Annotated in this window: 50 protein-coding genes (1 of these 50 running past the window's edge); 29 read left to right on the top strand and 21 right to left on the bottom strand. The window is 53.8% G+C overall.

Features of this window, described 5'->3' with window-relative positions; all coding sequences use genetic code 11:
* The 3 genes in view from aroC to QJQ48_RS03775 are tightly spaced (at most 25 nt apart) and all read left to right on the top strand, a layout consistent with a single transcriptional unit that may run on beyond the window.
* A protein-coding gene (gene aroC / locus QJQ48_RS03785) for a chorismate synthase (protein WP_346289865.1) crosses the window boundary here: on the top strand, positions 1-837 show its 3' portion. Its footprint begins 258 nt before the window's first position; only the last 837 of its 1095 coding nucleotides appear in the window; the start codon falls outside the window, past its left edge; the stop codon is at positions 835-837.
* On the top strand, positions 834-1169 hold the full coding sequence (locus tag QJQ48_RS03780) for a cupin domain-containing protein (protein ID WP_346289864.1): 336 nt from the start codon (positions 834-836) through the stop codon (positions 1167-1169). Before aroC ends, QJQ48_RS03780 begins: the two co-directional genes overlap by 4 nt.
* A gap of 25 nt (positions 1170-1194) precedes the next feature.
* Positions 1195-1401, top strand: coding sequence for a hypothetical protein (locus tag QJQ48_RS03775; RefSeq protein ID WP_346289863.1), 207 nt, complete (start codon positions 1195-1197; stop codon positions 1399-1401).
* Here QJQ48_RS03775 and QJQ48_RS03770 read toward each other — a convergent pair.
* Positions 1385-3346 (bottom strand): sensor domain-containing diguanylate cyclase, encoded by a 1962-nt coding sequence (locus tag QJQ48_RS03770; protein ID WP_346289862.1) that lies wholly within the window; start codon positions 3344-3346, stop codon positions 1385-1387. The genes QJQ48_RS03775 and QJQ48_RS03770 overlap by 17 nt on opposite strands.
* A 331-nt stretch (positions 3347-3677) precedes the next feature.
* Here QJQ48_RS03770 and QJQ48_RS03765 point away from each other — a divergent pair, with 331 nt between their 5' ends.
* From QJQ48_RS03765 to QJQ48_RS03745, 5 genes are all read left to right on the top strand, one after another.
* Positions 3678-5372: an alpha/beta hydrolase gene (locus QJQ48_RS03765; protein WP_346289861.1), complete on the top strand. Its 1695-nt coding sequence runs from the start codon at positions 3678-3680 to the stop codon at positions 5370-5372.
* Between the two features lie 739 nt (positions 5373-6111).
* The gene (locus QJQ48_RS03760) at positions 6112-8157 is read left to right on the top strand and encodes an AMP-dependent synthetase/ligase (protein ID WP_346289860.1); all 2046 of its coding nucleotides are present in this window, start codon (positions 6112-6114) and stop codon (positions 8155-8157) included.
* Positions 8158-8369: 212 nt separating this feature from the next.
* Positions 8370-10718, top strand: coding sequence for a 3-hydroxyacyl-CoA dehydrogenase/enoyl-CoA hydratase family protein (locus tag QJQ48_RS03755; protein WP_346289859.1), 2349 nt, complete (start codon positions 8370-8372; stop codon positions 10716-10718).
* A gap of 39 nt (positions 10719-10757) precedes the next feature.
* Complete coding sequence (locus QJQ48_RS03750; protein ID WP_428843019.1) at positions 10758-11936, top strand: acetyl-CoA C-acyltransferase; 1179 nt, start codon at positions 10758-10760, stop codon at positions 11934-11936.
* A gap of 126 nt (positions 11937-12062) precedes the next feature.
* Complete coding sequence (locus tag QJQ48_RS03745; protein ID WP_346289857.1) at positions 12063-14378, top strand: acyl-CoA dehydrogenase; 2316 nt, start codon at positions 12063-12065, stop codon at positions 14376-14378.
* 189 nt (positions 14379-14567) lie between these two features.
* Here the strand turns inward: QJQ48_RS03745 and QJQ48_RS03740 are convergent, their stop codons facing one another.
* The 8 genes from QJQ48_RS03740 to QJQ48_RS03705 form a co-directional block, all read right to left on the bottom strand.
* A complete protein-coding gene (locus tag QJQ48_RS03740; RefSeq protein WP_346289856.1) occupies positions 14568-15230 on the bottom strand; it encodes a Na(+)/H(+) antiporter subunit B in 663 nt (220 codons plus the stop codon).
* Complete coding sequence (locus tag QJQ48_RS03735; protein ID WP_346289855.1) at positions 15227-15790, bottom strand: DUF4040 domain-containing protein; 564 nt, start codon at positions 15788-15790, stop codon at positions 15227-15229. Before QJQ48_RS03735 ends, QJQ48_RS03740 begins: the two co-directional genes overlap by 4 nt.
* Positions 15780-16058, bottom strand: coding sequence for a monovalent cation/H(+) antiporter subunit G (locus QJQ48_RS03730; RefSeq protein WP_346289854.1), 279 nt, complete (start codon positions 16056-16058; stop codon positions 15780-15782). Before QJQ48_RS03730 ends, QJQ48_RS03735 begins: the two co-directional genes overlap by 11 nt.
* A complete protein-coding gene (locus QJQ48_RS03725) occupies positions 16055-16306 on the bottom strand; it encodes a hypothetical protein (RefSeq protein ID WP_346289853.1) in 252 nt (83 codons plus the stop codon). Before QJQ48_RS03725 ends, QJQ48_RS03730 begins: the two co-directional genes overlap by 4 nt.
* Complete coding sequence (locus QJQ48_RS03720) at positions 16303-16701, bottom strand: Na+/H+ antiporter subunit E (RefSeq protein ID WP_346289852.1); 399 nt, start codon at positions 16699-16701, stop codon at positions 16303-16305. Before QJQ48_RS03720 ends, QJQ48_RS03725 begins: the two co-directional genes overlap by 4 nt.
* Entirely contained in the window at positions 16698-18131 is a 1434-nt protein-coding gene (locus QJQ48_RS03715) for a cation:proton antiporter (protein WP_346289851.1), read from the bottom strand. The genes QJQ48_RS03720 and QJQ48_RS03715 overlap by 4 nt, the downstream gene beginning before the upstream one ends.
* A complete protein-coding gene (locus QJQ48_RS03710; protein ID WP_346289850.1) occupies positions 18128-18463 on the bottom strand; it encodes a cation:proton antiporter subunit C in 336 nt (111 codons plus the stop codon). Before QJQ48_RS03710 ends, QJQ48_RS03715 begins: the two co-directional genes overlap by 4 nt.
* A 193-nt stretch (positions 18464-18656) precedes the next feature.
* Positions 18657-19409: a Mut7-C RNAse domain-containing protein gene (locus QJQ48_RS03705; RefSeq protein WP_346289849.1), complete on the bottom strand. Its 753-nt coding sequence runs from the start codon at positions 19407-19409 to the stop codon at positions 18657-18659.
* Between the two features lie 89 nt (positions 19410-19498).
* Between QJQ48_RS03705 and QJQ48_RS03700 the strand changes: the two genes are divergently transcribed.
* The 8 genes from QJQ48_RS03700 (at position 19499) to QJQ48_RS03665 (ending at position 24531) form a co-directional block, all read left to right on the top strand.
* Positions 19499-19978, top strand: a complete 480-nt coding sequence (locus QJQ48_RS03700; RefSeq protein ID WP_346289848.1) for a MarR family winged helix-turn-helix transcriptional regulator — start codon at positions 19499-19501, stop codon at positions 19976-19978.
* 96 nt (positions 19979-20074) lie between these two features.
* The gene (locus tag QJQ48_RS03695; protein ID WP_346289847.1) at positions 20075-20269 is read left to right on the top strand and encodes a CDGSH iron-sulfur domain-containing protein; all 195 of its coding nucleotides are present in this window, start codon (positions 20075-20077) and stop codon (positions 20267-20269) included.
* 50 nt (positions 20270-20319) lie between these two features.
* Positions 20320-20748: a DoxX family protein gene (locus tag QJQ48_RS03690; RefSeq protein ID WP_346289846.1), complete on the top strand. Its 429-nt coding sequence runs from the start codon at positions 20320-20322 to the stop codon at positions 20746-20748.
* 7 nt (positions 20749-20755) lie between these two features.
* The gene (locus QJQ48_RS03685) at positions 20756-21538 is read left to right on the top strand and encodes a DODA-type extradiol aromatic ring-opening family dioxygenase (RefSeq protein WP_346289845.1); all 783 of its coding nucleotides are present in this window, start codon (positions 20756-20758) and stop codon (positions 21536-21538) included.
* An 81-nt stretch (positions 21539-21619) separates the two neighbouring features.
* A complete protein-coding gene (locus QJQ48_RS03680) occupies positions 21620-22474 on the top strand; it encodes a DUF3592 domain-containing protein (protein ID WP_346289844.1) in 855 nt (284 codons plus the stop codon).
* A 79-nt stretch (positions 22475-22553) separates the two neighbouring features.
* Positions 22554-22889, top strand: a complete 336-nt coding sequence (gene psb28 / locus QJQ48_RS03675; RefSeq protein WP_346289843.1) for a photosystem II reaction center protein Psb28 — start codon at positions 22554-22556, stop codon at positions 22887-22889.
* Positions 22886-23389 carry a MogA/MoaB family molybdenum cofactor biosynthesis protein gene (locus QJQ48_RS03670; protein WP_346290110.1) on the top strand — a complete coding sequence of 168 codons (504 nt, stop codon included), beginning with the start codon at positions 22886-22888 and terminating at the stop codon, positions 23387-23389. Before psb28 ends, QJQ48_RS03670 begins: the two co-directional genes overlap by 4 nt.
* 17 nt (positions 23390-23406) lie before the next feature.
* Complete coding sequence (locus tag QJQ48_RS03665) at positions 23407-24531, top strand: THUMP domain-containing class I SAM-dependent RNA methyltransferase (protein ID WP_346289842.1); 1125 nt, start codon at positions 23407-23409, stop codon at positions 24529-24531.
* A 35-nt stretch (positions 24532-24566) separates the two neighbouring features.
* Here the strand turns inward: QJQ48_RS03665 and QJQ48_RS03660 are convergent, their stop codons facing one another.
* Positions 24567-25130, bottom strand: coding sequence for a Uma2 family endonuclease (locus QJQ48_RS03660; RefSeq protein ID WP_346289841.1), 564 nt, complete (start codon positions 25128-25130; stop codon positions 24567-24569).
* Positions 25131-25278: 148 nt separating this feature from the next.
* On the opposite strand from QJQ48_RS03660, the gene QJQ48_RS03655 reads away from it, so the two are divergent.
* Together QJQ48_RS03655 and QJQ48_RS03650 are read left to right on the top strand one after the other, a co-directional pair.
* Positions 25279-27492, top strand: coding sequence for an amino acid permease (locus QJQ48_RS03655; protein ID WP_346289840.1), 2214 nt, complete (start codon positions 25279-25281; stop codon positions 27490-27492).
* Between the two features lie 41 nt (positions 27493-27533).
* Positions 27534-28595 (top strand): hypothetical protein, encoded by a 1062-nt coding sequence (locus QJQ48_RS03650; protein WP_346289839.1) that lies wholly within the window; start codon positions 27534-27536, stop codon positions 28593-28595.
* A gap of 1 nt (position 28596) precedes the next feature.
* Here the strand turns inward: QJQ48_RS03650 and QJQ48_RS03645 are convergent, their stop codons facing one another.
* Positions 28597-30009 carry a glycoside hydrolase 100 family protein gene (locus QJQ48_RS03645; protein ID WP_346289838.1) on the bottom strand — a complete coding sequence of 471 codons (1413 nt, stop codon included), beginning with the start codon at positions 30007-30009 and terminating at the stop codon, positions 28597-28599.
* Positions 30010-30131: 122 nt separating this feature from the next.
* Between QJQ48_RS03645 and QJQ48_RS03640 the strand changes: the two genes are divergently transcribed.
* On the top strand, positions 30132-30488 hold the full coding sequence (locus QJQ48_RS03640) for a hypothetical protein (protein WP_346289837.1): 357 nt from the start codon (positions 30132-30134) through the stop codon (positions 30486-30488).
* A gap of 48 nt (positions 30489-30536) precedes the next feature.
* The gene (queG, locus tag QJQ48_RS03635; protein ID WP_346289836.1) at positions 30537-31511 is read left to right on the top strand and encodes a tRNA epoxyqueuosine(34) reductase QueG; all 975 of its coding nucleotides are present in this window, start codon (positions 30537-30539) and stop codon (positions 31509-31511) included.
* Between the two features lie 44 nt (positions 31512-31555).
* Here queG and QJQ48_RS03630 read toward each other — a convergent pair whose 3' ends face one another.
* The 3 genes from QJQ48_RS03630 to QJQ48_RS03620 form a co-directional block, all read right to left on the bottom strand.
* Entirely contained in the window at positions 31556-34225 is a 2670-nt protein-coding gene (locus QJQ48_RS03630; RefSeq protein ID WP_346289835.1) for a CHAT domain-containing protein, read from the bottom strand.
* Positions 34226-34358: 133 nt separating this feature from the next.
* Complete coding sequence (locus tag QJQ48_RS03625; protein WP_346289834.1) at positions 34359-36668, bottom strand: caspase family protein; 2310 nt, start codon at positions 36666-36668, stop codon at positions 34359-34361.
* A gap of 164 nt (positions 36669-36832) precedes the next feature.
* Positions 36833-37831: an SGNH/GDSL hydrolase family protein gene (locus tag QJQ48_RS03620; RefSeq protein WP_346289833.1), complete on the bottom strand. Its 999-nt coding sequence runs from the start codon at positions 37829-37831 to the stop codon at positions 36833-36835.
* 121 nt (positions 37832-37952) lie between these two features.
* Between QJQ48_RS03620 and QJQ48_RS03615 the strand changes: the two genes are divergently transcribed.
* The 5 genes from QJQ48_RS03615 to QJQ48_RS03595 all read left to right on the top strand — a co-directional run bounded on the left by QJQ48_RS03615 (position 37953) and on the right by QJQ48_RS03595 (position 43581).
* Positions 37953-39020: a glycosyltransferase family 2 protein gene (locus tag QJQ48_RS03615; RefSeq protein ID WP_346289832.1), complete on the top strand. Its 1068-nt coding sequence runs from the start codon at positions 37953-37955 to the stop codon at positions 39018-39020.
* 23 nt (positions 39021-39043) lie between these two features.
* Complete coding sequence (locus QJQ48_RS03610; protein ID WP_346289831.1) at positions 39044-40138, top strand: glycosyltransferase family 4 protein; 1095 nt, start codon at positions 39044-39046, stop codon at positions 40136-40138.
* Positions 40139-40263: 125 nt separating this feature from the next.
* Complete coding sequence (locus QJQ48_RS03605) at positions 40264-41478, top strand: hypothetical protein (protein ID WP_346289830.1); 1215 nt, start codon at positions 40264-40266, stop codon at positions 41476-41478.
* Positions 41479-41481: 3 nt separating this feature from the next.
* Positions 41482-42339 carry a glycosyltransferase gene (locus tag QJQ48_RS03600; protein WP_346289829.1) on the top strand — a complete coding sequence of 286 codons (858 nt, stop codon included), beginning with the start codon at positions 41482-41484 and terminating at the stop codon, positions 42337-42339.
* Between the two features lie 6 nt (positions 42340-42345).
* Positions 42346-43581, top strand: a complete 1236-nt coding sequence (locus QJQ48_RS03595; protein WP_346289828.1) for a glycosyltransferase — start codon at positions 42346-42348, stop codon at positions 43579-43581.
* A 27-nt stretch (positions 43582-43608) separates the two neighbouring features.
* Here QJQ48_RS03595 and QJQ48_RS03590 read toward each other — a convergent pair whose 3' ends face one another.
* The 3 genes from QJQ48_RS03590 to QJQ48_RS03580 all read right to left on the bottom strand — a co-directional run bounded on the left by QJQ48_RS03590 (position 43609) and on the right by QJQ48_RS03580 (position 47412).
* Positions 43609-44958 (bottom strand): glycosyltransferase family 4 protein, encoded by a 1350-nt coding sequence (locus QJQ48_RS03590; protein WP_346289827.1) that lies wholly within the window; start codon positions 44956-44958, stop codon positions 43609-43611.
* Between the two features lie 63 nt (positions 44959-45021).
* Positions 45022-45633 (bottom strand): hypothetical protein, encoded by a 612-nt coding sequence (locus QJQ48_RS03585; RefSeq protein ID WP_346289826.1) that lies wholly within the window; start codon positions 45631-45633, stop codon positions 45022-45024.
* A 27-nt stretch (positions 45634-45660) separates the two neighbouring features.
* A complete protein-coding gene (locus QJQ48_RS03580) occupies positions 45661-47412 on the bottom strand; it encodes an S-layer homology domain-containing protein (RefSeq protein ID WP_346289825.1) in 1752 nt (583 codons plus the stop codon).
* Between the two features lie 812 nt (positions 47413-48224).
* Between QJQ48_RS03580 and QJQ48_RS03575 the strand changes: the two genes are divergently transcribed.
* Positions 48225-49661 (top strand): SLBB domain-containing protein, encoded by a 1437-nt coding sequence (locus QJQ48_RS03575; RefSeq protein ID WP_346289824.1) that lies wholly within the window; start codon positions 48225-48227, stop codon positions 49659-49661.
* Positions 49662-49722: 61 nt separating this feature from the next.
* Positions 49723-51951, top strand: coding sequence for a GumC family protein (locus QJQ48_RS03570; RefSeq protein ID WP_346289823.1), 2229 nt, complete (start codon positions 49723-49725; stop codon positions 51949-51951).
* Between the two features lie 3 nt (positions 51952-51954).
* Here the strand turns inward: QJQ48_RS03570 and QJQ48_RS03565 are convergent, their stop codons facing one another.
* Together QJQ48_RS03565 and QJQ48_RS03560 are read right to left on the bottom strand one after the other, a co-directional pair.
* Positions 51955-52455: a protein-tyrosine phosphatase family protein gene (locus QJQ48_RS03565; RefSeq protein WP_346289822.1), complete on the bottom strand. Its 501-nt coding sequence runs from the start codon at positions 52453-52455 to the stop codon at positions 51955-51957.
* An 84-nt stretch (positions 52456-52539) separates the two neighbouring features.
* Complete coding sequence (locus tag QJQ48_RS03560) at positions 52540-52692, bottom strand: hypothetical protein (RefSeq protein ID WP_346289821.1); 153 nt, start codon at positions 52690-52692, stop codon at positions 52540-52542.
* Between the two features lie 40 nt (positions 52693-52732).
* On the opposite strand from QJQ48_RS03560, the gene QJQ48_RS03555 reads away from it, so the two are divergent.
* The gene (locus QJQ48_RS03555) at positions 52733-54442 is read left to right on the top strand and encodes an ABC-ATPase domain-containing protein (protein ID WP_346289820.1); all 1710 of its coding nucleotides are present in this window, start codon (positions 52733-52735) and stop codon (positions 54440-54442) included.
* 33 nt (positions 54443-54475) lie between these two features.
* Here the strand turns inward: QJQ48_RS03555 and QJQ48_RS03550 are convergent, their stop codons facing one another.
* Positions 54476-55537: a mannose-1-phosphate guanylyltransferase gene (locus tag QJQ48_RS03550; protein WP_346289819.1), complete on the bottom strand. Its 1062-nt coding sequence runs from the start codon at positions 55535-55537 to the stop codon at positions 54476-54478.
* A 225-nt stretch (positions 55538-55762) separates the two neighbouring features.
* Between QJQ48_RS03550 and QJQ48_RS03545 the strand changes: the two genes are divergently transcribed.
* Positions 55763-57226, top strand: coding sequence for an LCP family protein (locus QJQ48_RS03545; RefSeq protein ID WP_346289818.1), 1464 nt, complete (start codon positions 55763-55765; stop codon positions 57224-57226).
* Positions 57227-57341: 115 nt separating this feature from the next.
* Here QJQ48_RS03545 and QJQ48_RS03540 read toward each other — a convergent pair.
* A partial coding sequence (locus QJQ48_RS03540) for a transposase (RefSeq protein ID WP_346290109.1) occupies positions 57342-57503 on the bottom strand: 162 nt, incomplete at its 5' end.

Genomic DNA, 57503 nt, shown 5'->3' with positions numbered 1-57503 from the left:
AAAGATACCCGCCCCCAGGACTATGACGAAATGGCCCGCAAGTATCGGCCTTCCCATGCCGATGCCACCTATGACGCCAAGTATGGCATTCGCAACTGGCAGGGGGGCGGACGCTCCTCAGCCCGAGAAACCATTGGCCGGGTGGCCGCCGGGGCGATCGCTAAAAAGGTGCTGCACCTCGCCGCTGGCGTCGAGATTATTGGCTACGTCAAGCGGATTCAAGACTTAGAAGCCACCGTTGACCCCGGCAGCGTTACCCTGGCTCAGGTGGAAAGTAATATTGTCCGCTGCCCGAATCCCGAAGCTGCCGACCGCATGATCGAGCGAATTGAGGCCATTCGCGATGTTGGCGATTCTATTGGCGGCGTAGTGGAGTGTGTGGCCCGGCAGGTGCCTAAAGGCTTAGGCTCGCCCGTCTTTGACAAACTGGAAGCAGACCTGGCTAAGGCGGTGATGTCTTTGCCCGCTAGCAAAGGCTTTGAGATTGGCTCTGGCTTTGCCGGGACGCTGCTAACCGGCAGCCAGCACAATGACGAGTTTTACCGAGATCAGGCCGGTGAAGTGCGTACCCGCACCAACCGCTCTGGCGGGACCCAGGGCGGCATCGCCAACGGTGAACCGATCATTATTCGAGTCGCCTTTAAACCCACCGCGACCATCCGCAAGGAGCAGCGTACCGTGGACAGCACCGGCACAGAAACGGTGCTAGCTGGCAAGGGCCGTCACGATCCCTGCGTATTACCGAGAGCTGTACCGATGGTGGAGGCGATGATGGCGCTGGTGCTGTGCGATCACCTGCTGCGTCATCAGGCCCAGTGTCGGCTTTTAGAACCATGAAACAGGTTTCTTTAGCAGCGTTGCCAATCGAAACGGTTTCTCACAATCCGGCGATTAAAAAGCAGGTCCTGCTACGATCAGGAGACTTACCCCATTTAACCAATTTCGCTCAGGCTCGCTTCAGCCCCGGTCAGGTTGCCGCCGCTCATGCCCACGCCGATATGGGCGAGGTCTTTTTTGTCGAGGCTGGAAGCGGTATTATCCAAATTGACGGCAGCGAGTATGGGCTGCGGCCAGGCACCTGCATTGTGGTGGAGCCGGGTGAAGTTCATGAAGTGATAAATACAGGTACCTGTGAGCTAGTGTTGACCTACTTCGGCATAGCGGTTTAGGTTGCTGTTGTTAGAAGGCCCCCAGATGAAGTTTCAACGTTCCCAGATTGAAGCGGCTGATGTCACTCAGCTTGTTGATCGCTTTATTGCCAACCGAACTATTTCTTACGAACAGTACCGGCAGCTTTCGCGGGCAGTCTTAGCAGACGGCACCGTGGATGAACTGGAGCGCCGTCAAATCAATCGCCTATTTGATGCGATTCAAATCGGTTCCGTCAAGATTGTTGATTAGCCAGGACAGTCTGATTGCGGCCCTGAGCCTTGGCCTGGTAGAGAGCCTGATCGGCCAAGGCAATCAAATCTTTGGGCGATCGCAAGCGCCCGTCAGCCTGCGTAGCTACCCCCAAACTCAGCGTCACCTGTAGGCAGCAGGTTTGGGAGCCAGCATGGGGAATAGCTAGCTGCCAAACAGCCTGACGCAGGGTTTCCGCAATTTCCCAAGCCGCTGCTGCGGTCGTATTTGGCAGAATAACGACAAATTCCTCACCCCCAAAGCGGGCTACTAGTCCCTGAGGCAGCGTCAGGATTTGGCTGAGAATCTGAGCAATTTGATACAGGCACTTATCGCCTTTGGGATGGCCGTAGGTATCGTTGTACTGTTTGAAGCAGTCAATATCGCACAGAATTAAAGAGAGGGGCTGATGCGATCGCGCCCATTGCTCTTGCAAACACTGGTTAAAGTAGCGGCGGTTAGCTACCTGGGTCAAGCCATCGAGATTGACGAGCTGCTGTAGTTCCTGGTTAAGAATTTCCAGCGTGGCTTCGGCCCGGCGCCGTTCTTCTACCTCACGCTGTAGCTGCTGGTTCTTTTGATGCAGTTCGCGGGTGCGGGCCATTACGGTTTTTTCTAGCTCTGCAAAAAAGAGGGCATTTTGCAGGGCAACGCCAGCATGGATGTTAAACACCTCTAGGAAAGCTGCATCCTCTTCAGAAAAACTGGCGCGAAACTGCATTGGCGTTTGGCAGCTTGAGGTCAAGTCGTCTACGAGATGAGACTGATGACGCTGCTTGTTGACCAGTTGGGCCACGCCAATTAGCTCCCCTGCCGCATTAAACACCGGTACACACAGCACGCTGTAGGTACGATAGCCGCTAATTTGATCTACCTGCCGCGCGACCTGAGAACCCGCTCGCTGATAAATATCGTAGGGAACATTACAGGTTTTTTTTTCAGCAGCCGTCTGCCCCACATAGCCCTGACCTACGGCGATCTCAACCGTCTGCGACCAGCCGTTGACCGTGGGAATTTCTGCCCAGAGGATCTGCCGCGAGCGATCAAGTAGCCAAAGGGTGCTGCGATCAGCGTTCATCAACTGCTTAGCCTCGTGCATGACGCGCTGCAGGGTTTCCTCCAGCCTGAGGCCGCTCTGGTTGAGGGACTGGGTCGCTTTTACTAAGGCCGCAGCGGCCTGCTGCTGTCGAGCAGCGGCGCGAAACTGCTGCGAGCTTTCCAGAATTAGGCGAATGATGTTGCCAAATTCGCTCAAGAGCCGCTCATCTGAGGGGGTAAATCCCTGCGGATCAAGCCGCTCAACTAGACTGTCGCAGTGGCTATCGGGGAGCAGCTTATTCAGCAGCTGGACAACCGCTAAAAACTTACCCCGCTTGTCAAACAGCGGTACCGCCAGAATGGAATGGGTGCGATAGCCAGTTTGCTGCTCTAGCTGTTTGGCTTCCTGCGATCGCGGATCGTTGTAAAAATCGAAGGGGATATTGATTGGCTGCTGCTGCTGAGCCACAAGTCCGGCAATGCCCTGCCCTAGCGGCAGACGAATTTCTATCGGCCTGCCTGTATCCGGCTCAGCGACAATCGACCACAGCTCCTGATTGGCTTCGTCTAATAAAAAAATAGAGGTGCGATCGGCATTCAGCAGTTCGGCAATCTTAAAAGCGATCGCCTCCATCATGATGTGCAAAATATGCTCAAAGCCCTGATCGTTGAGCATTTGCAACGACTGGCTGACGATAGACAGCTCGCGCTCTAGCTGGCTGCTGACCTGCTTAAAAGACTGCTGAGTCAGCGGCATCAACAAGTCCCGGAAATTACTGAGAAAATCTGAGGACTGGTTGTTAATAGTCGGAGAGGGTGCAGAAATGTTAGCCAAGTCTCGATTTAGCGTGACGAAATGAAACCAGTTGGAGGAGAGGGCAGAACTAAGCTGTAGAGCAAGCGACATCGAAAGATTCCCCTTAGAAAAGTAGCTGAGCCACTACTCATGTAGATGCCTATTTCGTAAATTCTAAGCGAAGCCAATTCAAATGAAATCTTGGAAAATACGCAACTTCGGCAAATGTTATCCGTCAAATGAAAGTTGACATCTCTAGAAATCAGAAAGACTAGAGCGTTCTCACTTTTTTAACTGGGGAATATCAGTATTTTTGCGGCGATTGTCTGGCTGAGTGTGAAATTTCTGTTTGTGACTAAGTAGGGAAAAAAGCAGTTTTCTAAGCCAAGATAGACAGTAGGAGAGGAACAGGTAGCGCTTCATTATGCCTGTGTAATCCTCTATGGCTGATATCAATTTTTCCTTTTCCAGTGATAAAACAGCGGCGAGCCAGAAAAGTCTCAAGCGCTTAAAAACTTCGCTGCTGCGAATTTGGCGACGGGCCAAAGGATTTTTGAGTACACAGCAGCTACCCCACGTGGCGAGCAAAGCCTGTTCAGCCTATCTTACTGATGCCGACCAGCAGCAGCAGGCCCACTGCCGCCGCCTTTTGCAGACCCGGCTAGAGCTAAATCCCACCCAGCTACAGCGATTTTTCCAAACCCCTATGGGCGATCGCCTGCTGGCCTGGTTGGGTCGCCTCTTTCACCTCACCAGCGATCGCCCCCCACCGAACAATCTGCAAGATCTGCTGCTGCAAATGGCCTCTGATCCAGAGGGGCTTTCTATCCTCAGTTTTTGGCGGCGCTTTCCCAATCAGCTACAGCCCAACCTAGATCAGCTATTGCTGACCGCTAAACAAGTGGAAATGCTGATTCAAGAGACTCAGGCAACCGTTGCAGCTATTCAAGAGCTCGCCCAGGTCGAAGTCGAGCGGCAGCCGGTTACTGACTTTGCAGAACTGCCTGATTTGCGCCAGCCCGGTAGCTTTGCCGTGCAGCAGCAGCAGCTAACTTTCGAGGCTGCTGGCGATCGCTTGCCGGGACACCGCTATCAGCGTCATCTTGCCGTTGAAATTTACCGGCCCCAGCCTTGGCCTGAGGGGCCAGTCACGGTTGTGGTGCAGTCTCACGGATTGGCCTCTAACTCAGCGGATATAGCCCAATGCGCTATCTACCTGGCCTCTCACGGCTATTTTGTCGCAACGCCGCAGCATCCAGGTAGCGATATGGAGCAGGTCCGCCAGATGCTAGCGGGACAGCATCCGGAGGTGTTTCAGCTCACCGAGTTTATCAACCGTCCCCTGGACATCAGCTACCTGCTCGATCAGCTGACACGGCGCAATGCTAGCGACTTTGAGGGTAGGCTGAATTTGCAGTCGGTGGGCATGATTGGCTATTCCTTTGGGGCTTACACCGCGCTGGCCCTGGCAGGAGCTGAGATTCACTTTGAAAGACTAGAAATGGCCTGTGGCTCTGATCAGCTCAATCCCAACCTGTCCTTACTGCTTCAGTGCCGGGCACTGGAATTGCCCCGTCACGTCTATAGCCTGTGCGATCCCCGGATCCAGGCTGTGCTTTCAGTGGACTCCGTAGGCAGCGAAATCTTTGGAGCCGACGGCATCGGCAAAATTCGAGTTCCCCTGATGCTGCTAGCCGGTAGCTACGATACAGCTGCGCCGTTAGTGTTCGAGCAAGTGCGTCTGTTTCACTGGCTTAAAACCGCCCAGCCTTACCTAGCTTTAATTCAGGGTAAATCTCATATTCGTGATTGGCAGCGGCTGGTGCGTAGCCTGAACTTAGAAGTCAGGCTCATCCCCGATCCCACACCAGAGCAGCAGACACCTCTGTTTGAGCAATACATTCAAATCCTAAGCCATACTTTTTTTCAGGCACATCTGGCAGCTCGGCCCAATCCGGCTTATCTAAATGCAGCCTATGCCCGCTTTCTCAGTCAGCCGCCCTTTGACCTGTGGCTCATCAGTCAGGCGTCGCAACAGTCTCTCTCAGAACGCTTACAGGCTCTCGATTTTGGCTTAGTCCGTACCCTGCTACCCAATTCAGTCGCTCAAGATCTGTCCCAGGAACAGGCCCTTTAACCATCACCGATATGCCGATCCCGACATGAGGCGAATAGCTGACGCCGTTGTGACCAATAGGGCTAGCTAAGCCCATAAATACGGCAAAACTAATTATTGATTGGCTACGATTTTTACGGATCGTAACAACTGAAAGCGATAATATTTCGATTTGTTTATTTCATTTTTTTGCAAAAAATATGGTTTCATAGCCAGTCTAAAAAACAAACAGTTATACTAAATTCAAATCAATTAATTATTAATGATTGATTTTAAGAGTCGCTGCATTGCTTAAGTTGTCAGAAATACTTTTTCAGGTTCAGCTCAGCTAAAATTAAATCTTAAACAGCAGGCTTTAGCGCCTTCAAACAAATCTTAAACTTTGCCAAATCTACTGCCTGTAAGCTGCTCAAACTTGAAAGTATTGATTGAACAGCCTTAGCTACAGATGACTCGAATTTGTTCAGGTAGCTACGTACGGCCCAGTTCTTCAGTCAATACCGCTTTTATCCCAACATATTTATGCGGTGTTTAAGTTTGTCAGCAGACTGTCCTCAAGCTTAGCTATTTGATATTTTTTGGCCGTAATAGAGCCAGCTAAGTCAATATTAGCGCTGCTTTACTTTATCCTCTCCTCTCCTCTCTTTATCAAGTTCGGGCAAGCTGCTGATTTTCCCTTGATTGACAGCAGGCTTCGGCCTGAAGGGTGTAACGTCTCATTCATCGAAGTCGTCAAGAGCTAAACTCTCTTGCTAAAGCAATGACCGCCTGTACTATCTATCGGGCACCTCCTAACGCCGGCAGCTTAGTTCTAGAGCAAACCTTACCCGTGCTTTTAGATCAAGCTTGCGATCGCTATCCCAATGAACTTGCCTTCAACCATTGGCAAAATCGCCGCTGGCAACCACTATCCAACCGGACCTTTCGGAGGACTGCGGAAGAATTAGGTCTGGGCCTGCTGGGTTTGGGCCTGCGACAGGGCGATCGCGTGGCGCTGATTATGCACAGCGATGTGGACTTTTGCCTAGCAGATATGGGCTGTCTGCTGGCCGGATTGGTCAATGTGCCGATTGACCTCACCCAAACCATCGAAAACATCATTTACAGTCTGCGTCACGCTGCCGTGCAGGCGCTGATCGTTTCTAATCCAGATCTCTTAGAACAGATCGCCGCTTACCTGAAACAGGTGCCCACCTTGCAGCAAGTCATCGTCTCCGCTGGACTGCCAACCCTTTCAGCCACTGTCGCAGTTGAGGGCCTGGCCCCTGGGCAGCCCTCGCCCCCCCCGGAAGAATGTCTGCAGTACCCTCAATTCCTACATGAACCGCCCGTACACCCAGGGCTAGCAGCCCTGCCAGCGACAGTGCAGTTATTGGCGCTCGAACAGGTGCGATCGCAAGGACAAGCCAACTGGTCCCCAGAGCGCATTGCCCAACTCAAAGCTGCGATCGCCCCTACCGACCTGGCTACGATTCTCTATATCGCCAGCGATAGCCACCGCCCCAAAGGGGTCATGCTGACCCACGAAAGTATCGCCGCCGACGTCATTGCCGCCTTCAGCAGCTATCCCAACTTAGGCCACGGTCCTGAAGAAGTCGCCCTAATTTTTCTGCCGCTGACTCACATCTTCGCGCGGGTCTTTCTCTATGGGCATCTAGCCTACGGGCACAGCATCTATTTTTCTAACCCCAACCACGTAGTCAAGCACCTGCGCACTCTCCAGCCCACCTTCATGATTACGGTGCCGCGCCTGATTGAAAAGGTATACGAGCGCATTTGCGATCGCGCTCAGCGCCTTGGCAATTTCGATCGGGCCGTCTTTACCTGGGCGCTGAAGCTAGCCCAGCGCTACGAGATTGGCAAAGCCCCTTCTAGGCTCTACGCCCTGCAGCTGAAGCTAGCCGATCGCCTCGTGTTTGCCAAATGGCGAGCTGCTTTTGGCGGTCGCCTCAAGGCTTTAGTCAGCGGCGGCGCTGCCCTCAAAGCTGAGCTTGCCAACGTTTTTTCTGCCGCAGGCATCCCTGTCTTGCAGGGCTACGGCCTGACAGAAACCAGCGCTGTCCTCTGCTATAACCGGGGTCAATATAACCGGGCTGGCACCGTGGGCGTACCGATTGCCGGGGTTGAGATTGGTATTGCTGAAGACAGTGAAATTCTAGTGCGATCGCCTTTTGTGATGCAGGGCTACTACCGCGATCCGGTTGCGACCCGGCAGGCTCTTAAGCACGGCTGGTTCCACACGGGCGACCTAGGCGAAATCACGCCGGATGGCTTTCTGAAAATCATTGGCGTCAAAAAGCCGCTGTTCAAGCTGTCAACCGGAAAATATGTCTCGTCCTTACCGCTGGAGCAGGAGCTAAGGCGATCGCCTTTAGTAGACTATGCGATCGCTGTCGGCGCGAACCGCAAGTTTTGCAGCATGTTGATTTTCCCCAATCTAACGGCGCTGCACCAGGAAGCAGAGGCGATGGCGCTGCCCTTACAAAGCGACTCTCTTCTACAGCACCCCTGCATTACGGCTCGCTATCAAACCCTGATTGATGCGGCTAACTGCCACCTACCCTACTGGTCTACAGTGCGTAAGTTTGCTTTGGTCAATGCGGTGCTGACGGTGGAGAACGGGTTGCTGCAGGCGGACGGCAGTGTGGATCGGGTGGCGGTGCTGCGGGCCTTTGTGGGGGTGGTTGAGGAGATGTATGGGGAGGCAGAAACGCGGGGAGGCGGAGATGGAGAGGTTTTGCAGGGGTGCGCCATCGTGCCGGCGGCGACGTGTCCAGCATATGCTCAGTCGTTAACACATTACTGATGGCGCTAGGACCTGGGGCCGTTAGGGCAGGTATCAGCCATTGGGGCAGGTTTTGTAGATAATTTCTTGTTTCTTGTGCGGAGTGCTTGGCTACCAACCTCTACGGATTCGCAATTTTGATTGTCGCTTGTTCCCCTCTCCCCTACCTTCTCCATCTCCCCCACCTCCTCTCTCCCCACATTCCCCCCTACTCTCTACCAAAGGAACTCACCATGTTCAAACCATTCCGAACAGCCGCTGTCCTCGGTGCTGGCGTTATGGGTACGCAGATTGCGGCTCATCTGGCGAATGCTGGACTGACGGTGCATCTGCTGGATCTGCCCGCCAAGACGGGCGATCGCAACGGCCTAGTGGAAGGCGCGTTTAAGAAGGCACTGAAGCAGTCGCCGCCGATTTTCTACACCTCTAAAACGGCAGAGCGGGTCATCCTGGGCAACTATGAAGACCATTTTGATCGCCTGGCCGATGTGGACTGGGTAATTGAGGCGGTAATTGAAAACCTGGCTGTTAAGCACGAGCTGATGGCGCGGGTGGAAAAAACGGTGGGTTCAGACGCGGTGATTTCTAGTAACACCAGCGGTCTGTCGATTCAGGCGATCGCCCAGGGACGCTCCAAATCTTTCCGTCAACGCTTTTTAGGCACCCATTTCTTCAATCCGCCCCGCTACCTAAAGCTGCTGGAACTCATTCCCACTGCCGAGACTGAGCCGCAGGTACTGGCCCGGATGCAGCAGTTTGGCCGGATGCAGTTGGGCAAGGGGATTGTGATTGCCAAGGATACGCCCAACTTTATTGCCAATCGCATCGGCATTTTTGTGACGCTGCTGGGGCTGAAGGCATTCACCGAACAGGGCTACACAATTGAGGAAATTGATACCCTCTCTGGCACCCTAGTGGGACGGCCCAAGTCAGGCATTTTCCGCACGGCGGACCTGGTGGGCTTAGACACGCTGCTGTATGTGGCAGACAATCTCTATCCGGCCATTCCCCATGACGAACAGCAAGCTCTGTTCCAAGCGCCGCCGCTCATGCGCAAGCTGGTGGAAACCGGGACGCTGGGAGCGAAGTCGGGCCAAGGGTTTTACAAAAAGGTAGACGGCGAAATTCGCTCGCTCAATCCCCAAACTTTTACCTATGAGCCTGCTAAACCGCTGGATCTCGGCAACTTGGACAGGCTGAAAAAGCTGACCTTGGCCGAGCGACTGCAGAAGCTCTATGGCGATCGCGGGCGAGCGGGCGACTTTTTCCGGCAGATGACGCTGGCAACCCTGGCCTACAGCGCCAACCGCATTCCTGAAATTGCCGACAGTCCGGCAGAAATTGACCGGGCGCTGCGCTGGGGCTTTGGCTGGGAACTGGGGCCGTTTGAAATTTGGGATGTGCTGGGCTTTGAAACGGTGCTGAGCGATTTGCAAGAGGCGGGTTATGCAATACCCACCTGGCTGGAGCAAATGCAGGAGGTGAGCACCGCTGGCTTCTACCGCGATCGCAGCGTCTATATTCCCGGCGAGCAGTATGTTTCTCTAGAAATTCCGACTGATGAAATTCATCTCAATGACGGCTATCCCATCCTCTGGCGCAATCCGGAAGCGGTGCTGCTGGATTTAGGGGATGGCGTTGCTCTGTATGAATTTCGCTCTAAGGCCAATACCCTCAGCTCTAAAGTGATTGACGGCCTAGAGGAAGTCTTGCACCTGCTGGAAACCCGCGACGACCTGCGCGGCCTGGTGATTGGCAACGAAGGGGCCAACTTCTGCGTCGGCATCAACCTGGCTGAAGTGGGCAAAATTGCCCAGTGGGAAAACCTCAATCCCTTCAACCGCCACCATAGCGGCATCGCGGCGCTGCTTGAAAAGTTTCAAACCCTGGTGCAGCGAATTCACTATTTCCATAAGCCGATTGTGGCTGCGATTCAGGGCCGCGTCCTCGGTGGGGGCTGCGAGCTGGCAATGGCCTGTTCTCACGTGGTGGCTGATGCCGAAACTTACATTGGCCTGGTGGAACTGGGGGTCGGACTGATTCCGGCTGGCGGCGGCCTGATGCGGCTGGCGCGGTGGGCGGCGAATCAGGCCATTAGCGATCGCCCCAGCGATATTCTGCCTTGGCTGAAGCAGGTATTTGAAACCATTGGCATGGCTAAGGTCGCCAATAGCGCCTATGAAGCGAAGGAACTGGGCTTTCTGCTGCCTACCGCCAAAGTGGTGATTAATGGCGATCGCCGTCTCTATGTCGCCAAGCAGGAAGTGCTCTGCCTAGACGCCCTGGGCTATGCGCCGCTCCCACAAAATTCAATCCCGGTTCTAGGTCAGCCCGCCCGCGCCGTTTTAGACCACATGGCCTACGTCATGCACCAGGGCGGCTATATCAGCGACTACGATCGCGCCCTGGCGAATCGTCTCGCCTACGTCCTCACGGGCGGCGATCTCACCATCCCAGCTCAGGTAGACGATGCTTACTTACTCCGCCTAGAGCGCGACAACTTCCTGCCCCTGGTTGACGAACCTAAGACCAAAGAGCGGATTTTGCACATGTTGAAGACGAAGAAGCCGCTGAGAAATTAGGGCACTCGCCTCTTCCGTCAACTCACCCCAATGAAACCAATGAAAACCTACATCCTCAGCTCCGTCCGCACCGCCGTTGGTAAAGCCCCGCGCGGCACCCTGCGCCATACCCGACCCGATGACCTAGGGGCCGCCGTTGTCCGGGGCGTTTTGGAGAAAGTACCTGCCCTGGTTTCCCACCAGGTTGACGATTTGATTATGGGCTGTGCTATGCCGGAGGCGGAGCAGGGCTACAACCTAGGCCGCGTCATCGCTTTGCGGGCTGGACTGCCAGACTCGGTTGCAGGCTGTACGGTGAATCGGCTCTGTTCCTCCGGGCTACAAACCATCGCGATGGCGACCCAGGCGATCGCCTTTGGTCAGTCAGAGGCCATCATTGCCGGGGGGGCGGAGTCCATGAGCCTGATTCCGATGGGGGGGCACCAGTTTGCCCCCAACCCGGAGCAGCTCAGCGAGTTCCCAGAAACCTACTTAACGATGGGCCTCACGGCTGAAAACGTGGCCAAGCAGTACCAGATCTCCCGTACCGATCAGGATGCCTTTGCTCTGAAATCTCATCAGAAAGCACTAGAGGCAATCGCGGCGGGCCGTTTCAAAGAGGAAATTATTCCGGTTACGGTGCGCGAAACCCACTATATCGGCGGTCAGCCCCAGACCCGCGAACTGATTTTCGACACCGACGAAGGCCCCCGCGCCGACACCAGCCTGGAAGCACTTGCTAAACTCAAGCCCGTCTTCCACGCCAAGGGCACCGTCACCGCCGGTAACTCTTCCCAAACATCAGACGGCGCTGCCGCTACGCTGATTGTCAGCGAAAAGCTGATGCACGAACTAGACCTTAAACCCCTGGCTCGTCTGCTGGGCTTCTCCGTAGCAGGTGTGCCCCCCGCCATCATGGGCATTGGTCCCATTGCCGCCGTGCCTAAGGTGCTCAAGCAGGTAGGCCTTGACCTCAAAGACATTGGCCTGATTGAGCTAAACGAAGCCTTCGCCGCCCAGTCCCTCGCCGTCATCCGCGAACTCGGCCTCAATCCAGACATCCTCAACGTCAACGGCGGCGCGATCGCCCTCGGCCATCCCCTCGGCTGCAGCGGCGCGAAGCTGACGGCCACGCTACTGCACGAAATGCAGCGACGCGGCGTGCGCTATGGGCTGGTGACAATGTGCGTCGGCGGCGGTATGGGCGCGGCGGGGGTGTTTGAGAATTTATCTCTGTAGAGTGCGTTAGTTGATGCAACGCGATCGCACTCCGCTTTTACCCAATGTGAATCTCATCAGACCGCAAACTTTTCGCAATGGTGCGTTATCAACGCACCCTACGGTTTCTGTTTTGGAGCCTGACCCATGACTGTTCTTCTCTTTCTTCTTGTCATAGCTGCGCTGGTCTTGCTGATTCTGTGGCTACCCGCCTTACGGCAGCGCTTGATTACGGCCCCTATTGTTCAACTAATTACTCGGCTAAAGCTATTGCCTAAAATTTCCGACACAGAGCGAGCGGCGATCGAAGCGGGGAATGTCTGGGTCGAGGGTGAATTTTTTACAGGTAAACCGAATTTTCAGCGCCTACTGCGTCAGCCCTATCCACAGGTGACGCCAGAAATTCAGGCATTTCTCGATGGCCCGGTAGAAAAGGTCTGTCAGATGGCGACGGACTGGGAGATTTATCAGCGCAAAGACCTGCCGCCGGAGGCGTGGGACTACCTGAAGCAGGAACGCTTTTTCGGCATGATGATTCCTCAGGAATATGGCGGACTCGGCTTTTCTAACCTGGCCTATAGCGCCGTGATGGTGAAGCTGTCCTCTCGCTCGTTTACCCACGTGGCGACGGTGGGGGTGGCCAACTCCCTCGGCCCGGCGAAGCTGCTGCTGCGCTACGGCACGCCAGAGCAAAAAGCCCACTACCTGCCGCGGCTGGCACGAGGCGAGGAGATTCCCTGCTTTGCTCTAACGGAACCCAACGCCGGCTCGGATGCGGCCAGCCTGATTTCTCACGGGGAAGTGTTCCGGGGCGAGGATGGCCAGCTCTACCTGCGGCTGAACTGGAAGAAGCGCTATATCACCCTGGGGGCGATCGCTACTCTCCTGGGCCTTGCCTTCCGCCTGCGCGATCCACACAATTTGCTGGGCCAGGGTAAGGAGCCGGGCATTACCTGTGCTCTCGTACCCACGGACACGCCGGGAGTCGTGATTAATCAGCGCCACGATCCGATGGGAGTACCGTTCTACAACTCACCCACCGAAGGTCATGACGTGGTGCTCCCCGTAGAGCAGATCATCGGCGGCGTGGAGCAGGCCGGGCAGGGCTGGAAGATGCTAATGCAGACCTTAGCAGCGGGCCGGGGGATTAGCTTCCCGGCGAGCTGTACGGGAGTGTCGAAGCTGGTGGCACGGGTGGCAGGCGATCACAGCGTGGTGCGTAAGCAGTTTGGCTTGTCTATTGGCCGATTTGAAGGGGTGGAGGAACCCCTGGCCCGGATTGCCGGACTGACCTATGTGATGGATGCGGCCCGGCTCTATACCTGTGGCGCGGTGGACAGGGGCGAGCAGCCTGCCGTGGTTTCCGCGATCGCCAAGTACCACAGCACTGAACTGGCCCGCCAAATCGTCAACGACGGCATGGATATTTTGGGCGGCAACGGCATCTGTCGGGGGCCGCGTAATCTGCTGGCCAATGTCTACACGGCGATTCCGATTGCCATCACGGTGGAGGGAGCTAATATTCTTACTCGGACACTGATGATCTTTGGGCAGGGGGCGATTCGCTGCCATCCCTATGTCTACCGAGAAATTCAGGCCCTGAGTGAGCGAAATGTGGCTGCGTTTGATCAAGCCTTTTGGCCCCATTTGGGTTCAATTTTTGGCAATACTATGTGGGCGAGCTGGCTCAGTCTGACGCGGGGCTGGGGGGCGCGATCGCCCGTCTCTGGCCCCACAGCCCGCTATTACCGACGCCTGAGCTGGGCCTCAGCCACGTTTGCGCTGCTGACCGACTTAGCCCTGATCGCCTATGGCGGTTCCCTCAAGCGGCAAGAAAAACTCACGGGCCGCTTTGCCGATGTGCTCTCCTGGCTGTATCTGAGCAGTGCTACCCTCTGGCGATTTGAAGCCGAAGGTGCCCTGGCAGAAGATTTACCCCTAGTACACTGGTCACTGCAATACGGGCTAGCCCAGATTCAGCAGGCCCTAGATGGCATCTATCGTCACCTGTCCGTGCCCGGTCTGGGCTGGCTGCTGCGCGGCCCGGTGCTGAGCTGGCACCGCCTCAACCCAATAGGCACATTGCCCCCTGATAACCTCGGTCATCAAGTAGCCCAGCTTGTCCAAACCGGAGGAACACCGCGCGATCGCCTCACAGCCGGTATCCACATTCCTCAGGATGAGCACCAGGCTCTGGGTCGCCTAGAGCGGGCCTTTACCTTGGTGCAGCAGGCGGCTCCAATTGTGAGAAAAATTAAAGCGGCTAGCCGGGCCGGTCAGCTCCCCCCGGCTAAAGCTGATGAGCTGCTGACGCTGGCTTACGAAGCGGGGCTAATCAGTGAAGCGGAGGTAAACCAGGTGTGTGAAGCGGAGTTTGCTCGCAACGAGGCGATTCAGGTGGATGCCTTTAGCTTTGAGGCGTATCAGCAGGGGGGAAGCCTCTGGCTGGAGGAAGCGGCTTAGGGGGCATTTCCTAACGACGCTTTAAACCGCGACAGCAACGTTTTCCTTGAACTTTACATCCCTTGGATAAAGCTTAACTGGTGAGATTCTCACTGATGATAAGGCAACCGTAAGGGCAGGTTTGGTTAGTCACCCAGGTTAACGCGAAAGACTCTCTACTAAACCTGATCTAGCCCGTCCTCCAACCGCCTACAGCAGCCCTCGGTAGTGAATGAACATCAAAATCACCGCCCACGACCCCAGCGCCACCTTGACTGCCACCAGAATATTAAGCAACGGAATCACCCCGCCGCTGAGCAGTGCCCCCAACTCACCCTGAGGCAGCTCCAAGCCCGCTAGCGTCAGCGCCGCCAACACCAGAAAAACCAGCACCGACACCTTCTCCCACCGCGAAGCGTGCCAGCGCTGATAGATTCCCTGCATCCACTCTGAAGACGACGTAATCGCCACCAGGCCGATCGCTGTTCCCCCCGCTACCCCCGCCGCAAAGCCCCCACCAGGACTGAGATGACCGCGAATTGCTAGTTCAATGCTGACCAAAGAGGCGATCGTTGCCCCCAGCCGCGCCAGGACAATCGAAGGATGATCGCTGAACTGGTGAATAATAGCAGAGGGCTTTTCATCCGCGAGCAAAAACCGCACCCCCATCACCGCGATCGTAAACACCACCACCTCAAATAGGGTGTCGTACAGACGATTTCTAAAGATAATGCCGGATACAGCATTGGGTACGCCGCTTTCCTGCACGATTAGCTTAACGGCTGAGCTATCGGGTGCTGCCGCAATCAAATCAGGCATCACCAGCATTTTGAGATACAAGGCCATACCCGCGACAATATAAAGCCACTTCATCGCGCTTCCTCCTCAGCTTCAGCCGGATTGACATAGATTAGGCGGGTTGCCGTCACGGGCAGTTCGCCTTGTAAAATCTCGTAGAGGCGGGGAGTGCGAACGGCAGTTTGATAGGCAGTTTCTGCAGCGGTTTCAATCTGAGTGCAAACAGCGTGCACGTCCCTATCCTTTAGCGCCTGCTGCAAGCTCTGCTGACTGTCATAAGGCACCAGTTCCAGCCGCATATGGTAAGGCTTCAGTCGCTCGCGCAGATAGTTGAGCAGGGTCTCAAAGTCAGGGCTGCTCAGCAGGGACGACCCAGAGATGTTCTGGTAGACACCCAGCCGCATCACTAGAGACGATCGCACCGCCACCGCGTACAGGGTAATAGCGAGCAGCGTCCCCACCAGTGCCTCCGTCAGGGCCACATCCGCCGCTCCCAGCACCGCATACACCAGGGCTGCGACTGCCCCCAGGATGCCGCGAATCACCAGGGCGTGATAGGGATTGACCTGGGTAATCAACATACAGGCCGTCAGCGGCAGCAGCGCCACGATGATATAGAGATAGCTATCGTCCATAGTTCCTCCCGTTGGCGCAGTAGGCCAGCACGTAGCCCAGCACCGTGTTCCAAATGGCAAGCGAGATTAGGGCCAGCAGCAGCAGGGGCCACTCACGCGGAATTTTTAGCAGCAGCCCCAGGACAATGAGCATAGAGCCGAGGGTGTCGGCTACCGAGAGGCTGTGGAGCTTAAACAGGACGGAGCGATCGCCCAGGAGAGGCCAAGTGCCCCAAAGCCAAAACACCAGGCCAACGCCAATGCAGAAATAGCTGAGGGTGTTGATCATACTTCGTTCAACCGTTTGAGAATATGGGCCAGCAGCATCAGGGCCGCATTGCCTACGCTGAGAATAATTACGCCGACCACGCCAATCATCCAGTCATCGCGAAAGACAGAAACCACCAGAATCATGATTGAGGTCTTGGTGGCGATACTGGCGAAGGCCAGCATTTTTTGCCAAATATCGTTATCCCGCCAGGCTTCATAAATTGGAATGAGCAAGGCCACGATCATTGCTAGCAAAATCAGGTTCATCTTGACCTCCGACGCCGCTTCCGACGAATCCAGTGCACGGTGTACCAGCCGTCTTCCTGATACTGCAGGGCAATGGTTTTGGGGGTGAATGTAATTAGAAAAATGTCTAGAAAAATTAGCCCCGGTGTCCGCTGGGGTTTGACCCGCTCTACGGTGATTTCCTCGTGGCGGTGGGGACGCAGGATAATTTCCACCGCTTCTTTGTAGGCTTGGGGAATGGCGACAAGAGTTTCGCCCAGCGATCGCAGCCAGTCCTGGAGCCTACCCGGAGCCGTGTAGCCTCGCGGCAGCAGCAGCGCTACGCTCACCCCAATCAGGATATTGGCCCAGCTCAGATCGGCTGTGAGCAAGAACCAAATGGTCAGTCGTAAGATGAGATTTAAATAGCCAATCATGCCAGCACCATCCAAAACAGCAGCGCCGTTACCAGACTCATCACCCCAATCAGGTGATCAAACTGCTCCAGCAGTCGCGGCAGCTTGAGCGTCACCCGGCGGAAAACCAGCCAGTAGGCCAGCCAGCCTAGAGCAATCGTCACCAACGGCTTGACAATATTTGCTAGCGAATAGGCTTCGTAGTAGACAACGTTAGCTATCACCAGGCCGCCCAGCAGCAGCCCCACCGCTAGCCAAAATCCTGGTTTAGCCGCCTGGGCGGGCTTGGCCTCGTGGGGCAGAAAAATAAACTTGGCAAAGGAAATTGCCGTCCCCAACGCCGCTAGATTCATGCCAATTACCTGCCAGGGCAGCAAATTTTTCATCGTCAGCACCTTGGCTCCAAACCCAGACAAGAGAGGAAAGCCGGAGATAGAAAAGCTGGCGATCGCTAGGGCAATCCAAATGGGGGTATGAATCGGCTGATGGTGCAGCACCTTGAAGCTCCGACTCGATAGATTGCCTGCCGTCAAAAATAGGGCCGCTTTCACGAGGCCGTGGGTGAGGGCATAGAACCCGCCCACCTCCGGCGCGGCTAGAATAAAGCCCAACTGGGAAATGGTGTGAAAGGCCAGCATGCGCTTGGTGTCTTTTTCAAACACGGCATAGCCCACGCCCAACAGCGCTGTGCCCGCGCCAAAGAGCCGTACCAGCGGATCAATCGACTCAAACATCAGGGCAAAGCGAGCTAGGGGGAATATCCCCGCTTTTACCACCACCCCTGAGAGCAAGGCCGAGACGGGAGACTCCGACTCAGAGTGAGTCAGCGGCAGCCACAGCCCAGAAACGAAAATCCCCCCTTTCGCCAGCAGCCCCAGGAAAATCAGGGCCACGGCTTCTACAGGCGCTTGGTCTAGTCCGGCAAAGGCAAAGGAGTTATTCGACTGATACACCAGCGCCGCCCCCACCAGATAGAACAGCATGGCCGTATTGCTGACAAACAGATAGCGCAGCCCCACCCAAACGGCGCGATCGCTGCGGGGATAAGCAATGAGCAAAAAGGCGGCGATGCTGATGACCTCCAGGGCCACATACAGGCTGATAAAGTCAGCGCAGATAAAGGTGGCATTGACGCTGCCGTGCAGAATAATCGCCTGCAGGTAGAAAAAGGCTGATTTGTCACTGCCCCAGCAGTAGAACACGACGGCGGCGGTCACTAGGGCATTGGTCAAAATGAAAAAGCCGCTGAGTGAGTCAATCGCTAGGGTGACACCGAAGCTGTCTAAAAGCTGCAAAGTTAGGGGCGATCGCTGCCAAAAAATCTGTCCCGCATAGGCGGCGGAAATGACCGCCATGCTCAGAGCCAGCCCCCGCCCTAGTTGGGGCAGCAGGTAGATGCTGAAGCCAATCAAAAAGGGCAGCACTGCCCAGGCAATGGTGAAAGCGGTCATGGCGTATTGCTCTGCTCAATCTCGCGGGTTTCCAGGGTGGGATGGTTGTGGGCTAGCTTCATGACACCGACGAGCATCAGGGCCTGAATGGAAAAGCCGATGACAATGGCGGTCAAAATCACGGCTTGGGGCACCGGATCGGCATAGGCTACAACGGGCTTTTCGGTGACGATGGGCGTCACTATGCCACCCCGTGCCGCCACCAGCACGTAAAAGGCAATGACGCCGGTACTCATCACGTCCATCGCGATGATTTTCATCATTAGGTTTTGCTTGAAGATGATGCCGAAAAATCCACAGAGGACGGTGGCAAAGACGCAGGCTTCTAACATGACAGTACTCAAAAGCAGAAAAAGCGCGATCGCGTTTAATCTATCTTAATAGATAAAAGTAAATGATTATTTATTTAATCATAGTGTTTTAGCAATATTTAATTTGATTTGATTATGGCAGTGTTAGGCAAAGCTTAGCCAGACCCGCCGCCGCAATAGCAGGACTGGGCTGCAACTGTGGCGGCTGTAATGCCTATGAGTTACTGCGCAGCGTCGTCATCTGCTGCACAATTTGCTGTAGCGGTGCGTAGTGGGCCCCTTTCCAGTAGACCTGCTGACAGGACTGACACTGGTAGAACTCATCGTAATACTGGCGGGTCAGGGGCGGCAGGCGATCGCTCACCTGCGCTTTTTCCACTGGCTGAAGCTGACCGTTACAGCGCAGGCAGCGCTCAAACGGGGCGATCGCCTCAAACAAGTCAAAGCGGCTGAGAATTTCGCTCACCTGCTCTAGCGGATCGTCATGGCGGACGCAGTAGCCGTGCGTTACTAAACTGCGCTTGAGCAAGCCGCGATCGCGGGTCAGCAAAATACGCTGCTCATCGCTGGCAATCTGAGCCAGGGTGGCATCGTCGCAGTGATTGGCATAGCGAATATCAAAGCCCAGCAGGCGCAGGTAGGTAGCGAGCTTGCCCAAATGCACGTCTAGGACAAAGCGCGGTTCCGGCAGCGGCGCGGGCTGAACGCGGGAAACGCTGGAAATATCTAGGTGCTGGAAGCGAGGAAAAACGCTGATGCGATCGCCCACCTGTACTAGGTAGCTAAAGTCTACAGAGCGATCGTTCACCAGAATTAGGTCAATTTCGGGATGGGGAACCCCCAAAGACTCAATTGTGTCTTTGACCGTTGAAGATTGCTTGGGCCGATGGCTAAAACGGACTTGCCGCTTTTCTGTCGGCAAAAAGTCGTTGAGGCTGCCGTAGAAGCGTAAGGAAAGAGAAGACATACTAGAAGCGAATTTTGAGCACAAAAACAGGTCGGGAAGCCAAAACGCCGATTTGCTATAACTGTTTGAGAACAGACTGTTTGTTAGCTATGGTTGCCGATTCATCCCCTTCGTCAAATTCTCAGCTCGATTCGGTGGCTGAGGCCGTCAGTGAGCCGTTCATGCCCACCATGCGAGAGCTAGTCAGAGCCTATCAGGCATTTGCCGCCTACTCAGACAGCCACGTGCGACAGCTAGACCTGACCCCTTCTCAATTTGACGTGATTGCGACGCTAGGCGGGACTCAGGGTCTGAGCATGGGAGAAGTCGCCGCTAAAACATTAGTGACAAAAGGCACCCTTACTGGCATTATCGATCGCCTAGAGAAAAAACGGCTAGTCAGGCGTGAGGTGCCCGCTGACAACCGCCGCAGCTTTATTGTGGCGCTGACGCCAGCAGGGGAAGCGGTTTTTCAACAGGTCTTCCCCCAGCATGTAGCCCACCTCAAAATCCGCTTTGAGCAGCTTGAACCTTCTGAACTAGAGATTTTGCGCATCCTACTCAGCAAGCTGCGGCGCGCTTTCTCCTAAAATCAACAAAATTGTTTGCACTCAAACTAAAAGCCGTGCTATAACATTGGCATAAAGTTTGGATTCAAACAGTTTTATATAGAACAAGGAGCCATTATGACTCAGACTTCTTCGGCCGATGCCGCCCGCCACGTACTGACCTTAGAGGCTGGTACCTACTGGATTTGCGCCTGCGGGCGATCGCGTCATCAGCCTCACTGCGACGGTTCTCATGCAGGTACACCATTTCAACCGCTCACCCTAGAGCTAGAAAGTCCCAAGCAGATTGAAGTTGAAACACCCCAGGTTTAGATTTCCCCATTTGTACGCAATCAAACAGTATTTACCCAAAGGAGTTAGCTATGCGTATTCGTGTTTCTGATATTCCTCCCAGCCCCCCTGCCACCGGACTGTATGCCACCCGCAACCATGTTCCTCTCGTCGCTCGCATTTTGCTCTCTGGTTTATTTCTCTGGTCAGGCGTGAGCAAAATTTTCAACTTCGGCGGCACCGAAGGGTATATGCAAGCTTACGGAATGCCATTGACCTCGCTATTTCTGATTGCGGCTATTGCTGTAGAGCTGGGGGGCGGGCTGTCATTGCTGCTGGGCTATAGAGCGCGGCTAGGTGCGATCGCTCTAATTGTATTTACCCTTATTGCCACTCTCATCTTTCACACAGATTTTGCTGACCCAATGCAGCAGATCATGCTGATGAAAAACCTGGCGATCGTGGGGGGGCTACTGATGGTCGTCCAGCATGGCCCCGGCAGTACTGCGGTGCGCTGGTAATAGACCTATGTTTCCTACCCTCTTCCTCTCTCACGGGGCCCCCGATTTGCTATTGCAGGCCAGCCCCTTTCGGCACTTTTTGACTCAGCTCGGCCCGACTCTGGGTAAACCGGCAGGGATTCTGGTTGTCTCTGCTCACTGGCTCACCGCCGCGCCCACCATCAGCACAGTTGAATCTGCCAAAACAATTCATGACTTTTACGGCTTTCCTGACGAACTCTATCAGCTCCACTACCGCGCTCCCGGCGCGCCTGAGCTGGCCCAGCAAACTGTTAAGCGCCTACAGTCAGCCGGTTTTGCCGTTCAGACCCAGGCTGATCGAGGCTTAGATCATGGCGCTTGGGAACCGCTGATGCTGATGTATCCGGAGGCTGATATTCCTGTCACCCAGCTTTCATTGCAGCCACAGCTAGGGCCTGCCTATCATCTGCGGTTAGGGCGGGCCTTGAGGGCACTGCGAGACCACACGCTGATTATTGGCAGCGGCTCGGCCACCCATCACCTAGGTGCTTTTGGCCGATATGAGTTTGACGCCACGCCGCCGGACTGGGTGCAGGCATTTGATACCTGGCTAGCGCAGATCCTCGCTCAAGACCTGTCTCAAAGCCTGACAGCGCTGCTCAACTATCGTCAGCAAGCTCCCTTCGCCATTGAGAACCATCCCAGCGAAGAACACTTGCTGCCCCTATTTGTCGCTTTAGGGGCTGCTGGCGCAACGGCTCAGAGTCAACAAATTCACACCAGCTTTACCCACGGCATTTTAAGTATGGCGTCCTACCGCTTTGACTGATTTGATTGCGCTAGAACGAGCTACGCTATGAGATAGCCCTGCTCGAAACGCCTGAGTTCTTTACGTTCCGTCATAGCCGTCATGGCAGCCTGCGGCTACGCTACGGTTGAGCCGCAGGCCCTGCTACTGTTTCGAGGCAGAGCCTTACCAGTTGGGCGAACTGTGGAGGCACTTATGAATGCAGGCTTTGATGAGAGGCAAATTATTATCAGTCTCAGAGGAAGCGACATCATCTCTATTCAAGTCGATGGCGTTCTCTACGAAAACTTTGAGCAGATTTTAGACCTGGCAGATTATGAAGCCATAGAACGGCTCAGCGATCGCCTGTTAGACACCGAAACCCCGTCGGGAGCTGAAGACTTAGCTGACACAGATCGTCTTTTCAACTCAGAGCCTTTTTCAGAAATGGCGCCCTCTCTAACAGAGCAATTTTTAGCTGAGCGCGCTCCCGAAGTCTGGCCAGTTGACCGAATCATTTTCTGGATATTTCTGCCCGTCTCGCTGCTGTTATTTGCAATTGCAGCCATCACAAGCCTCTACACTCGCCGCCTGATTGCTAGAGAAGTGAGCGCACCGGGTCAGGTCGTTGAGCTGATTGCCCAGGAGCGGATCAACAGCGATCGCCGCCGTCTTACCTACTATTTTCCAGTAGTCGAGTTCTACAGTGCTGATGGGAAACTGCATCAGGTGCAGCTAGCCGAAGGCAGTTCCCCCCCGAACTACGAAGTTGGGGAGCAGGTCACGGTGCTGCACGACCCAGCGAAGCCCGTTCGAGCGCGAATTCAGTCTTTTTCAAGTACCCTGCTGGCCTGGCTGACACCGGCAATCTTGGCGCTGATGGGCACAGTATTTCTGACCCTAGCCCTAGCGATGCGATTAACTTTCAGCCAGCCCCAGCCCATAGAAAAGGCTGCGTCCCAGTCAAGGTTTCAGTGATCCCAGCCAGATCTGCGAGGATCTGCGAAAGATGAGAGAATGAGGGCTTCAGTTTGATTACCCTTTGGAACCCATTGATATGGCTCAAATTCAATTTAAGCAAGGCGTTACAGAAGAAGTTATTCCAGACGTGCGTCTGACCCGCGCCCCCGATGGCTCAGATGGCACAGCAACCTTTTATTTTGACAACCCCAAGGCCCTAACAACGGATGAAGGGGGCGAGATTACAGGCATGTACCTGATTGATGAAGAAGGAGAACTCAGCAGCCGTGAGGTCAAAGCGCGATTCGTCAATGGTGAGCCTGTAGGGATTGAGGCGGTTTACGTGATGAAAAGCGTGGAGGCATGGGAGCGTTTCATGCGGTTTATGAATCGCTATGCCGAGCAGAACGGGCTGGGATTCACCAAAAGCTGATGGCCGTTCCCCATCCTGATGCCCCTGAGGGCGCTAGCGTTTGCTGCGCTGTTCTCACCGTCAGCGATACCCGGACACCAGAAACCGATCGCAGCGGCCAGCTCATCCAAACCAGCCTAACCGCAGCGGGGCATCGGGTGGGGGCCTACACCATTTTGCCGGATGAGCCAGCGCTGATTCAGCGGCAGCTAGCGCAGTGGGCCGACCAAGCTGAGCTAAAGGCGATGATCTTGAGCGGCGGTACCGGCATTGCCCCCCGCGATACCACCTATGACGCGATCGCGGCTCTGCTAGAAAAGACGCTGCCGGGATTTGGAGAAATATTTCGCTCCCTGAGCTACGCAGAAATTGGCTCGCGGGCCATTGGCTCACGGGCGATCGCCGGGGTTTATCAGGCTAAACTGGTTTTTTCGCTACCGGGGTCAAGCAGTGCTGTGCGGCTAGCGATGCAGTCCCTCATTTTGCCAGAGCTGACTCATCTGGTGGGATTGCTGCAGTAATCTACCTCTCCAATACAATGGCGCAGTATTTTGCCACCGTAGCTCGCGGCTTAGAATCACTAGCCGCTACTGAGCTAGAAAAATTAGGGGCTAAACAGGCGACGCCCGGCTTTTGCGGCGTTGAATTTAGCGGCGATCGCCCCCTGCTCTACCGCCTCAACCTCTGGGCGCGGCTGCCCTTCCGCATCCTGTTGCAGCTTGGCGAGTTTGCCTGTCAAGATGCCGACGATCTCTACCGGGGCATTCAAAAAATTGACTGGTCCCCCTACCTGACGCCGGATCATACCCTGGCCGTTGCCGCTACGGGCAAAACCCAGCAGCTCAACCACAGCCACTTCACGGCGCTGCGGGTGAAAGATGCCATCGTCGATCAGCAGCAGATGACTGTAGGCAGCCGCTCCAGCGTCGATACTGAAGCGCCCGACGTGCGGGTCAACGTGCATCTCTACCGCAATCGCTGCACCGTCAGTCTTGATAGCTCCGGCGACAGCCTGCACCGGCGGGGCTACCGTCCGGCCATGGGAGAGGCACCGCTGAAAGAGACTTTGGCGGCAGCGCTGATTCAGCTTTCCGACTGGCAGCCAGATATTCCCCTTTTAGATCCCCTCTGCGGCTCTGGCACTCTGCCGATTGAAGCTAGCCTGATGGCGCTCAAGATTGCGCCGGGACTCTACCGCGATCGCTTCGGCTTTGAAACCTGGCCCGATTTTGACGTGGAGCTGCTGGATCGGTTGCTTAAGGAAGCGGACGCCTGCCAGCTAGCCGACCTGCCCGCGCCCATTTGGGGCAGCGACCGCGATCCTGAGGTCATCCGGCAGGCCCGCACTAACGCCACCAACTGTGGCGTCGGGGATCAGGTGCAGTTTGCGATCAAAGATTTAGCGGATGTGGACGCTCCCAGCGATCGCGGCATACTGCTGTGCAATCCGCCCTACGGTGAAAGGCTGGGACGCGACGAGGATTTAGGGGCGTTTTACAAGCTGTTGGGAGATGTGCTGAAGCAGCGGTTTAAGGGCTGGACGGCCTATGTGCTCAGCGGCAATAAAGCGCTGGCTAGCTACATTGGATTGAAATCCTCTGAGCGGATTCCGGTGTTTAACGGTTCGCTGCCCTGCCAGTGGATGAAGTATGAGCTGTATTAGGGATCTGTATTAGGTTAGGGCGATCGCGGCCTGCATCATGCCGGTAGGGACAGCCAGCCAAAGATTCTTTCAGCAGACAGCGTTAATTCGATGCCGGACAAAACAGGTAAAGGGGCTGCACCCTGATATAGCTGCAGGCGGGAATCGGCAGAGATAGTCAAGATGCTGTCGGTTCCGGGGTCAAGCAGCCAGCCAAGTTCCGTCCCCTGCTCAATGCAGTGCAAAAGTTTCGCCAACAGCTTGGTCTGGGATTGATCGGGAGATAGGATCTCAATTGCCCAGTCGGGATAGGTTTCAAACCGATTAGCAATGCGGCCTGAAGCTGCTCGCGGAATTCGCTGCCAGCGAAACACAGACACATCTGGCACAATGGCGGCCCCGCCAAACACGCAGCGTAGTTCAGGAAAAGCATAAGCCGTTTGATTAGGCTGAGCCGCCGCGTTAATAACCTTGATTAGCTCACTCTGCAGCAGGCTGTGCTCTCCCTGAGGCATAGATTTTTGGAGAATCTGATTGCTGATAAATTCGCTGGCAGGTTCAGTTTCTGGTAGTTCCAGAAAGGTATCTAGCGTTAGAGAGGCAATGGAAACGGGTGTCATCGTGCATTGACCGTGGCTGCCTTTATCCTACCGCTATCGCCTCTGTCTTCCGGCTTGATCGCTCTGTCTCTACGGTCAGCAATTGGCAATAGATCGCTAAGCTAAAGGGGAAACTGCCCCACAGCCTTGCCCAGTACAAGCTTTAATCATGCAGCTATTTTCTAACCGCCCTGCTAAGCCCCCTGAAACAGTTCCCTCTAGCAGCGGTGGTTTAGGCACGTTTGGCGGCGTCTATACGCCCTCCATTTTGACTATCTTGGGCGTGATCATGTATCTGCGCTTTGGCTGGGTCGTGGGCAATGTAGGGCTGTTGGGGACGCTGCTGATTGTGACCCTGTCTACGGCGATTACCCTGCTGACGGCGCTTTCAATCTCGGCGATCGCTACAGACCGAGTGGTACGAGTTGGCGGGGCTTACTACATGATTAGCCGCTCTTTAGGGGTTGAAACCGGGGGCGCAGTAGGCATTCCCCTCTACTTTGCTCAAGCCCTCTCCGTAGCGCTCTACACCATTGGCTTTGCTGAGAGCGTCGTCGGCGCGTTTAGTCAGCTCAATCAGACCTATGTGGCGCTGATTACCACGATTGGCGTGGCGGCCCTAGCGCTGATATCGGCTAAGTTTGCCATCCGGGCCCAGTATTTTATTATGGCGGCGATCGTCCTGTCGCTGATTTCACTCATCTTTGGCGATTCGTTAGAGCCAACTCGAATTGAGATGTGGGGTACACCAGGGGGAGAATCCTTCTGGCAGGTTTTTGCCGTCTTTTTCCCAGCGGTGACAGGCATCATGGCGGGCGTCAACATGTCGGGCGATCTGCGCAATCCCATCCGCTCTATTCCCATCGGCACCCTGGCGGCAGTCGGGACAGGTTATTTGGTTTACATGGGATTGCCGATCCTCCTGGCGACCCGGGCTGATGCCGCCACCTTGGTCGCCAATCCGCTGATCATGCAGCAGATCGCGTTTTGGGGGCCAGCTATTTTTCTGGGGGTTTGGGGTTCAACCCTTTCAAGCGCCCTCGGCAGCATCATGGGAGCGCCTCGCATTTTGCAGGCGCTGGCGCGAGACGGGGTATTACCCCGGTGGATGTCATTCTTGGGCAAAGGCAGCGGCGCGGATGATGAGCCGCGAATTGGCACTGCCGTCACGCTGGTAGTGGTGATTGCCGCCGTCTATATCGGCGATCTCAACCTGATTGCCCCCGTATTGACCATGTTTTTCCTCACGACCTATCTGGTCTTGAACGTTTCTGCCGGTGTGGAGGGCTTTCTTAAAAGTCCCTCCTTTAGGCCCCTGTTTCGGGTGCACTGGTCGCTATCGCTGCTGGGGGCTATTGGCTGTCTAGCGGCCATGCTGCTAATTAATCCGGTGGCTACTGCCGTAGCCGGACTGATTGTTTTGGGCTTTTATTTTTGGCTACAGCGGCGAGAGCTGAGTGTTACCTGGGGCGATGTGCGCCAGGGACTGTGGATGATGATGTTGCGCACCAGCCTGTTTCAACTGGGTCAGCGCAGCGAAGCCGATGCCAAAAACTGGCGACCTCACTTTTTGGTACTGTCAGGAGCGCTGCCCCGGCGCTGGGGGCTGGTAGAGCTAGCCAATACCCTCAACCACAATCGCGGCTTGTTTACGGTGGCGAGCATCCTGCCGCCGGGTTCCCGCGATGTGCCCCGTCAGGAAAAGCTGGAAGAAACCATTCGCAACAACCTGCAAGAGCGAGGCATTCAGGCTTTGGTGCGGCTCTCTACGGCCCCTGATCCCTTTGAAGGGGCACGGCGGCTGGTGGAAATTTATGGGCTAGGGCCAATGGTGCCCGACACGGTGATTCTGGGGAATAACGAGGAGCTGAGCACCCGCGATCGCTACTGCTGGCTGATTGATCAGCTGCATCAGTCGGAGCGCAACGTGATTATTTTCCGCGATGCGCCGGAAATTCGCCCCAACCGCCACCGCCAGATTGACGTTTGGTGGGGCGGCCTGTACGCCAATGGCGGCCTGATGCTGGTACTGGCGGATTTGCTGCGCACCAGCATTGAGTGGCGAGGGGCGACCCTTTACCTGAAGCTGATTGTGGCTGACAAAGCTGCCGCAGAAACCGCTAAGACCAATTTGACAAACCTGGCCCAAACCCTGCGGATCGGGGCCGTACCGGAAGTCCTCATCAGCGAAGATCGCCCGTTTGAGGAAGTCCTCCAGTCCTCCTCTAGCAATGCGGACATGGTTTTTCTCGGCATGGCCAGTCCGGGCAACGACTTTGGCAACTACTATGCCAAGCTGCAGCTCCGCACCCAACATCTCCCCCCTACCGTTTTTGTCTTGGCCGCGCCTAATTTCTCCTTTGCAGACGTGCTGATGGAATAAACGATGGCATAATAGTGCGTCTGTCGGTTACTAAGCGCCCTATGTCTTCTCCCCGTTCATTCACCTCAGACCTCACGGCCAATGGTCAGGCTCAGCCAGCCGATTTGAGCTTTCAGCTCCCAGATCCAGAAGACGAGCAAATTTCTGAGCCGGAGTTTTTGCAGCAGGTGGAGATGGCCTGGCAGGTTTGCGATCGCTTTGATTTGCAAACCGATATCTGGCGGGGGCGGATCTTGCGCACCGTGCGCGATCGCGAAAAGCAGAGCGGCGGGCGCGGCAGTGGCTTTCTCAACTGGCTGAAAGACCGAGAAATTAGCAAAACTCAGGCTTACAGCCTGATTGAGCTGGCCGACAGCGCCGACACCCTGTTTGCCGAGGGGATGCTGGCGCCTGAAAACGTCAACCAGTTCAGCAAGCGGGCCTTTGTAGAAACGGCTCAGTCAGCTCCAGAAGTGCAGCAGCTCGTCAGCGAGGCGGCCCAGCGGGGGGATGCCATCACCCGGCGGGAAGTGCGGCAGCTCTCGGACGAGTGGACAGCCATGACCTCTGACCTGCTGCCTGCCGAAATTAAGGAAAAAGCCGCTAGCGACACGATTCCGACCCGCTACCTAGCGCCCCTCGTGCGAGAGATGGAAAAGCTGCCGACCTCTCACCAGGACACGCTGCGGACAGAAGTGGCTCTCAACCCAGATGTGGACACGCTAAAACAGGTCACGGCTGAAGCCCGCTATCTGTCGAAATACTTGGCGGCGGCGGTGCAGGTGCAGGCCCTTAACCGGGACGACCTTAATCTAGAGCAAGCCTTAGAGGAAGCCCTGCGGGTTGGCTGTCTCAACGCCACCGCCGATCTAGTCAACCAGGCGGCTCAGCTAGAGCAGGCCGTCGCTAAGCTCTACACGTCTTGGCAGCGGGTGAAGAAGCTGGCCGACCGGGTCTATGTAGACAGCGGCGCCAGCACCCCTCATCTGCGATCGCTGCTAGACTGCCTGGGTCCCCTGACGAGCGAAATTATTGAAATTCAGCTTGGCGAGGCCGACAGTTCCCTGGCCCGCACCATTCGGCTGCGCGTGCTATCGACTGATGACGAGGCGGCATCAGACTGATTCAGCTAGGCAAACCCATAATGTTGATCGCCGCCTGGGGCTGCAGAAAATGCTGGGTCAGCAAAAAGCCCACAAACGTCCAGGTCTGATAGTCGCGGGACTGCTGCCCTATCCAGCCGCCACTGGGGCCATCAAAATATTCTGACCAGCGCCGTTGGGGGAGCTGCTGCATATAGCTGAAGCCGTTTTGCAGCGCCTGCTGACAGCTTTTTTCTAAATCAGCATCTTCAGCATCGGTGGACTTGGCTTCAGCCTGGTAGCGGCGAAAAGCGATCGCCCAAAACCAGGTCAGACAGGGCCAGTAACCGCCATTGTGGTAGCAGCCGGGCCGATTTTTGGGGTCAAACCCGGTGAGAATTTGCCATTGCGTTTCGCTTAAGGGGGGATGGCAGATCCGCAGCGGCATCTGGCCGATCAGGGCGTCCTGATGGTGCACCATCAGCCGAAATAGGCTGGCCTGCTGAGGCAGCGGCAAAATGCCAAACAGGGCGGCCAAGCAGTTGCCCAAGGTGAAAAAGCGGAAGTCAGGCCGTCCGGTGCGGACATTGCCCATCAGATAGCCACCGTCAGGGGCTAGCCAGGGCTGTAGCCAGTCGGGAATGGCAGCAGGGTAGACATTGTATTCGTTATCAATGGCGTCGCCGTACTGCTCTGTCGGCTGCCGCCGAGTTTGCTCTAGGGTAGACGCCGTTATCCAGTAGTGCTTCAGCAAAAACTGCCGCAGCTGGCTGGCGCGGCTAATGGCGGCGGTGATGAGGCGATCGGATTCAGCCTGCTGTGGGGTCTTCCCTAAGCGCAAAAGCGCCGCCGCGCTCTGCAACGCCCCGTAGAGCAATGCCTGAACTTCTAGCGGGCTGCCCCAGACATCTAGCGGCCGATCGATCATAAAAGCGCCGTCAGCCACTTCTAGCAGGGGCGTGTCTCGAAAGCCGGGCTGCAAAATCAGCGTCAAAAACCGCTGCAGGGCCGCCTGCAGGGCAGGCTGGCTAGCCCAGGCGCGATCGCCCGTATGCTGCACGTAAATCCAGCTCAAAATCGGCACCCACAGGCTAGCGTCATAGGCGCAGACCCGGCCAATGGCCCGCTGGCCGTAGTCCGCCACCAGTTGTCCCTGATGCTCACAGAAGCTGTTGGGGAAAACGCCGCGCGATCGCCCTTCTGTTTGCTGCAATTGCAGGCAGCAGTCTAGAAATCGCCGCACAATCCCAGGCCGATTGTCCAGCAGCAGGTAGATCATCACAGGCACGTTGTCCCGTACAAAAACTTCGCCGTAGTTGAGGTCGGCATGAAACTGCCCTGCCTCAGTTGGACTGACAGCGGCCACTGCGCCAATGTAGTCACCCTGGTAGCTCACCAGTGCCTGGTCATAGAGCAGCGATCGCGCTGTTTGGATCAGGGTTTCGAGCGTTGACATAGGACAGTTCAGCCTAGAAATCACATCCCTATGTTAAGTTGCGGGGCTAAAGTCATCCGCATTGCGGCTGAGCGCGTACTGCTTAATAGTGTTGCTTCGACCATTCGCAGAGGAATAAAGTCATGATTTTGAGAGGTTTTGGCGCGATCGCAGTGGTTGCGGCCATTGGCGCTGTCAGCATTCCCTTAAACGCTCAGGGTCAGATGGTCAGTCCCGCTTCCTTGAGCGAGCTAGATGCGCCGCTGTGCTATTTGGAAACTAACGAAGGTGGCCTCGTAGATCTATCCGAGTTTTGTGGCTCAGAGACAGACAGCAGCGCCGACACGGTGATCAATGCCGCCCCCACTCCGGTCCGGGCCGTCTCCAATAGCGCCCAGCCCGGCAGTCAGTCAGGCCGGGCCGCCCTCTCTCCCAGCAGCCGCAGTAATGATGATTCGCCCTGCTTTATCTTTGACGCTCAGGGCCGTCGCTGCGGTTAGAAAAGATAGGCTAGAGGTAGGCCAATCTGCACTGACCGCTAGCCCACTATGCCCTCTGAGATTACCCGCGCCGCGATCGAGCAAAAGGCGCTTGAACTTGGCTTTCACAAAATGGGCATTGCTGCTGTCCCCCCCCTGACGGAGGAACAGACCTTGCCGCCCGCCGAAACCGCAACCCAGGAGGCCCTCCAGCGCTGGCTGGCTCAGGGCTATCAGGCGGACATGGCCTGGATGGAAAATCCTAAGCGGCAGAATATTCGCCAGGTGATGCCGGCAGCGCGATCGCTGATTTGCCTAGCGCTCAACTACTACACCCCCCAGCAGCGGCCCGCTGGCCCCCAGTATGCCAAGATCTCGCGCTATGGCTGGGGCCGAGACTATCACCGCATTTTGCATAAAAAGCTGAAGGCGCTGGCCCAGTGGCTGCAGGCCGAAACTGACACCGAGACTCGCTACTACGCCGACACTGGCCCCGTTCAGGATAAATTTTGGGCGCAGCAAGCGGGGATTGGCTGGATTGCTAAAAACGGCAACGTCATCACCCGCGACTATGGTTCCTGGGTGTTTTTGGGAGAGATTTTGACGGCGTTGGAACTGCCCAGCGATCGCCCCCATACGGCTCACTGCGGCACCTGCCGCCGCTGCCTAGATGCCTGCCCCACCCAGGCTATTCGCTCAGCGGGCATCGTTGATGCTAACCGCTGTCTGGCCTACCACACAATTGAAAATCGCGCCGAAACCTTGCCTGAGGCGATCGCCCAGAATCTCAGCGGCTGGGTGGCAGGCTGCGATATTTGCCAAGATGTTTGCCCCTGGAACCAGCGCTTTGCTCAGCCAACCGATATCGAGGACTTTCAGCCCTACCCCTGGAATGTGGCTCCCCCTCTCAGCGAGCTAGCCACTCTCAGCGAGGCTGACTGGAACCAGCGCTTTCCGGCGTCTGCCCTGCGCCGCATCAAGCCCGCCATGCTGCGCCGTAATGCCCGCGCTAATCTCAGCCATCAGCCTGCCACAGAGACGTAGCCGCCGCTAAAGCGGCCAGGCTCCGCTGTTCTGATTCAGGCTAGTCAAAGGCCATTGCCAATCAGAATAAAAGGAGCCCAGTAGTAGGGATGGCTGAGGCGGCGAGAAACTGCTGGCGGCAGAGTACTGCGGCTGGTAAGAATCACTTCGGCGCGATCGCCGCTGAAGGTGGAAAAATTGCCGCTGATTAGAGCTTGCTGGGCGGTTTGCAGGGCCTCGGCCTTGGTCTGCCCAGCCGCTAGCGCCGCATAAAAGGCATTCATGAGGACCTGGGTGCCGCCATCGCTGACTTTCCAGAGAGAGGCGATCGCCGCCTTGGCCCCGGCATTTTGCATCTGGTAGCCCAGGCCCAAGATCTCCACGCCGCTGCCCAGTTCAGTGCTGCCTAGGGCCGTCTCGCAGGCGCTCAAAACCACTAATTCAATATTGCCAAACTGCCACTCGTAGCGAATATCCTGCAGGCTCACCGTTTCGCCGCTGCCAAACACAATAAACGACTCTCTAGGTTCTCCCTGGACAAAAGCGGCATGGGTAGCCAAATGCAAAACGTTGTATCCCCCCAGTCGCTGTTTCAAGTCCGCCGGATTAAACGACTGGTTCAGCAGCACATCCACGTTCCCTAGCTGAGCTGCTAGCGCCGCCACTTCAGCCGCCGTGTGGGGCAAATGATCAAACTGAAACTCCCGCCCCCCCACCTCTGGCACCGTGAAATTGAAGCGACATTCAGCGCAGGCCGCTGCCAACACCTGCAAGTCGGCAAGGGGCGCGGCATCAAAATTGGTGAGGGAAGCAGCGGTGATGTGGGTGAAGCGGAAGCGCTCGGCCAGCCAGCGATCGCCGTCGTGCAGGGCCGCTAGAGGCACGTAGCGCAGCGCTCCATCGGGGGCAAAGATGATCATTTCGGCTGCCGCCGCCGTCAGCTCAGCTTCTAGCGGCTCAATCAGCCACTGATAAAGCCGGTGAGCCGATGGCTGCACATCGCTGTTTTTATCAGCCAGGGCCTGACCCAATTCCACAATTGCCCGGTTCAGCTCAGCAGCCGCAATTTTCACCGGATAGCGAATGGGCGGCGTATTGGCCGTCACCAGGACTAGCTCTAGGCGATTTTCTAAAATTAGCGGGTACAGCAGCACCGTAGACTGCGGGAGCTGCTGCAGGTTGCGCTGCAGGGTTTGATAGTTTTCTAACTCCAGGTTGTGCCCAGCGGTGCTGACCCGTAGCTGATTCAGCGCGGCTACAACTTCAGCAGAGTCGAGAAACTTAAAGAAGCTGCTTTGTAATTGAGCTTGGCGGCTCTGAAGTGTGCTGAGTCGCTCCCTTTCCGCCACTGTCAGGCCGCCGTCATGTAGCCTCGCAGCTAGCCAGGCCAGCTCCTCAGCTTCGACGATGACCTGCTGATACAGATCTAAAATTTGCTGTTCCGGCTGCCAGTAATCAATGCCGCTAGCGGTTGCGGCGCTGCGCTGCACGTCCTGCAGGTAGTCGTCTAGCTCCTGCACCTTGAGCAAATCGAGGATACGCCGAGCTTCCAATATGCGATTTTGCTGCAGTAGCAGATCGGCCAGGGTGCGGTAGTCGCTGGCGATCGCGTTGGTGAAAGACTGCTGCAGGTGAACCGGCAGTTCTCGTAGCTCGCCACGAATCTGTTCGCGGATATTGATAGAGGCTTTGTAGAAGACAATAGCCAGGGCTGGCTGATTTTGCAGCGCAAACCAGTTACCCAATCGGCTCCGCACTAAAGCTTCCCCGGCGCGATCGCCAGTGGCCTGAAAGATAGGGAGCGCTTGCTGGTAGTGGGCGATCGCCTGGGGGTAATCCGCCAGTGATAAGTAAGTGTTGCCTAGCCGGGTGAGGGCAACGGCTTCGCCTTCGCGGTTGCGGATAACCTGAAACAGGAGCAGCGCTAGCTGGTGGTAGCGAATGGCCTGGGATTGATTACTGAGCCCCTGATAGGCACTGCCTAAGTTATTGAAAACACGAGCTAGGCCGTTAAAATCTTGAGTTGCCCGCAGCGGTGAGAGAGCTTGCTCGTAGTAGACAATTGCTTGCTGATAATTTTGGCGTGACCAATAGACATTGCCTAAGTTGTTGAGGGCATAAGCTTCCCTGTGGGGATTGGCCGCCGCCCGAAAAATAAATAAAGCCCGGCGATGATGGCGAAAAGCCTCAGGATAGTCACCCAGCGACCAATAAGTATTGCCTAAGTTAGTTAAAACGGTGGCAACCTGATCTGAGTTCTCAGCCAGCGTGTATAGCGTCAGGGCTTTTTCAAAAGTGGCGATCGCCTGCCGATAGTTGCTGAGATGCCTGTAAGCAGTGCCTAAATTGTTCAACACACCGGCTTCATCACTGCGATCTCTCGGCGCTTGCGTAATAGTCAGCGCTTGCTCATAGTAGTCCACGGCCTGCTCGTAACGGCTCAGTTGACTAGAGACATCGCCTAGGCTAACCAGCGCCGCCCTCATGCCACTGCCATCTTTAATAGCGCTAAAGAGGGCCAGCGATCGCTGCCAGGACTGCAAAGCTGCTGAGAACTGTCTAGCCCGGTACTGGTAGTTGCCCTGCTGCAGTAGATCAGTAGCGAGTGTCCGCTGTGCGGTAGCGCTGGCGGGCTGAGCTGTAGCTGGAAGCAGACCAAAAGGCTGAACTAGGGGCAGGGGACCCATCCAGAACAAAAATCCGAACACCAGTCCCGCCGCCGCCATCAGTCGCATTGCTTTCTCCTTTGAAGTCTCAACCCTGAGCAGGGCCAGAAAAGCTACAAACCCGGTGCGAAGATGAGAACGCCCAGCCTATGCCAAGAGTTCAGTTCCGATGAGCTGTCTGAGAATTTGCCCAATAGCAGTATTAGGCCACGACCTCCAAAATGACCGATAGGGCCGCCAGCTTCTCCGTATCGATGCCGCTGACGCCGCCGCGTAGCTCAACATCAGCCCGCGTAGACTGATCCAAATTGCTGAGCAGCGCATTGACCACCATCAGCGGCTCATCTTCTTCAGTTTCAGTTCCCAAACCCAGGGGACTGCCTGATCGCGTACCTCTGGCGCCGGCAATTTGTTGTATACCCTTAAGCGCATCCCGCAAAGGCTGAGTGCTAGCCAGCACCAGCACTTCAAAAAATCCGGCTGTCCCCGAGACGCAGAAGTGAAAATTTTCGTCGGTGTCGTTGGGATCGCAGTAGTTGCGGCCTGCCTGAGGCGGTGGATTTTGGGGGACGACTACGGTTTGCCCGGAGTCTACCAGGGCGGCGCCTTCAGGATCTTCCCAGTTGACCGGGTGCAGTATCGTAATTCGCCCGGAGCTGCCAATCACCAGGATGCCTAGGTAGAGACTGCGCGGCTCGTTATTCACCACCTCAATCTGGATTTCCGTGCCCGGTCGCAACTGCTGAATTTCAGCGTTGACTCGCTGCGCCACAATTCCATCGCCCCGGCTGCTAGAGCGAGCAAAGGTGCCCCCACCCTGCACCGGCTTGACCTCAACATTCACCGCCAAATTTGACGTATCGCTATTTAGAACCGAGCGTAAGACCAGCCCGGCCAGCAGCATCTTCAGCCGGGGGCGCAGGCGGGCGATCGCCTGCTCGGCTGTTTCTGCCGCCCGCCCAAATGACGCTTCAATCGGAATCAGGTCGGCTGTCGTCAGGCCAATTCCGCCAGGTTCACCCTCAGTCACAACGCCGCGCGATCGCCCCTGCGCGATCACTTCTGGCGTGAGGCGGCTGACCAGGTAATCGACGGTTGAAGTCTGGTCAATTGCGATCGCGGCCATACGGTTAAGGTTGTTAATCTCAGACTGTACACCCGGCAGCACCGCCGCCAAGGACGGATGCAGGCCCAGCTTCATGGTTAGATCGTTAGGAACCCCCCGTATGCGCTCTCGCAGCAGCATACCTGAAGCCGATAGCGATCGCGCTGCCTGCAGAGTGCCGTAGCCCACTAGCCCCTCCCGCCGGGTTTGCTCAACCTGTCCCAGCGCGTTACCCTGCCCGTCAATCAGGTTGAAAATAGCTCCCTGCTCAAAAGAGCGTAGGCTTTGGGAAGACACGCCCCCTAGCCAAAATTGCATTTCACCTGAGCTAGCCTCCGCCAGCACCACCGCTTCGGCTGAGGGCGCTATGGCCTCAACCAGATAGACTGGCCTGTTTTCGTAGTTCTGGTCGGGAGCGGTCTGATAAACCGGCGTTTGGGCTAGCTGCGAATTGTTGGCAACATCGCGTGTCTGCCGGGCCAGGCTAGTGAAAACCGTATCTAGCATCTGGCTATTAGGCTGCTGCCAGAGGTAGTGAGTCAGCGTGTAGGTAAACGCCCCGGCGAAGAACTGACCTTCTCCAGTGCCAAACGTGGCGTCTGCGGCTAGCTGATTGGCTCCGGCAGATCCCATCGCCACCCCTTTGGCAATGCCCGCCGCCCGCCGCGCCTTCAGGTCTTCGGGGGTTAGTCCTAACTGCTTCATCCATTCGGCCTGGTAATCCAGTTCAGCGGTGCTGGGCTGGGCGCTGACGCCGGCGATGCGGGCATCTTCAGAGCGAATTAGAACGTTACCGCGAGTCCCCCCCCCGGAATGACAGCTGTCTAAAACCATAGTCACCTGATCGGTTTTCAAGGCCGACATCAGTAAAAACAAGGTTTTGCCCATAATGTCATTGACCTGACCGTCCTGAACCTCCACGCGGGCATCGCTAGGTAAGATGGTGCCGTTAAAACCTTGAAAATTCTCATTCCCTGGCGCGCTTGACAGCGCAATCGGATCGGGATCGCGCACGTAGGAACCATGACCGGAGTAGTGAAAGACCACTACATCTCCCGGTTCAGCCTGATTGATCAAGTGACTTTCAAAAACCGACAGAATATTGGCCCGAGTGGGCTTCATCTCGGTCTCATCCGTCAGCATTAAAATATCGCTGGGACTAAAACCAAAACGATGAATCAGCAACTGCCGCTGCATCTGCACGTCAGTCAGACAGCCCCGCAGATTTTTGACTCCACCCTGATACTGATTAATGCCGATGAGCAAAGCCAGCTTGCGCGGAGCCGGCTGAGCTAGAACACGAGCCGCGCGATCGCCCTGGTAAAAAACGTCAAGCTGATTCAGACCAATCGCAGCAAGGGCAGAACCCGTAAACTGTAAAAACTGACGGCGTTTGATAGCAGGCATGGGAAGTCTCCATCGGGGGCGGGCTTACAGAAGTAATGTCTACTTTTACCTGGATTTGCGGATTAAGTAGTGGATTCGCAAAATATTGTTTAAGTTAGCCCTGAGGCCAAACAACATTCACTCAGCCTGGATTCTGCCGGAGTATATTTCACGGATGCCTGCACTTATTCAGTCACGCTGTTGTCGCGCTGCTGAGACAGCCGTAATATTGATGCTGGAATAGTCCGCTGTATTGCATCAGCAATCAGTTTCTGCCCTGCTTCACTCGGATGAATATTGTCATTTGAACGGTAAGGATCAGCCTCACGCTGCTGTAGGGCATTGTGAAAAGCTTCATGCAGCGAAAAAGTGGATATCCCCAGATCTGTAGACAAAGTATAAATTTGCTCGTATCCATTTTCCTGTTGTCCGGTTCTTGCCTCGCTGCGTGTCGGATGCAGAAACAGGAAGACGTGCGGGGTCTGCTGTTGCGCTAACAGCAAAAACTCCTTTAAATCGCTGATGCCCTGATCTGTCGCCAATGCGATATCCCTGTCACTAGGCTGAACTATCGCCGGACGACGGGTAATTTTGGCGAAATAGCGGGGGAGATAGCGAGCGATCGCTTCCTGTAGCGCTGAAACGGGAGCTTTCTGCGGATGCGTATTGAGATCTAAAGGTTGAAAGGTGGGATTATCATAAGCATCATGACTAGAAAGCAGCAAAATGACTACATCAGCTTCGAAGAAACCGTAAGCTTGAGCATAGGCCAACCAGTTGCCCGGCCCCCAGCTTCCAGCGGATATATTGCCAACAATGACCTTGCGATTAAGCTTCTTTTCCCAGGCTGCAGCCAAAAGAGACGTTGCTAGCGAGTCTTGATCGGTAAGACTGCCCCCATTCAAAACGGAATCTCCAAAGACCATTACTCGTATTTCACTATCAAGTTTTTTCTTTTCCGCAAACAATTCGCTTCGCATCCCGTATTGATTAGTAATGAAGCGGTTGCCAAATCGAAAAACATCTTGATTGGGCTGGTATAAATATTCGACTGTAGGGTGAGGACTGGATAGAGGAGGAGAACCTAAACCCAAACTAAACCGCGCCAATAGCTCTCCGATTGCCAGTATGAACAGGCCCAAAAATCCTGCGGTTTTCAATATCTTTCTAGGCATAGTCAGCATCTATACACTGCGGCATGTGTACAAATATTAATTAAAAGCCTCTTTTCTAGCCAACTTGGTTAAGTTTTATAGAATTGACTGTTAGCTTTTGCTTTTGGCATCCCCAAATTCTTTTGGCTTTATGAATATTGCGTTCTCTAAATCTCCAATTAAAGCAGAAGATTTGCCGCCACCTGAATCAAAACAAACAGGATGGCCTTGGACCGATCAACGTCATCAGAAAAATCTGCCTTTCGAGACTTCAAACTATCCTTTGATTAGCATTGTAACGCCTAGCTATAATCAAGGTGAATTTATTGAAGAAACTATCCGCTCAGTTTTGCTCCAAAATTATCCCAAGATAGAGTACATCGTTATTGATGGAGGTAGCAGCGATCGCACTCTCGAAATACTTGAAAAGTACAATCAGTGGATTAGCTATTGGGTTAGCGAACCTGATCAGGGACCAGCCGATGCCATAAATAAAGGGTGGAAAAGAGCGGCAGGAAGCATTCTTGCCTATATCAACTCAGATGATGCTTACTTACCCGATGCGCTATTTGTAGCGGCTCAGGCTTTTCTGGAGAATCCTGAAGCTGCTGTCGTATGCGGCAATGAAGTCAGAATTGATAAACATGGATTTTTAACTGGAAAATCGGATGCAAAAGATATTAGCTACCTGTCTCTCTTAAATCTAGAATTTATTCCGCAACCGGCAACTTTCATCCAAAGAAAAGCGTTAGAAGCTGTAGAAAGCATTAATTCAAAAATCAGCTATATATTTGATTTTGAGCTATGGATAAAAATTGCTCGTCACTATCCAATTAAAAGGGTCGACTACTATATGGCAGCCACTAGATGGCATGAGCAAACAATTACTACAAAACAGCGATTAAAAGTAGGGCAAGAACTGGTTAATTTAATAACCGACGAATTAGAAAAAAGCCATCTTTCTTTAAGCAAAACTGAAAGAGACAATTTACTAATTAAGGTTAACTTACTAGCAGGAAATTTGTGCGTAGAGACAGGAAATTTTCCTGCAAGCTTTAAGTACGTCCGCAAAGCATTTTCAATAAATCCTCAGGGCAAATTATTGGCGAAAATAATAGTGGCTTACTGGCAAAGCTCATATCTCTATTTAAGAAAGCTGTTGCCGCTCGACACGTCACTATTTGCTAATAGCGAAAAGCACTGGTCGGAAATAGGTTAGGTTCAACCCCTAAAGGATCAAAAATGAACATTCTATATGATGGGCTTGTATATTCTGTTCAGCCTGCTGGAGGTATCAACCGTTACTTCAACAATTTAATTACTTACCTACCAGAAAGCATCGCGCCGTCCCTAACGCTCTGTAAACCCTTAGATACTGGCTATACAGCAAATTCAAGACTTAAAAAATTTACTAATCAACGGCTTGAAAACTTGCCAAAGCGTCTTTCTCTTTTATCAGCAAGACTTTACTTCAGGCAGGCCATTGATTTCCAGCAGTTTGATATTCTTCATCCTACATACTACTGTTTGCTATCCCGTCAGAGATTGAATAAATGTAAAATTCCAGTTGTTGTAACCGTATGGGACATGATTCATGAAATTTTTGCAGACCAAATAAAATTCAGCAGTCGCCACATTCAGATGAAGCGACAAGCAGTTCTATCTGCAGATGCAATACTGTGTATATCAAAAAATACGAAAAAGGATTTACTAGAGAAATATCTGATTCCAGAAGAGAAAGTTGAAGTTACGTATCTAGCTTCAGACATAGATATTAGCATGTCCTATGGTTCAGAACCGACGCCTTCAAAGCCTTATTACTTACATGTAGGTAATCGTTCAGGATATAAAAATTTTGACTGTCTGCTGCTAGCTTTCTCAAAAGCTGTTTCTAGTCAGCCAGACTTACTACTTTGCGTAGTTGGCCCGCCCTTCGATAAAGCTGAGAAGGAACGGATTTCTCACTTGAAATTGGAGAACAACGTTGAGCACTTTGGCTATGTAAAGGATCACCACTTAGCCAAGCTCTACCGCTGCAGCATAGCACTTGTTTATCCCTCACGCTATGAGGGATTTGGCATTCCGCCTTTAGAAGCCATGTCCTGTAAAACAGCCGTCATTGCGGCAAACTGCGCTAGCCTCCCTGAAGTAGTAGGCGATGCCGGGATACTGTTTAATCCAGATTCGGCTTCTGATTTAGCAGATATTTTAATCTTCTTGCTCAAAAATTCTCTGGAACGAGATTTTCTTATAGAAAAAACTTATAAGAGAGCAAAGATGTTTAGCTGGGAAAAGACAGCAGCTCAAACAACAGACTTGTATCAGCATATTTGTTAACTAGATCGTCAACGGGCTAGAGATTTATATTTTTGCCAGGAATCAGAAGCTGTTAATTAACTGATATCACTCTAATGCTCAAAATATTAGCAAATATACTGTTTTTTTTCTCTTTAATGCCTTTCGTGTCTCCTTATCCAATAGGCTCTGATGTACAGCCTTTAGTAGGATTAGCAGCATTACTGTCTATTGGCTTTTTATGGTACAAAGATCGATTTTCTTTTAATAAGATAGATTTAATATTTATAGCTATCTCAATTTTGTCTCTGACGTACTTTAACTCTATGTACGCCACTGACTTTATCTTGAGAAAGAGAATAGGATTGCTTTTTGCATTTTTGATATATTATGCAATCCGAAAAACATACATTTTTTTTAACTTTAAAGTTTTCTACTCTGTCGTCAATATTTATTTCTGGGGGGCGATCGCTCACCTACTTTATCCAGAAAAGTTTTCTCAATTTGGAGGAATGTTCATTCGCGTAGTTAAGCAAAGTAGTTTAGAACATCTTTCATATCGTGGAGTTTCATCTTTTTGCCCGGAGCCTGGATTTTTAGGTGCAATATCTGTTTTTTTACTACTAGTTCTAATCCATTTTAATAAACGAGAGAATATTCACATATTCTATAATATTTCCACGGCCATAATGAGCATTTCGATGGTATTGCTCTCTAAATCAGGAACGGGATACATATTTCTTGCATTCCTAACGGGATACTGGCTGCTCGATAAGATTGTATATGAACGTAAAGTAAATTACCTGCTTACTCTTTTCTCTTTGTTTTTATTAAGTGCCTATGGTTTGATTCAAATTTCGTTTTCAGGAAGAGGCTTTTCAGTATTCAAGCAGGCTATGAATAATCCCTTTAGCCTTATTCAGGATGCTTCAGTTGCTCATCGACTAAGCAACGTTTGGATTTCTCTGCTGTCTCTAGTCAGATATCCGCTTGGCACAGGGGCTGGCAGCTTCTCCTTTACATCCAGCAAAATTTACTATGAGTATAATTTGTACTCTCATTTTCAAGATGTTGAGAGCGAAACAACAGATATCGTGTCAGCCCTAGCGCAGTACAACGTAGAACTAGGTCTATTCTTTCTAATTTTCATAGTCATAATCTTTTGCAACACGTATGTATCTAGCTTTTCAATAGTTTGTAGAACTTTTTCGTTTCTGTTTTTACTAGCCTCTTTCTCAGTCGCTTTCCCACCCACATGGCTTCTACTAGCCGTTACATCTCGAACTTCGCAAAACAAATTTTTGCTAAAAGGAAGACAAACTCTCAAGCAAGGGCAAAATTTATATCTTTATAAACAGCTCTGTGAAGCTGACAGAAGATAATACGTGCTGCTATTTGAAATATTTTTTCAAGGCATGACAAAAATTAGCGTTGTAATTCCTACTTTAAACAGCGAATGCACTCTAGGCTCAACAATTTTATCGTTAGTGAGTCAGCGCAATGTAGATGTCAAAGTTATAGTTGTTGATAGCGGTTCAGAGGATAGTACTTTAGACATTTGTCATCGCTGGCAGATACAGGTGCTGTATGCAGAACCGGGAAATATTTACCGGGCGATTAATGCTGGTTTAAGCAAGTTAGATACAGAATGGTTAGCTTATATCAATTCGGACGACTGGCTTTATCCCAACAGCCTATTTCGGCTAACAAACTATGGACAGAGGCTTGAAGCAGACGTAGTTTATGGAAACTGTGACTTCGTCGATGAAGAAGGGCGTTTTGTCTATTCCTTTGCTTCAGCTCATCCTAAACAGCTCTTATCTCTTTTTCAGGCAGGAGTTTTTGGTTTTGCTCAGCAAGGAGCTATTTTTCGCCGAAGCCTTTATGAGAGCCTGAGCGGATTTGACGAGACTTATCAGTTGATTGCGGATGCTGACTTTTACTTTCGTGCGCTGAAGAAAAATGTTAAATTTGCTCGATTACAAGATCCGTCAGTTGCTTGTTTTCGCATACATGAAAATCAGTTAAGCAACTGCAGAGAGCAGGAAATGCAGGCTGAGAACTTCAGGCTTCGACCCCAAACAGACATAATTACAAGTGTTCAAGCTTGGACAACGCTGACCCAATGGCGTTTCAGCAATCTGCCACACTATATGCTTCGTCTGTTTAGACAATCACTTTTGTCAAACAAGCTAAAGGTTACCTCGTCAATGAAGGCATACGACCATTTGACTCACCGCTAACGGTTTATGAAAAGTCTGCACGTCATTCCTTCCATATCATTAGCTCGCGGTGGTCCTAGCCACGTGGTAATAGGGGTTGTGAAAGCTTTGCGCGATCGCGGCGTTGATGCTCAGATCATCACAACTAATGATGATGGTCCTAGGCTAACGCTGAGCGTGCCCTTAAATAAACCAGTTACTTATGAAGGCGTGCCTGTTCGCTTTTTTCCTAAACAAAGCTCATATTCATCAGCCTTTAAGTTCAGCACTGAAGATACTTTTCTCTTCTCTGCAGAGATGACCCGATGGCTTTGGCAAAATCTTCGTCAGTATGACATTGTCGAAACGCGCTATCTTTTCTCCTATCCGTCGGCTGCAGCTCGTTTAATTTGCCAACTGCAGCAGATTCCCTACACTGTTGATCCGATTGGACAACTATGTCCCTGGGCGCTGGCTCAAGGGCAGCTAAAAAAGAAAATTTATAGCATTTTGATTGAACGCCGCAATTTAGCAAAGGCTGCTGCTATTCAGTGTTCTTCACGCAGAGAGGCCCAGGATGTCTGCCATCTTAAGATCAAATCGCCCACCTTCATCGCCCCTATTGGCGTAGAAATTCCTGGACACCGATCAGACGTCAAGCAGGCATTGCGTAAGCTATATCAGCTTGCAGAAGATACTTCGATCATCCTTTTTTTTTCACGTCTGCATTACAAAAAACGTCCCGATATATTAATTCAATCTTTGAGTTCTTTAGCAGTCACAGAAGCTTCGTTTCATTTAGTATTAGCGGGTTCTGGTGATTCAGGCTATGTCGATCATCTGAAGCATTTAGTCTCGTCTTTAGGTTTAGCAGATAAGATAACTTTTGCTGGATTTGTAACAGGCACCGAAAAAGAAATGCTGCTTCAGGGATCTGATATTTTTGTGCTGCCTTCTTTCTCTGAAAACTTTGGTATCGCTGTTGTAGAAGCGATGGCGGCTAGCTTACCCGTTGTTATTACTCCAGATGTTTATATTTCTGACGAAATTGCTGCAGCCGAGGCTGGACTGGTTGTGCCGGGTGAGGTGCCTCAGCTCAGTGAGGCGATCGCCTCATTGCTCGCTTCCCCAGAGCTGCGGGATCGCTTGGGCAAAAATGGCAGACGCTTAGTTGAAAAACAATATGCTTGGCCCGCGATCGCCCGTTATTTAGTTTCTGTCTATGAATCAATCATTGCCCAAAAAGAGCTGCCTCAGCCTTTCTCCGCAGACGCCAAATTTTGAGCCGTTAAAATCTTGAACTACTTGACTTTAACGTCTGTTAGCTGTCATCACCAAGCTAGCAGGCGCGGTCAATTTAAAGGAAACTACTTTCAAGAGAAGGCTGGCGTACATTTGGGTAATAACTGCAGGCGTGAAGCTCTTTTCAAAGCAAAATCTTCCCCTTTTTCCCATCTGCTGAGCAGCAGAGATATCGAGACTGAGATAGCGAATAAACTTAGCCAGAGCTTTGGCATCGCCCGGCTCAAAAACAGCCCCGCAGCCAGTTTTTTTCACCAATTGCCCCAAGGAAGAATTTTTCTCGCTGATAATTGCAATAGGACGGCCTGCCGCTAAGGAAGAATAGAATTTGCTGGGAGCAACCAAGCCTTCAAATCCGCTGCGAATTGTGACTAGAGAAAGGTCACAAGCCGTTAGGGAATAGGGCAATGTATCACGGGTCTGATAAGGCAAAAACAGGCAGTTGGTCAGGCCTAAACTTTGAGCTTTTTCTTGGCACTGATGGCGCTGAACTCCCCCCCCAATAAAGACAAATTGAATGGGTTTATGGCGGAGGTAGGTCGCCGCCTTCATCACGGTTTCTAAATCATGGCAGCGCCCCATATTGCCAGAGTATAGAACGGTGAATGGCTCAACTAAATTGTGTTTCCAGGCAAACCAGTTGCGATCTTTGGCAATGGGCACAATTTGTTCTGGATCGGCCCAGTTGTGAATCACTGAAACTTTGGTAGCTAGCTCCGGGTGATAGTCCACAATTCGCTGCTTCATGGCCGGACTAAGAACAATAATTGCCTGAGATCGCTGCCAGATCTTGTAGTTGACCCGGCGCCAGGAGCGAGCGAGCCAGTGATGGGCAGGGATAACCTGAGAAGCGATTGCAATGTCCGGGTAGAGATCGTAGAGCAAACAAACATAGGGCAAACCTAAATATCGCTGCGCTAGGTAGCCCAAGAGCGGTAAAAAGGGCGGCGCTGTCGTTACCAACAGTACGTCGTGGCGGCGAGCAGCCCGCAGCAGATAAAAAATGGCATGGCAGCAAAATAACAGCCCGCCAATAGCTTTACCGCGAATTCGATTAAACCAGAGTCGAGCAATAGGCGATCGCTTTACCACCAGCCGCTCCGATCTTTCTACTGCCGGGGCTGAGATTTGATCAAAAGCATAGCCCGGCTGGCCGGTAAACACCTCAACTGCGATATTGAACTGGCCCAAATTTTGGGCTAAATCCTCTATAAGCTGCCCGGTCGCGGCATAGTCCGGTGGATAAAACTGGGTGATGATGCAGAGCTTCAGCGCTTGAGGCAAAGACGAGAGCTGCGATCGCGCTTGTTGCGCGGCCTCAGGCAAATTATCGAGCTGATATCGGTACTGCCCGAACATGCTATCTCCTCGTGAATGGGTTCGGGAAAGCCAAACGGCTGTAAATGACAGAGTCGAACTACGCTATTGGGCAGTATTGGCTGCGCTCAGCGCCGCGTCATTGGCCTCTGCTAACAGGGCTTGAATCACCTGAAACTCAGCCGGAATGTTGGTCAAAAAATCAGCACCAGCAGCTCCTACAACGGCGTTATAAGCCTGAACCGTAGCACCCAGAGAGGCTGCCGCAGGACTACCAGATAAAAAACTGACTAGACGAGTCACTAGCTGCTGGGTTGGCGCTGCCGGCGCCCCCTGAGCTATCAGGCTGTTCTGCAGTGCTGCCGCATTGCCACCGGGAGAAACGAGCTGGCTATACAGGCTTGTTTGGGCGCTGCGATAGTCGGTAGCGGTAACGCCGCTGGCGAGTCCATTGGCAGGTGGGGCAAGTGTCCCTGCCGCTAGACGGGCGATCGATTCATCTAGAGCAGCGTCAATCGCTGCCGCGACCGGCGTGCCACGCACGGGGGTAGAAGGCAGCGGCTGGAAAGCACCACCGGCAATGTCACTCGTCGTGATGATGTTGCCAGTGACATCAGAGGCATTGCCCGTTTGAGCCTCTGCAGGCGCACTTCTCAATCCGATGATGAGACAACTTGCCAAGACTGAAAAGCCTAGCGGACGGCTAAATACTTTCATTCCTGAGACTCCTTGAGCTTCAAAAGATCAAAACCTTGTGCCGACCCCAACACCCATAATGAAGCGAGTGCCGTCCCCCGCTTCCCCCGTTACATCGGCCAAGGCCGGCGTAATCACTAAGGGGAAGTTGCGGAAAGGGGCTACAGAGACGCCTAGATTCAAGTCCTGCCCCGTCCAGTCCGCGATCACTGAAACTGGCTCGACGACTCGGACACCGACACTGCCAAAAATACCCAGATCATCATCACTGTCTTCCGGGCGGAAACGCCCACCCCCAGCGCCAACGGAAGCCGTTACAGAGCTAAAAGGCTGGCTGGGATCTTCTCTCAGGCGGAAAACCTTACTCACCACGCCGTAGCCGCTTTCTCCCCCATCGGGATCGCCAAAGGTGATCAGGTTTTCTACGCCCACCGCCACGGCCCAGTTGCCCTCAAACTGTCGGTGCAGCTTGAAGCTGACGCCGCCATCTTCAAACGCATCGCCCCGCAGATCCACAATGGCCAAAGCGACTTCTAAGCCGACCAGGTTACGCGCATCACCTAGACCAAAGCCTAAACTGATAGCCCCATCTGAGCGATTGGTGAATCTTGTTCGCTCTTGGAATGTGGCCCCAAAAAAGACATCGCGCCAGTCTGCGCCAAAGGCGGTTGGCGAGCCGACAGACGAGCCAGGAATGCCCAAAGCTCCTGTGGGAGCTACAACTAAGGTCGGCACCTCGGCTGGGGTATCGGGCAGCAAGAGCTGATTACGAATCGCCTGCAGTTCGGCTAGAGTCGGCCCCGGCGGCTCATAAGCCACGATGTAGTCAGTGGCGGCGTTGGTGGCAGCCAAAGCAGGGGCGCGATCGCGGGCGACCAGCGCCTGATAGACAAAAGCAGCGACTTCAGCACGGGTTGCTAGCTGACCGGGTCTCAGCAGCCCCACGTCAGGATAGTTGACCACAATTTGATCTTCAGTCACGGCCGCCACGCGCGATCGCGCGTAGTCCGGCACTGCTCCAGCATCGGCGTAATAGCGCATGAGAACGGTGCTGGCATCGGCTGAGGTAGTCAGTCCTAGACCACTGCCTAAAGCCAGCAAAACTTCCACCCGCGAAATGGGCTGATTAGGCCGGAAAGTGCCGTCTGGATAGCCGCTGAGAAATCCCAGAGCGGTTGCTGCCTGAATCGCTTCGTAACCCCAATAGCTGGGGTCAATATCGGTGAAGTCAATGGGCGATCGCACCGCCGAGCCGGAAAAAGCCTGCCGCACCAAAGCGGCAAACTCCACCCGCGTTACCGGCTGGTTGGGCCGAAACGTACCGTCTAAGAAACCTTTGATAATCTGTCGCTGCACTAGGGGCTGAATAAACGCCTGGGCCCAGTGCCCCTGAATGTCCGGCAAAGTCGCCCCTTGGGCCAGAACTGGCGGCGCTGCTGTAACGGGCTGCTGCCCCGAAGCGGCAGCGGCAGTCTGATTAAGTGTTGATAGGGCAGGCGCGGGCGCAGATTCAGCGGCCAGCGAAGCCGCTGTGAGGTTAGATAAACCTTGACTGTGGAGCTGCGAGGCTAAGCTGCTTAAGCCAGAAACTGCTGTGGACGGACGGGTTGTAGCGGTGGCCGCCTGAGACTTTTCTGGATTCAGCGCTGACGGCTCAGACTGCGTGGCTAGGGCTACGCCCACCAAGCCAAACAGTTCGGCAGTACCGCAGACAAGTAGACCAGCCAGCAGGTTTCTTGTCCCAAAAGACCATCCTCTCCGCCTCCGCTCTACTGTTTGGCAAATGGCTAGTCGCGTCATATCTCGATTCCTCACACCTAAATTAGGCTCTGAAAATAAGCTACTCAAGCTTTGAGCCAGCCTTTGCAAATGGTAATTAGAATTGGTCTAACTGACATTAAGAAATATTATTTTTGCCTGATATTTTTAACAGTATAAAAAGTGACTTATCCTCTATCTTTAGACACAAAATTCTGCTGGCAGCCGATTATGACTCACTGTAACCAAAGAATCAGAAAACCGATACCTGTAAAATTTGCCGAACAATTTTCTAGCAAGTCGGTATAAAATAATCAGCCAATTGAAATCCGGCTCGTTCAGAGGACAGCCTAATTCGATTCAAAAAATTAATAGCGGTAAGAAAAGCTACAAAAGAAACTCGAAACTTAGCAGAATCTAGTGAAGCAAGAATTGAGAGAAGTTCAGCTCTGGCTAGATTCTAGCCATGAGAAAAATCTAGCTATTCGCCTGAATCAAGAGCAATCAAGAATATGGGTTAGAGCCAATACTTCAAAGTTTTTTTGCTGATAGTGGGTTCCAGTTAGTAGCTGCTGATAGTCCAAAATTGACCAGATTTGACACTTCAGTAGATTTACGGGAAAGCTATTCTTCAAAAAGCGACTACGGCCCTAGTTAAGTGTTAGCTGTGATACTTTTTCTGTTGAGAGCGCTCCAGTCTGCAGTCATAAACCAGCTAAGTGAGTTATTTTTTATCAGAAATCGTTTTAGCCGTTAAGCTTATGGGGATCAAGTTTGTCAAGCAGCATCTAATTCTGCAGTAACGCTCTTTTGTTCATGGCCTTCTGGGTGACTATTTATTTATCTTGAAAGCTATGCTGACATTGGCTTTTACCACCTCTAAATGGCTGGGCGGCAGTAGTCTGGGACTAATTGGCTGGCTGCTGCTGGCGGGTTCGGGCTGGTCTCAGACTTTGCCGTCGCTCTCGGATTTTCCGGTGACGGAACCTGAGGCAACGGTTAGCCCAGTAGACTCAGCCAGTCCGGTGCTGCCCCCTGCAATCGATCCGGAGTATCGCTTGGGTGTGGGCGATCGCTTGGCTATAGAAGTTTTCAATGTGCCGGAATATAGCGGCGAATATCAGGTACTTATTGATGGCGCTTTGAACTTGCCAATGGTCGGACGAGTCTCGGTTAAGGGACTCACCCTAGCGGCGGCGGGCGAAGCCATTGGCACTGCCTACACGCCTTTGGTGCGGCGACCCTTGGTGACGGTTAGCTTACTGCAGCCTCGCCCAATTGAAATTGCGATCGCCGGTGAAGTCAGCCAGCCCGGCGTCTATACCTTGACCATTGAAGAAGGAGCCAAATTTCCCAGCCTGGTTCAGGCCATCCAAACCGCTGGCGGATTGACGCAGGTCGCCGATCTCAGTCAGATTGAGCTACGTCGCCCCCAGCCCAACGGAGCGCCCCAGATCAGACGGGTCAACCTCTGGACGCTGCTACAGCAGGGCGATCTCAGTCAAAACCCAGCCCTCCAGGACGGTGACACCCTGGTTATTCCCACCGCCGAGCAAACAGATTTGGCGGCTGTTAACCAGCTAGCCGCTGCCAACTTTGCCGAAGCCCCGGAGCAGGCTTTAAACGTTGCCGTAGTCGGTGAAGTGTTTCGCCCCGGTTCACACCAGCTAAATCTCGAAGCAGGCGAAGGTCAGCCGACTCTGACTAGAGCCTTAGAGGTAGCAGGCGGCATCACCCCTTCAGCCAACATTCGTCAGCTGGAGGTGCGGCGTCAGACCCGCAGCGGCACCGCTCAAAGCATTCCCATTGACCTGTGGGCCCTGCTGCAGGGAGGCGATCTGCAGCAGGATCTGATTTTGCAGCAGGGTGATACTGTAGTAGTGCCTACAGCCAGCGATCTCAGCCCTCAAGAGGCTGTACAGCTTGCCAGCGCCAGCTTTTCGCCCGACCAAATTGAGGTCAACGTCGTTGGTCGGGTGCAAGAACCCGGCGTTGTCACCTTACGGCCCAACACGCCGCTGAATCAGGCTTTGCTCGCGGCAGGCGGCTTTACCCGCTCGGCCCGCAAAGGAGAAGTAGAACTGATTCGCCTCAATCCCGATGGCTCAGCCACGCGCCGCGAGATTGACGTAGATTTATCAGCAGGTATCAATGATGAAACAAATCCGGTCCTGCGCCATCAGGATGTTATCGTCGTTTCGCCTTCCGGCTTAACTAATCTTTCCGAAAACTTAGGTGCTCTCTTCAATCCCCTGCGACTGCTGCTGCCGTTTACCCCTTTTCTCTTTTAAGCCAGTGCTGACAGCGGGAAAGCAAACGATTCTCTTTATCTATGGTTTGAGGAATTAGGTAATGGAACCCTATCAGCCCATCTTTCTCAGTGGCAATGATCACGCTGCGCCCCAGGTTTTGCAACTGCCTATACCTCAGACTGTTCTGGGTGACGATGAAGACGATTTCGATCTCCGTCAGATGTTGACGCTGGTTCGCCGTCGTGCTTTTTTGATTGTTACCGTTATGGGAGCCGTTCTCGCCGCTGCCGCCGCTGTTACCTTCACCCAAACGCCTGAGTATGAAGGCAAGTTTCAGCTCTTAGTTGAACCTGTCACCGCAGACGATGAACTAGCTCAGCTAACCCCTAACGTGGGAGGACTGGCTCAGGCGGCCTCAGGCTTGGACTACGATACCCAGATCCAGGTTTTAAAGAGTCCTGAACTGATGGCCCCCATCATTACTCAGCTCCAGCAGCAGTATCCAGAGCTAGACTACGAAGATTTGATGGAGTCCCTCACCATCGCCCGACTACGAGACACCAAAATTCTAGAGATCCGCTACCGGGCCACCGATGCAGAGGAAATCAAAACCGTTTTAGACCAGCTCTCAGCCGCGTATCTAGCCTACAGCCTGAATGAGCGCAAGACTAACCTTAGGCAGGGCATCCAGTTTGTCAATGAGCAGCTTCCGCAGCTAGAGCAGCGGGTAAATCAGCTTCAGGGGCAATTACAGACATTTCGTCAGCAGTATAACTTTATTGACCCTAGCAATCAGGCCAATGAGCTGAGTCAGCAGCGCATTTCGCTGCTGCAGCAACGGCTGACGTTGGATCAAGAGCTGGCAGCCGTGCGATCGCAGTGGCAAGAGCTACAGCAGAGCGTTGGCACCATTGCTGTGCTTAAAGAAGCCCCAGTTTATGAACAGCTTGTCAGTCGGATCCGGGAGCTAGAGGCCAAAATCGCTGAAGAGACGACCCGCTTTACCGACCAAAACCCGGCTATGGAGGTGCTACAGGAAGAACGGCAAAATCTGCTGCCCATTCTGCAGGACGAGGCCCGGCGCGTAGTCGAAATTGAGCGCGCTCGCGTTGCTAATAGTATTCAGGGATTAGAGAGCCGCAGCAGCCGTCTGTCCCAGTCTGAGGCGGTTTTGGCCCAGCGGATGCAGCAGCTTCCCGCGATCGCCCGCCAGTATGCCGATCTAGAGCGAGAGCTACAGGTGGCGACAGAAAGCCTAAATCGATTTTTGACCACGCGCGAAACGCTACAGATTGAGGGCGCTCAGGCCGAAGTTCCCTGGCAGGTTTTAGATGCAGCCGAGCAGCCCAAAAATCCGATATCGCCCAACATTCCCCGCAATTTAGTACTGGGCCTTGCCGCCAGCCTGCTAGTCGGCATGGCCGCCGCACTGGTGGCCGAAAAGCTAGATACGGTCTTCCACAGCGCCGACGAACTGAAGCAAAAAACGCAGCTTCCTGTTCTGGGCACCATTCCCTTCTGTCGTCATCTCACCTCGCTGCGTGCCTCAAATACTGAGGCTTTACCGATTATCGCCGGTCTACAGTCCGCCAGCGGCGCTTATGAGAATCACAGCTTTGTTGAGGCTTTTCGCGGCTTACATGCCAGTATTCGCTTTCTCGGCTCCGATCGCCCAGTGCGATCGCTGACGATTAGTTCTGCCCTACCGGGAGATGGCAAATCCACAGTAGCAATCAATCTGGCCGAAACCGCAGCGGCGATGGGGCAGCGGGTGCTGCTGGTAGACGCTGACCTGCGCCAGCCCCAGGTACATACTCGCCTAGGACTGCCTAACTTTCGCGGCCTGAGCAATCTGATTTCGACTCGGCTCTCTCTGCGACAGGCAATTCAGCAGTCACCCCAGTATGAAAACCTCTATGTGATTACCTCTGGCTCCATTCCCCCCGATCCAACTAAGCTGCTGTCTTCTCAGAAGATGAAGCACCTAGTCAACCGGGTCGATAAAGTTTTTGACCTAGTCATCTATGACACGCCGCCTTTAGCGACGCTGGTAGACGCGAGTCTATTAGCCACTCACATGGACGGTGTGGTACTGGTTGTCAGCCTGGACAAGACCCACTCTCCAGCGCTGATGCAGGCGCTAGAGCGCCTCAAGATTAGCCGCATTTCTATTCTGGGAACGGTAATCAACGGCGTCAAGCGTAGCGCTATGCCTGCCTACGACTACTATTACCGGCAGCGATCCTACGGGCCAGCCCCTGAACCCGTTGCCCTCAATGGTGCTGCCCACAACGGCAATGGCGCTGTCGCCAATGGTCGCCATTTTTGATAGTTACCCAAACGGCTTGGCCCACTGCTGGAGCGTCTTGAGCTGCTGGGAGGTCAGACGGGTGCGACGATTAGCCGCTTTGACATGATTTAGCGCCTCCCAAACCGGGAGCTGCTGGTAGCGGCAGAGGTAGGCAATGCAGATTAACGGCGATCGCTCCATGCCTGCTAAACAGTGAATATAGGTCGGTAGATCCTGCTGCAGAAGCTGATGAAGCTGACTGACGGCGGCACTGATTTGATCGGGCGTGAGTAAGCGGGGGCTGTGGCTATCGGGTAGGGGATAGCGCCGACAGTGAAAATGGGCGATCGCGCTGTCAGGCAGTTGCCCTTCTGCCAGGGGGCAAAGCGTTAGGATGGCCTGAATTTTGGCCTGTTGTAGATTCAGGAGATCGGGTTCGTTGGGAAAGGGGCCAACGGCGAGCCGATGGGGCAGGATCCAGCGATGGCAGACGGCTGCCGCAGAAGACTTGTGAGACGGGCGATCGCGCGATTGAAATAGCATAAAGTATTGGACCTGGGCCGCACAATTGATCCTGCCGTCAAGGTTTGATCTGCCAAACCTTGACGAACCATAATCGGCTTTATGTTAACCGAGAATTTCCCAGGTTGCTGACGCATCCACTAGAACAACAGAAAATCCTGCCTGGCTATCTCTAGCCTCAACTAAACGAGGCTTGCTGGTGTTTACCAGTGATAGAACGGCCTGAGAATTTTGAGCAGCGCTGTCAGCTCGCGGCATAATGACCTTTGATCCAAAGCAATCAACGGCATCCATATCTATGGCGACTCAGGCAGACCTGCAAACGAAGCTGCGCCAGCTCGACGGTCAGAGCTACAAAGCTTATAAATCAATTCGCGGTGACTATGCCTTTGACACCTTTACTCTGACGATTGACTACGTGCAGGGGGATCCGTTTGCCGCCCCCAGTCAGCTTCAGGTGAAAGTGCCCCAGGCAGTTGCGGGATTTCCGGCAGCGCTGTATAGCCACCCCAGCCGGGCGATCGCCCTGCAAGACTATTTAACTCGTCAGTTCGATCGCGCCGCTCAGTCACTCCGGCAAAAGCGCGGCTCCGGCAAGAGCGGTTTGATTTCGGTGATGAGTCCAGGGCAGGTCATTCTCGATCGCACCACCGCCTTTGTCACCCCTGAAACGGTTGAGCTGCGGTTTGTGGCCGGTTTACCGGCTTTTGGTCGCCGCATTGCTGGGCATCAGGCCGCGGCCATGCTTTGCGGGGATCTGCCAGAACTGATCGATCGCGCCCTGCTTTATCGCCAGCTCCAGGCCGATCAGCTATCCCATCACGTCAATACGGCAGAAGATGCCGACTGGCTGAGAAGCCAGCTCAGCCAGCGAGGACTGGTGGCCTTTGTGGCTGATGGTGCTGTTTTGCCCCGGCGCAGCGGCGTAGACGATCGCCCCCTGACGGCGCAGGTGACTCCTTTTCAATCGCCAGATTCCTTACAGGTAGCATTTGACTGCCCTCACGCTGGGCGGATTACGGGCATGGGCATCCCCAAAGGTATTAGCCTGATTGTGGGCGGCGGCTATCACGGCAAGTCAACGCTGCTGCGGGCGATCGAGCAGGGAATTTATAACCACGTACCCGCTGATGGGCGGCAGCAGGTCGTCACCGATCCAGGGGCAGTCAAAATTCGAGCCGAAGACGGTCGTGGCGTCACTGGAGTCGATATTTCGCCGTTTATCAGTCACCTCCCTCAGAATCGCTCAACCCAGCATTTCTCGACTCCCAATGCCAGCGGCAGCACCTCTCAGGCTGCCAGCATCATTGAGGCAGTTGAGGCCGGGGCAACGGCGCTGCTGGTAGATGAGGACACCGCCGCGACTAACTTTATGATCCGCGATCGCCGGATGCAGGCTTTGATCGCCAAAGAAAAAGAACCGATTACGCCTTTCATCGACAAAATTCAGTCGCTCTACACTGACTACGGCGTCTCCACAATTTTGGTGATGGGGGGCAGCGGTGACTATTTTGACGTAGCCGATACGGTGATTGCCCTAGACAGCTATCAGCCCGCAGAAGTGACTAAAGCCGCTAAAGCGATCGCCGCTCAATATGCCACCGATCGCGCGCCTGAGGGAGGAGAGCACTTTGGCACCGTCACCCAGCGCGTCATTTTGCCTGCCAGCCTGGATGCCAGCAAAGGTCGCCGTGAAGTCAACCTCAAAGTGCGCGACGTAGACGAACTGCGCTTTGGCACAGAAGCGGTAGATCTCGCTGCCGTAGAGCAGCTAGTAGAACCTGGGCAGGTACGGGCGATCGCAGCGGCTATGGTCTATGCCCAGCGCCATTACTTTGACGGCAAGCAGCCTTTAGCCACCGTCTTAGACGCCGTGATGCAGGATCTTGAACGGCAGGGCCTCGATATTTTGAGCGATCGCATTGTCAGCGATTTTTCTAGCTTCCGGCGCTTTGAGCTAGCGGCAGCCATTAACCGGGTGCGATCGCTCCAGGTTGAGCCTGCTTAAGCGAGCGGCTATCCAAGCCCTGTCAAAGCACTATCAAAGCAAATGCTTATACTTGTCCTCAGCTCCCAGCAGTTTGACCGCTTTTTTAATGTCTTGGGTGCGATCTTTGCGCACAATCAGCGTTGCGTTGCCGTCGCGCACCACCACCACATCTTCTAGGCCAATAGTAACAATCACCTCGTCCGGGTTAGCGCTGTAGACAATGCTGTCATGGGTATCCATGCCGACATGCTGAGCTAGCTCCACATTGTCGCGATCGCCCTTTAGCAGCCGCTCAATCGCATTCCAGTCACCCAAATCATCCCAGCCAAAGTCCACCGGCATGACATAGGCTTTCTGGGTTTGCTCCATGACGGCGTAGTCAATGCTGAGCTTGGTCAGGTCATGATAAGCCTCGGCCCCTTTGTGTAGCAGCGGCTTGATCAGCTCTGGAGCATGGGTTTTCAGCTCCTGCAGCATCACACCCGCCGGAAAAATAAACATGCCGCTATTCCAGCTAAAGCGTCCGCTAGCTAGAAATTCGGTTGCGGTGGCGACATCGGGTTTTTCGGTGAAGCGGCTAACCCGGTAGGCTGGTAAGCTGCCGTACTGTCCCGCTTCTGCCCCCTGCTCAATGTAGCCATAGCCTGTGGCTGCGTAGGTTGGCGTAATGCCCAGCGTGGCGATCGCCCCCTGCTGACTGGCTAGTTCAGCCGCCGCTAGCAAAGTTTGGCGAAACTTTTCGTCATCGTCAATCCAGTGGTCAGCCGGAAAGAAAGCCACAATGGCCTCTTCGCCGTGATGTTTGATGATCTCTAAAGTAGCCCAGGCCACTGCCGGAGCCGTATCTCTTCCTAGCGGCTCAACCAGCAGATTGGCTGAGGGTAGGTGCGGTAGTTGCTCTGTGATCCCCGCTGCTAAGTGAGAAGCCGTAATCACCCAAAGCGACTGCCAGTCCCCAGCTAGCGGCAAAAGTCGCTCAGCGGTTGACTGCAATAGACTTAAACCGCTGCCATCTAAACTCAAGAACTGCTTAGGCCGTTGCAGACGGCTTATGGGCCAGAAACGCTCACCTTTGCCTCCCGCTAAGATAACCGGGATCAGCGACTTACTCATGGGCTAACTCCGCCAGAAATTCCGTCTTATCCTAGCTTTTTGCCTCAGACCTCAGGCTATAATCACCGTAACATTGATTAACAAATCATCATTCTGCAAAGTTTTACACAGCGATCGGGGTCAGCAAAGTTTGATGGTTGACGGGGAACTATGCGGATCTACGAAGAATCAGCTTGAATAGCTGTCTAGCGACGGATGGTGACGAGGGGTGAGTAACAAAATCTGATGACCACATTGCCGACGAATCAACAAGCTGATGCCAAAGAAAAATCTGATTCCTGTCCCGACGAAATAGAAGAGGTAGACGCGGAAGCCCCTACTGACGCTGCCACTACTCCCGCCAGCCAGTCGGAGAGCGGCAAGGCTAATTCTCAAGCCTCTTCGCTGTTATCTGGGCTGACAAGGGCTGCCTTTTGGAGCTGTGCCTGCCTTTCAACAGCAGCAGTTTCGGCTGCTTTGGGAGCTGCCGCCGTTTTAATGCTGCCCCTGCCGCCCCAGCTTTTTCCCCAAGGGCAAGAAACCCTCTCGCTCAAAGACCTTTGGCAGTCAGGCTTTCGCTATAACGTCACTCGCCCGGTCAATCTCCTCGTCATGGGCATTGATCAGGTGACGGAGGCTGAAAGCGAAGATATTTTTTCGGGCCGTACCGATACCATGCTGCTGGTGCGCGTTGATCCGGCTCAGGCAGACGTGAATGTGCTATCCATTCCCCGTGATACCCGCGTCACTATTCCCGGCTGGGGTGAGGATAAAATCAATCAGGCCAACGTTGAAGGGGGAGCAGTGCTAGCGGGCCAAACCGTCAGCGCCGCCCTCAACCAGGTGGAAATCGATCGCTATGTCCGGGTCAGTACCGGCGCTTTTCGCGAGATTGTCGATTTAGTCGGCGGGGTTGAGGTATTTGTGCCTAGCCGCATGTACTACGAAGATCGGACTCAGGATTTGGTGATTGATTTAGAGCCGGGCTGGCAAACCCTAGATGGGGCCCAGGCAGAGCAGTTCGCTCGGTTTCGCCAGGATGCCTTTGGCGACATTGGCCGGGTGCAGCGCCAGCAGATATTGCTGAAAGCCCTGCGATCGCGCCTGACTAGCCCTACCGTGATTCCCAAGCTGCCGCAGATTGTTCGCATTTTGCAGCGTCATATAGACACTAATCTGTCTCTTGAGGAAATGTTGGCGCTGGCCAATTTTGGTTTGGAACTGGCCCCCGAAGATTTGCATATGGTGATGCTGCCGGGGCGCTTCAGCGAACCCAACGAGTATCAGGCCAGCTACTGGATTATGGACAGTACAGCGGGCGATCGCGTCATGCAGGACTTTTTCCATACGGAAGCCGCTACGCTCGCCTCGGCCCCCCGCCGTTCCCTGCGGCAGATGCACATTGCCATTCAAAATGCCTCTGGCGAACCGCAAATTGCCAATGAAGTTGCCCGCTATCTGGCCCAGGAAGGACTTGATAATCTTTATTTAGTCAGCGACTGGCCGGACGTGGTCCCAACAACTGAGGTGATTGCCCAGCGCGGCGATCTAGAGGCCGCCGATCGCGTGAGTGCCCTGTTGGGAGTAGGGCAGCTGGTATCCGATTCTACGGGCAATTTAGAGTCAGATTTGACGATCCGCATCGGCACCGACTGGCTAGAACAGCGCAACCGCCTGCTGTCTCAAAATCCGCGTCTCAGCCTGCAGTAAGCAAATCGCCTGGCTTACCGATCACAGAATATTTCCCCACCTTCATCGTCGGTGGGGTTTTCTGCGGATAGGCAGCGGCTCTACTCCTTGAGGATTATAGCTGTAGCCACTTTTATTAGGACGCTGCCTGCCTAAGAACGTCCTCCATCGCTGTGCGCAAATTGGCCGACAACGCGAACTGCTTGCGAATCCGGCTTTTCAGCCAGGCCCAACACTTTTCAATGCGATTGAGGTCTGGTGAATAAGGCGGCAGATAAAGCAGACGACACTTGGCTGC

The sequence above is a fragment of the Sphaerothrix gracilis Ecp01 genome, from assembly GCF_030405905.1.
GTDB classification, from domain to species: Bacteria; Cyanobacteriota; Cyanobacteriia; order Phormidesmidales; family Phormidesmidaceae; genus Sphaerothrix; species Sphaerothrix gracilis.
This window is presented reverse-complemented; position numbering and strand designations above follow the sequence as displayed.

Excerpts from the sequence above, each read along its gene's own strand:
- QJQ48_RS03780 (WP_346289864.1), top strand. The coding sequence starts at position 834 with ATGAAACAGGTTTCTTTAGCAGCGTTGCCAATCGAAACGGTTTCTCAC.
- QJQ48_RS03775 (WP_346289863.1), top strand. The coding sequence starts at position 1,195 with ATGAAGTTTCAACGTTCCCAGATTGAAGCGGCTGATGTCACTCAGCTT.
- QJQ48_RS03770 (WP_346289862.1), bottom strand. The coding sequence starts at position 3,346 with ATGTCGCTTGCTCTACAGCTTAGTTCTGCCCTCTCCTCCAACTGGTTT.
- QJQ48_RS03765 (WP_346289861.1), top strand. The coding sequence starts at position 3,678 with ATGGCTGATATCAATTTTTCCTTTTCCAGTGATAAAACAGCGGCGAGC.
- QJQ48_RS03760 (WP_346289860.1), top strand. The coding sequence starts at position 6,112 with ATGACCGCCTGTACTATCTATCGGGCACCTCCTAACGCCGGCAGCTTA.
- QJQ48_RS03755 (WP_346289859.1), top strand. The coding sequence starts at position 8,370 with ATGTTCAAACCATTCCGAACAGCCGCTGTCCTCGGTGCTGGCGTTATG.
- QJQ48_RS03750 (WP_428843019.1), top strand. The coding sequence starts at position 10,758 with ATGAAAACCTACATCCTCAGCTCCGTCCGCACCGCCGTTGGTAAAGCC.
- QJQ48_RS03745 (WP_346289857.1), top strand. The coding sequence starts at position 12,063 with ATGACTGTTCTTCTCTTTCTTCTTGTCATAGCTGCGCTGGTCTTGCTG.
- QJQ48_RS03740 (WP_346289856.1), bottom strand. The coding sequence starts at position 15,230 with ATGAAGTGGCTTTATATTGTCGCGGGTATGGCCTTGTATCTCAAAATG.
- QJQ48_RS03735 (WP_346289855.1), bottom strand. The coding sequence starts at position 15,790 with ATGGACGATAGCTATCTCTATATCATCGTGGCGCTGCTGCCGCTGACG.
- QJQ48_RS03730 (WP_346289854.1), bottom strand. The coding sequence starts at position 16,058 with ATGATCAACACCCTCAGCTATTTCTGCATTGGCGTTGGCCTGGTGTTT.
- QJQ48_RS03725 (WP_346289853.1), bottom strand. The coding sequence starts at position 16,306 with ATGAACCTGATTTTGCTAGCAATGATCGTGGCCTTGCTCATTCCAATT.
- QJQ48_RS03720 (WP_346289852.1), bottom strand. The coding sequence starts at position 16,701 with ATGATTGGCTATTTAAATCTCATCTTACGACTGACCATTTGGTTCTTG.
- QJQ48_RS03715 (WP_346289851.1), bottom strand. The coding sequence starts at position 18,131 with ATGACCGCTTTCACCATTGCCTGGGCAGTGCTGCCCTTTTTGATTGGC.
- QJQ48_RS03710 (WP_346289850.1), bottom strand. The coding sequence starts at position 18,463 with ATGTTAGAAGCCTGCGTCTTTGCCACCGTCCTCTGTGGATTTTTCGGC.
- QJQ48_RS03705 (WP_346289849.1), bottom strand. The coding sequence starts at position 19,409 with ATGTCTTCTCTTTCCTTACGCTTCTACGGCAGCCTCAACGACTTTTTG.
- QJQ48_RS03700 (WP_346289848.1), top strand. The coding sequence starts at position 19,499 with ATGGTTGCCGATTCATCCCCTTCGTCAAATTCTCAGCTCGATTCGGTG.
- QJQ48_RS03695 (WP_346289847.1), top strand. The coding sequence starts at position 20,075 with ATGACTCAGACTTCTTCGGCCGATGCCGCCCGCCACGTACTGACCTTA.
- QJQ48_RS03690 (WP_346289846.1), top strand. The coding sequence starts at position 20,320 with ATGCGTATTCGTGTTTCTGATATTCCTCCCAGCCCCCCTGCCACCGGA.
- QJQ48_RS03685 (WP_346289845.1), top strand. The coding sequence starts at position 20,756 with ATGTTTCCTACCCTCTTCCTCTCTCACGGGGCCCCCGATTTGCTATTG.
- QJQ48_RS03680 (WP_346289844.1), top strand. The coding sequence starts at position 21,620 with ATGGCAGCCTGCGGCTACGCTACGGTTGAGCCGCAGGCCCTGCTACTG.
- psb28 (WP_346289843.1), top strand. The coding sequence starts at position 22,554 with ATGGCTCAAATTCAATTTAAGCAAGGCGTTACAGAAGAAGTTATTCCA.
- QJQ48_RS03665 (WP_346289842.1), top strand. The coding sequence starts at position 23,407 with ATGGCGCAGTATTTTGCCACCGTAGCTCGCGGCTTAGAATCACTAGCC.
- QJQ48_RS03660 (WP_346289841.1), bottom strand. The coding sequence starts at position 25,130 with ATGACACCCGTTTCCATTGCCTCTCTAACGCTAGATACCTTTCTGGAA.
- QJQ48_RS03655 (WP_346289840.1), top strand. The coding sequence starts at position 25,279 with ATGCAGCTATTTTCTAACCGCCCTGCTAAGCCCCCTGAAACAGTTCCC.
- QJQ48_RS03650 (WP_346289839.1), top strand. The coding sequence starts at position 27,534 with ATGTCTTCTCCCCGTTCATTCACCTCAGACCTCACGGCCAATGGTCAG.
- QJQ48_RS03645 (WP_346289838.1), bottom strand. The coding sequence starts at position 30,009 with ATGTCAACGCTCGAAACCCTGATCCAAACAGCGCGATCGCTGCTCTAT.
- QJQ48_RS03640 (WP_346289837.1), top strand. The coding sequence starts at position 30,132 with ATGATTTTGAGAGGTTTTGGCGCGATCGCAGTGGTTGCGGCCATTGGC.
- queG (WP_346289836.1), top strand. The coding sequence starts at position 30,537 with ATGCCCTCTGAGATTACCCGCGCCGCGATCGAGCAAAAGGCGCTTGAA.
- QJQ48_RS03630 (WP_346289835.1), bottom strand. The coding sequence starts at position 34,225 with ATGCGACTGATGGCGGCGGCGGGACTGGTGTTCGGATTTTTGTTCTGG.
- QJQ48_RS03625 (WP_346289834.1), bottom strand. The coding sequence starts at position 36,668 with ATGCCTGCTATCAAACGCCGTCAGTTTTTACAGTTTACGGGTTCTGCC.
- QJQ48_RS03620 (WP_346289833.1), bottom strand. The coding sequence starts at position 37,831 with ATGCTGACTATGCCTAGAAAGATATTGAAAACCGCAGGATTTTTGGGC.
- QJQ48_RS03615 (WP_346289832.1), top strand. The coding sequence starts at position 37,953 with ATGAATATTGCGTTCTCTAAATCTCCAATTAAAGCAGAAGATTTGCCG.
- QJQ48_RS03610 (WP_346289831.1), top strand. The coding sequence starts at position 39,044 with ATGAACATTCTATATGATGGGCTTGTATATTCTGTTCAGCCTGCTGGA.
- QJQ48_RS03595 (WP_346289828.1), top strand. The coding sequence starts at position 42,346 with ATGAAAAGTCTGCACGTCATTCCTTCCATATCATTAGCTCGCGGTGGT.
- QJQ48_RS03590 (WP_346289827.1), bottom strand. The coding sequence starts at position 44,958 with ATGTTCGGGCAGTACCGATATCAGCTCGATAATTTGCCTGAGGCCGCG.
- QJQ48_RS03585 (WP_346289826.1), bottom strand. The coding sequence starts at position 45,633 with ATGAAAGTATTTAGCCGTCCGCTAGGCTTTTCAGTCTTGGCAAGTTGT.
- QJQ48_RS03580 (WP_346289825.1), bottom strand. The coding sequence starts at position 47,412 with ATGACGCGACTAGCCATTTGCCAAACAGTAGAGCGGAGGCGGAGAGGA.
- QJQ48_RS03575 (WP_346289824.1), top strand. The coding sequence starts at position 48,225 with ATGCTGACATTGGCTTTTACCACCTCTAAATGGCTGGGCGGCAGTAGT.
- QJQ48_RS03570 (WP_346289823.1), top strand. The coding sequence starts at position 49,723 with ATGGAACCCTATCAGCCCATCTTTCTCAGTGGCAATGATCACGCTGCG.
- QJQ48_RS03565 (WP_346289822.1), bottom strand. The coding sequence starts at position 52,455 with ATGCTATTTCAATCGCGCGATCGCCCGTCTCACAAGTCTTCTGCGGCA.
- QJQ48_RS03560 (WP_346289821.1), bottom strand. The coding sequence starts at position 52,692 with ATGCCGCGAGCTGACAGCGCTGCTCAAAATTCTCAGGCCGTTCTATCA.
- QJQ48_RS03555 (WP_346289820.1), top strand. The coding sequence starts at position 52,733 with ATGGCGACTCAGGCAGACCTGCAAACGAAGCTGCGCCAGCTCGACGGT.
- QJQ48_RS03550 (WP_346289819.1), bottom strand. The coding sequence starts at position 55,537 with ATGAGTAAGTCGCTGATCCCGGTTATCTTAGCGGGAGGCAAAGGTGAG.
- QJQ48_RS03545 (WP_346289818.1), top strand. The coding sequence starts at position 55,763 with ATGACCACATTGCCGACGAATCAACAAGCTGATGCCAAAGAAAAATCT.